Raw genomic sequence first — 55,164 nt, 5'->3', positions numbered from 1 at the left:
ACACCGACGGCCTTGACCGGCCGTTGCCCGGAAGCGGCCCGGGATTTTCCCCGCGGGCAAGGCCGCCGCTGAAGCCGTGCGGAGCGGTGGACGGGGAGAGGGAGGGGACGAGGGGCCCGGTCGTTCGTGTCCGGCGACCGGGGGTCCCTCGTGGGACGGATCGGGCCACGGCAGCGACACTCCCCCGAGCTGCGCGTTCTACGCGCGCACCCCCGGGCCGGATCCGTTGTAGTGATCACATCAGATCTTGCCAACGGGTCGCTAACATGTGGCCAATGGTTCTCCGTTCGGGCACCCGGAAGGCAGTGGTGCGACGTGACACGGCGCGGGCTGCGGTTCGGACTGCTCGGGGTGCCGGTCCTCTTTGACGGCGACCCCGGGGACGATCGACCCGGCGAGGACGGGTGCGCGGGGGCCGTCCGGAGCATCGGCAGTCCCAAGATGCGTACGCTCCTCGCCGCCCTGCTGCTCGACGCCGGGCGCGTCGTCTCCGTCGAGGCGCTGAAGGACGCGATGTGGGGCGGGGCGCCGCCCGCCTCCGCGCAGCCCTCGCTGCACAACCACGTGGCCCGGTTGCGACGACTGCTCGACGATCCGGAACGGCTCGTCACCGTGCCCACCGGGTATGTGCTGCGGGTCGGCGAGGGCGAGCTGGACGTCCAGGTCTTCGACGCCCGCACCGCCGCCGCGCGCGCCGCGCACGCCCGACGGGACTGGGCGCGGGTGGTGCGCGAGTGCACGGCCGCGCTCGCGCTGTGGCGGGGGACGCCGCTGGCCGGACTGCCGGCGGAGGTCGGCGGATACGCCCTGGTGCGGCGGTTGCGGGAGGCCCGGCTGCTGCTCCTGGAATGGCGGTACGACGCCGAACTCGCCCTCGACGGCGGGCGACTGGCCGGACTCGTGCCCGAACTGGCCGCGCTGGCCGCCGAGTATCCGCTCAGGGAGGGATACCACCGGCAGTTGATGCTCGCCCTGCACCGCACCGGCCGCCAGGCGGAGGCGCTGGTGGTCCACCGTGATCTGCGGGCCCGCCTCGTGGAGGAACTCGGCGTCGAGCCGGGTCGGGCCGTACGCGAGGCCCATGTGGAGGTGCTGCGGGGGAGCGGCGAGGGGGCGTGCGACGAACGTCCTGGAGGCTCGGAAGGGTCGGGAGGGAGTGCGTGCCCTGAGGGGCTTGCAGGCGTCGGAGGCCACAGCGGTGGCCCCGGAGTTTCCGTCAGCAGCTCCGGAGTTGCCGGGCTTTCCGAAGCTGCCGGAGTTCCTGGGGTACCCGGGGTTCCCGGAGACGGGGTTTCCGGAGGCCCGGGAGGTCCGGGAGATCGAGGAGGTGCCGGAGGTGCGGGTGAGGGTGGCGTTGCGGGGGACGGAGGTGGTGGGTCCGGGCCGGCCGCGGGTGTGTCCGCCGTGCCGCGGCCCGCGCAACTGCCGCCGCCACCGGCCCATTTCACCGGCCGTACCGACGTACGGGACGAACTGCTGCGGGTGCTCACCCGGCGGCCGCGGCCGGCGGTGCCCGCCGTCGCCGTCATCAGCGGTACGGCCGGAGTCGGCAAGAGCGCACTGGCGCTGCATGTCGCGCATATGCTGACGGAACGTTTCAGCGATGGGCAGCTCCACATCGGCCTGCACGGCGCGACCCCCGGCACGGCGCCCCTCACCCCGGCCCAGGCGCTCACCGCACTCCTCCGCGACCTCGGAACCGCGCCCCGCGACATTCCCGAACACCCGGCGTCGGCGGCGGCGTTGCTGCGCTCCCTGCTCGCGCCGACCCGCACGCTGCTGGTGCTGGACGACGCCGTGAACGCCGCCCAGGTACGTCCGCTGCTGCCGGCCGGCACCGGCTGCGCGGTGATCGTCACCAGCCGCTCACCGCTCGCCGCCCTCGACGGTGCCGCCCGCTTCCCGCTCGGCCCGCTGTCCGGCGAGGAGAGCGCCGCCCTGCTGCGCGCGGCTTCCGGACGGGACGGGCTGGACGCCGGGCACCCCTTGGTCGCGCTCACCGGCCGTCTGCCGCTGGCCCTGCGGATCGTCGCGGCCCGGCTGGCCGCGCGCCGGGCCCTCACCCCGGACGTGCTGGCCGGCCAACTGTCCGCCGCCGACAGCCGGTTGTCGCACCTGGAGTACGACGACCTCAGTGTCCGGCGTTCGCTGGCCGTCGCGCTCGACGCGCTCGCCGCCTCCGACCGCGAGGCCGACCGCGACGCGGCCCTCGCCCTGTGCCGCATCGGCGCCCTGGACCTGCCCGGCTACGGTGTGCCGCTGCTGGCCCGGCTCATCGGCACCGACGAGCCCCGGGCCGAGGCCGCGCTGGACCGGCTGGTCGACGTCGCCCTCATGGAGGAGACCGCGTACGGCCGTTACGTCCCGCACGACCTGGTCCGCGACTTCGCCCGGGAGCGTGCCGCCGACGCCGACGCCGACGCCGACGCCGACGCCGACGCCGACGCCGACGCCGACGCCGACGCCGACGCCGACGGCACCGGCGGCGACCCGTCGTGATCGCCCTGCGCTGGTACGCCGCCGTCGCCGCACGCATGCTCACCGCGATCGGCGGACCCGGCCACGACCAGGACGACCGCCGCCGCCCGACACCGTTGCAGCCGCCCGAGCACACGGCTCACGTCGGCACCGTCGCCCCGTTCGCCGACGCCGCGGCGGCCCTCGCCTGGGGCGACCGGGAACTGGAGAACATCGTCACCCTGGTGGAGCGCCACACAGAACCGTCCGGCCCGCCGGACCAGTTCGGCCCGCCCCGCCTGCCGGACCAGTCCGGCCCTTCCCGTACTTCCGACCACCGAGCCGTTCACGTCTCCGTGCTGTTCTGTCGCCTTCACCCCTATCTGCTGCGCCGGGGCCGTGTCGCCGAGACGGAGGTGCTGGGGCGGGCCGCGTTGCGTGTGGCGCGGCGGCTCGGGGACGAGGTGGCGGAGGCGTACGCGCTCGGCGACCTCGCGGGACGGCACTTCCTCACCGGCCGACGGGGCGACGCCCTCGACCTGACCGACCGAGACCGCCCGGCCGGATGATCACTTGGCGTCGGCGTAGCACTCCACCACCGCCGTCGTGAACGGGAACCGCACCGGCGTCTCGCCGAACGTCAGCCGGCCGGCGAGGTCGGCGGCCTCCCGGATCGCCGTCACCACTGCCTCCGCCTCCTCCTCGGGACAGTGCACGATCACCTCGTCGTGCTGGAAGAAGACCAGTTCGGCGGCCATGCCGTTCAGGGTCTGCCGCAGCGCGGCGAGCAGCAGCAGCGCCCAGTCGGCCGCGCTGCCCTGGACCACGAAGTTGCGGGCGAAGCGGCCGCGGGCGCGGGCGTCGGTCGAGGCGTAGCCGGGTGTCCAGGGGCGGGAGTCCTCGTCGGACGCCGCCGGAATGCCCGCCTCCTCGACCGCGTCGTCCGTCGCACGCGCGGCCGGCGGGCAGGTGCGGCCCAGCCAGGTCCGTACGAGCCGGCCCTCCTCGCCCGCCCGGGCGGCCTCGTCGACGAACGCCACGGCCTTCGGGAAGCGGCGTCTGAGAGCGGCGAGGTTCTTCAGGCCGTCGCCGGAGGTCTGGCCGTAGACCGCGCCGAGGACGGCGAGTTTGGCCTGCGCGCGGTCTCCGGAGAAGGCGCGGTCGGACACCGACTGGTACAGGTCGGTCTCCCGGCCGGCCACCTCCATCAGCCCGGGGTCGCGGGAGATCGCCGCCAGGACCCGCGGCTCCATCTGGTCGGCGTCGGCGACGACGAGCCGCCAGCCCGGGTCGGCGACGGCCGCGCGGCGGATCACCTTGGGGATCTGCAGGGCGCCACCGCCGTTGGTCACCCAGCGGCCGGTCACGGTGCCGCCCGCGAGGAACTCGGGCCGGAAGCGGCCCTCGCGCACCCAGTCCTGGAGCCAGGACCAGCCGTGGGCGACCCAGATGCGGTACAGCTTCTTGTACTCCAGCAGCGGTTTCACGGCCGGGTGGTCGACGGACTCGATCTCCCAGCGGCGGGTGGAGGTGACCTTGATCCCGGCCTGCGCGAAGGCCTTGACGACGTCGGCCGGCAGGTCGGGCCGCACCCGTCGGCCGAAGGCGGCGGACCCCTCCTCGGCGAGCTCGGCCAGCCGGCGCGGCTCGCCGCCGCCCGCGTACCGCTCGCCGAGCAGGTCGTGCAGGACCGCGCGGTGCACGTCCGCCCGCCAGGGCAGTCCCGCGCGGTTCATCTCGGTGGCCACCAGCATCCCCGCCGACTCGGCGGCCGTCAGCAGCCGCATCCGGTCGGGGCGCGCGGTCGCGTCCGTCCGCCGCAGCTGCTCGGCGTAGACCGCGAGGAGGTCCGTCAGCGGCAGCGGGATGCCCTGGGGCTCGAACAGCGGCGACTGGGCGCCCGGTTCGGCCGCCCGCTGCGGCGGATCGGGCGGTACGGGGCCGCCGCGCAGCCGGGCCAGCGCGGCCGCGGCCGAACGGGGTTCCCCGTACCGCCCCTCGTGGCCGAGCAGGAGCGTCTCGGCGGCCTCGATGTCGTACGCCCGCTCCACTCGCACCCCCGTGGCGAGCAGGCGCGGGTAGACCTCGGCGGTGGACCGCCACACCCACCGCGTGACGCCGGGACGGCTCCGCACGGCCTCGGCGGGATCCGCCTCCCGCCGTACCGGGCCGGCGGGCAGCCCGTCCGGACCGAGGGGGGCGACGTCCACGCCACCGTCCTCGGCCGGAGCGAGCGCCCACCGGTCGGTCATGCGGCGAGTGTGGCAGGAGGGTCTGACAATCCGTCCCGACCTGCGCTTCCTTTCGGCCGCAGGCGCCTTCGGCAGTCAGTCCTCCGATGCCGTGCCGGGCCCGGCCGCCTCCTCCGTGGGCGCGGCGGTGAACCGGGCGAGCGCCTCGGCGACGTACCGCTCGATGGCGGCCTTGTCGATGCCCAGGCCGCTCAGGAGGCCCTCGCCGTTCTCGTGTTCGAGCAGGGCGAGCAGGAGGTGCTCGGTGCCGATGTAGTTGTGGCCGAGGCGGAGGGCCTCGCGGAAGGTGAGTTCCAGGACCTTCTTGGCCGCCGGGCCGTACGGCACGAGGTCGGGGGCGTCCTCGACGGCCGGCGGGAGCGCGGCGCGCGCGGCCTCGCGGACCGCCTCCACGCTGACGCCCTGTTCGGTGAGGGCCAGCACCGCGAGGCCCTGCGGCTCGGCCAGCAGGCCGAGGACCAGGTGCTCGGGGAGGCCCTCGGCGTTGCGCGCCTTGCGGGCCTCGTTGTGCGCGGCCATGACGGTGTTGCGGGCGCGGGGAGTGTAGCGGCTGAAGCCCTGGCCCGGGTCGAGGTCGGTGCCCTCCTTCGGTACGAAACGCTTCTGGGCGGCCTGCCGGGTGACGCCCATGCTCCGGCCGATGTCCGTCCAGGAGGCGCCCGAACGCCGGGCCTGGTCCACGAAGTGGCCGATCAGGTGGTCGGCCACGTCGCCGAGGTGCTCGCCGGCGAGCACCGCGTCCTGGAGCTGTTCGAGGGGTTCCTCGTGGACCTTCTTGATGGCCGCGATGAGGTCGTCGAGACGTACGGATGACGTGATGGCTGGGTTCGTCGACATGTGTCAACCGTAAGTTGACAGTAGGGGGGTGTCAACCCTTGGTTGACACTTTCGGGTGGTGGGCCGCGGCATGGCACGATCGGGCCGTGAGCACGTCCAGCACCGTCGACCGCGCCCTCGAAGCCGCCCTCTACGACGCCACCGACGCCGCCCTCGACACCGGCGCCTCCCTGCTCGCCGCCGACCCGGCGGCCGACGCCGAACTCGCCCGGCGCGGCGAGGAGTTCGTGGCATCCGCCTGGCGGCGCGGCTGGCAGCCCGCCGACGTCGTACGGATCGTCCGGCGCGAACTGGACGAGGTGCACGTCCGGATCGTCTCGGCGCTGATCCGCGCGCAGGCGCCGCGCGACGACCGGCCCCGCGGCCCCCGCTGGCAGGCCCAGCTCGACGCGCTGGACCCGGAACCCGCCCCGCGCGGTGACCGTTTCTCGTACGCCACGGCCGTGCTGGAGCTGTACCGCCTGCTGCTGCGCCTGCCCGCCCTCGAACCCCTGGACGAGGCGGTGGACCCGGGCCCGCGCGAGCGGCGGCCGGAGCCGCGGATGCTCGGCCGCATCCGCGCGCTGCTCGCCAAGGCGGAGGCGACCGGTTTCCCCGAGGAGGCGGAGGCGCTCAGCGCCAAGGCGCAGGAGCTGATGGCGCGGCACAGCGTGGACGAGGCGCTGCTCGCCGCGCGGACGCCGGCCGCCGAGACGCCGGACGCGTGCCGGATCGGCGTGGAGCCGCCGTACGAGCAGGCCAAGGCGGTGCTGCTGGACGCGGTGGCCGGGGCCAACCACTGCCGGGCCGTGTGGAACGAGGCGCTCGGCTTCTCCACCGTGGTCGGCTTCGCCGGTGACCTGGAGGCGGTCGAACTCCTCTACACCTCGCTGCTGGTGCAGGCCACCACGGCGATGACCAGGGCGGAAGCCGCGCAGCGGGCCGGCGGAAGGAAGCGGACGAAGACCTTCCGGCAGTCCTTCCTCGCCTCCTACGCGCACCGCGTGGGCACGCGCCTCGCCGCCGTCGCCGAAGCGCAGGTGAGCGGCGATCTGCTCCCGGTGCTCGCCTCCCGTGCGGTCGCGGTCACCGACCGCACGGACCGGCTGTTCCCGGAGACGACGACCACGCGGCTGCGCGGGGTGAGCGACGCGGCGGGCTGGGAGGAAGGCGCACGGGCGGCCGACGACGCGCAGGTCAGGGCCCGGCCCCACCTGCCGGGCAAGGGCTCCTAGGGTCGGCCGGGGACCGTGCTAGTCGCCCGCCTGCTGGTACGCGCTCACGGAGACCTTGTGGCCGCCGCTCACCTCGGCCGCGACCGGGCCGTACGACCAGCGGAAGGTGCGGATGCCGGGGTCACCGGTGTCGCCGGGGAGGCCGACGCGCAGGTGCTCGGCGTCGAAGGAGCCGTCGCCGGGCGTGCCGCGTTCGTAGGTGAGGGTGAAGGACGCGGAGCCGCCCTTCGCCAGCGTCAGTTTCTGGGCCCTGGCACCCTCGGTGGGCCGCACCTCGACGGCGGAGGTGTCGGCGGGGCCGGCCAGCCGCACCTCGGGGAAGCCGTCCAGGGTGCAGGGCGCGCCCCGGTTGGTGACGCTCACGGGAACCTCGCCGGTGTCCCCGGCGGCCGGGGCGACGCTCGCGGGCCCGACCTCCATGTCCACTGCGCCGGGCGAACAGGCGGTGCTCCGCGGCTTCGCGTCGGCGTCCGCCCGGCCGCCGTCGTCGGTGTCGCAGGCGGTCAGCAGGAGGAGTGCGGCGAGGGCGGGTACGGCGATCGGCGTGGCGCGCATGAGTGGTCCTCCGGGGTCGTGGACGTGCCCGTGGATCATCATCACGCACCCGCCGCCGCTCCGTCGCCGAACCGGCCGCCGGGGCCCGTCGTGGGCATCGGCCCGCCCTACGACCCCAGCCCGGCCGTCGGCAGCCCCGTCGGCAGCTCGGCGCCGTCGGCCTTGGTGTAGGTCTCGGTGCCGAGGGGGCCGTCCCAGGTGACCTTCAGGGAGCTGCCGCCGACGGAGTCGACGGTGCCGTTGGTCCGGTCCTCGTTGCCGTCGGAGCACTTCAGGCGGATCGAGTGGGTCCCGGCGCTCTGCCGTGCGGTGCCGCTGCACACGGTGCCGCCCGTGGCGAACAGGGCCGCCTTCTCTCCGTTGAACATCAGGGCCACGGCCCTGCCGCCGGCGGTGGTGAGCCAGCTGCCCTCCAGCTCGCCGGCCGGGGCGCCGCTCGGCCCGGAACCGCCGTCGGTGCCACCGGAGTCCGTGGCCGACGGGGCGGGGGCGGCCGTGGACTCGTCCGAGTCGCCGGAACCGTCCCCGCCGCACGCCGTCAGCGCGAGCGCTCCGGCCACGCCCAGGGCCGCCGCCGCGGCCCGGACGCGCCGGGAGCGCACCCCGCGTGGTGCCGGCGATGCGGACGCGTTCGTCACCGAAGCCGAAGTCACTGCAAGCCCCCTAGCTGTTGCCGGCCCCGTCGGCCGGACGACCGCAGTCAGCTAACAGGAACCACCGGGCGGCCCACCAGCCCTCCGTGACGCACTTCGCACCCGCACGGGCACCGGCCGGGAAGCGCTGCGCGGGCGGCTACCAGGACGACTTGCGCACGCCCGGCAGGTATCCCGCGTGGGCCTGTTCCCGCAGGCTCACGCGGGAGAGTCCGAACGCGCGGAAGTACCCGCGCGGGCGGCCGTCCACCTGGTCGCGGTTGCGCACGCGCGTGGCGCTCGCGTCGCGCGGCTGACGGCGCAGTTCGCGCTGCGCCTCCGCCCGTTCCTCGGCCGTGCTGGACGGCCGCCGGATGATCTCCTTCAGCTCCGCCCGTCGCGCGGCGTACCGCGCGACGACCTCCTGGCGCCGGTCGTTCTTCGCGATCTTGCTCTTCTTCGCCATGCCTGTTCTCCGTCGGTTCCTCGGTCGCCGTCCTCGTCCCGGTGTCGTGCGTCAGACCTTCACGCCGCGTGCGCGGATGCGGGCCACCGCCGCCTCGACGCCGATGGTGTCGACGGTCTTGACGGCCCGCGCGCTCAGCCGCAGCCGTACGTGACGGTTCTCGCTGGGCAGCCAGTAGCGCTTGGTCTGGATGTTCGGGTCGAAGCGGCGGGACGTGCGCCGGTGCGAGTGGGAGATCCGGTTGCCGAAGCCCGGCTGGGCGCCGGTGAGCATGCAGTGCGCGGACACGGGTGATGCACCTCTCTCGAACGTCGTTCCCACTCCATTATGTAAATGGGAATCATTTTCAGTAAGGTACCAGCATGGCACGCAACGAACTCCGTCCGGTCATCAAGCTCCGGTCCACCGCCGGCACCGGCTTCACCTACGTGACCCGCAAGAACCGCCGCAACAACCCCGATCGCCTGACGCTGCGCAAGTACGACCCGATCGCCGGACGGCACGTCGACTTCCGAGAGGAGCGCTGAACACCGCCATGCGCAAGGGAATCCACCCCGCCTACGGCCCCGTCGTCTTCCGCGACCGCGCCGCCGGGCACGCCTTCCTCACCCGCTCCACCATGACGAGCGAGAAGACCATCGAGTGGGAGGACGGCCACACCTACCCGGTCGTCGACGTCGAGATCTCGAACGTCAGCCACCCCTTCTACACCGGCACCGCGCGCGTCATGGACACCGCGGGCCGCGTCGAGCGCTTCGAGCGCCGGTACGGCAAGCGAGGTGCGGCGTGACAATGTCCGTGGCCGTCGTCGGCGGCCTGCACGCCGACGCCCGCAGGGCCGCCGTGGCGCGTCTGCTCGCCGACGTGCCCGGCAGCGTCGTGCTCCACCACGACCTGGAGACGGCCACCGCGGGCACGGTCGTACGGACCGTGCGCGACGCCACCGGTGTGCTGTCCGCGGGCGAGGCGCCTCTCGTCAACGACTGCGCCTGCTGCGCCCTGCGCGAGGACCTCGTGCCCGAGCTGGAACGGCTCGCGGACGCCGGGGACACTCCGCTCGCCGTCGTCGAACTGTGGGACTCCGTCGAGCCGAAGGCCATGGCGGAGGTCGTCGCCGCCGGCGGCTTCACCGTCACCGCGGTGATCACCGCCGTCGACCCGGCCCTGCTGCTGCCGTACCTGGCCAACGGCGACGACCTCGCCGACGGCGGCCTCGCCGCCGCGCCGTCCGACCAGCGCACGGTCGCCGACACCTTCGCCCGCCAGCTGGAGTACGCCCCCGTCCTGGCCGTCGCCGACTCACCGGAGGCCGACGAGGAGGACCACGAGCTGCTCACCCAGCTGCACCCGACGGCCCGCCGGGTCCCGATCGACCGGCCGGCGGACGGCTCCGCTCCGCTCGCCGCGGCCGCGCTCGCCGGCTTCGACGTGGAGGCGGCCGCCGCCGCCCAGCACCCGGCCTGCGCGCTGCTGCCCGCCGAGGCCGACGCGCACGGTGTCGCCACCCTCGTCTGGCACCGGCGCCGCCCCTTCCACCCCGAGCGCCTGTATGCCGCGCTGGAGGACCTGACCTGCGCCGCGGCGCGCAGCCGCGGCCGGTTCTGGCTCGCCGACAAGCCGGACACGCTGTACCACTGGGACGCGGCCGGCGGCGCCCTGTGCGTGGAGAGCGCCGGGCCCTGGCTGGGCGCGCTGCCGGACGCCGCCTGGGAGATGGTCCCGCCGGTGCGCCGCGCCGCGGCCGCCCTGGACTGGCACCCCGAGCACGGCGACCGCTGCCAGCACCTCGTCTTCACCTCACCCGGCCTCGACCGCGACGGGCTCGAACAGCTCCTGGAGTCCTGCCTGCTGACCGACGCCGAGTACGCCGCCGGGCCCGACGCCTGGCAGCGGCTGCCCCACTCCTTCGACACCCTCCTGGAGGTCTGACCGTCATGCCCCGCAAGTCCGAGCGCCGTCCCGCCAAGACCCGCCCCAACCCCCTCGACCAGGCCGGGATCACGTACATCGACTACAAGGACACCGATCTGCTGCGGAAGTTCATCTCCGACCGGGGCAAGATCCGCAGCCGCCGCGTCACCCGGGTGACGTCCCAGCAGCAGCGGCAGCTGGCGAGGGCGATCAAGAACGCCCGGGAGATGGCGCTGCTGCCGTACTCGACCCGCTGACGGAGAACACGCCGTACTCGACCCCCTGACGGAGAAAAACCCCCGCCGCCCGGCATGAGGAGGCGACAAAGGGAAACACGATGGAACACGGGGGGCTTTCCGCGCGTCTCCATGGAGAGCGGGGTTCGTCAAAGGTCCGTCAAAGCGGGTGCGGCAGCACCGTCCACGCTGTAACCGCGACAACACCCCGCGTGCACGTGCATCTGCCCATGCATCAGCACATGAACAAAGCTATGATCCGGGTCAGTTGACCACTGCATCAATGGCCACACCAGCCAGTGCACCAGCGGGGAGCGACCTGTGGACCACGACGTGTACGACGGTGACGGGTACGAGGGTGCCGACGCGTCCGGCGTGTACAACGGCATGGCGGCCACCAGGCTCGACGGCGTGGCCTGGCAGAAGAGCCGGCACAGCAATTCGCAGGGGTCGTGCGTGGAGTTCGCCCGGCTGCCCGGCGGAGAGGTGGCCGTGCGCAACTCCCGCTTCCCCGACGGTCCCGCGCTGGTCTACACCCGCGCGGAGATCGAGGCGATGCTGCTGGGCGTGAAGGACGGCGAGTTCGACCACCTCGTCGCCGGCTGACCCGTCCGCGGCACTCGGCGCGGGACCACCCGTGCTCCGGGCGTGCCGCGTTGCGCCCCCTCGTGCGGTACGGGAGTGACCGGACGGCACGGAGTGGCCGGAGGTGCCCGGCAGGTGGAGGTGCCCGGCAGGCGGAGACGCGCGGCAGGCGGAGTCGCGCGGAAAGCCGCGCCGTCCGGGAAGCCGCGCTCCGTCCGACGCCGGGAATGCCGCGTTCCGTCAGGCGCCAGGAGCCCCGCGTTCCGTCAGGCGCCGGGAACGGTCCGGCCGGCGGGGCCCTGGAGCCGGAACAGGGCCCAGACCACCTTGCCGCTGAGCGCGCCCGCCATCGGGTGCCAGCCCCAGCTGTCGCTGAAGGAGTCGACCAGGAACAGGCCGCGTCCCGACTCGGCGGAGAAGTCGTCCGAGTCGCGGGCCACGGGACTCTCGTCGCTGGGGTCGCGCACCGCGCACACCAGGCGCTCGGTCCAGCGCAGCAGGTGCAGCCGTACCGGCGGGTCCTGGGCCGTCAGGCGGGAGGTGTTGGCGGGCAGGGCGTGCCGCAGGGCGTTGGTGACCAGTTCGGAGACCACCAGGCACACGTCGTCGAAGCGGTCGCCCAGGTCCCACTGGTCGAGGGTCTTGCGGGTGAACTGCCGGGCTTCGCGCACCGCTTCGTAGCGGGCGGGGAGGGCGCAGGAGGCGGCGTCGGAGGCGGCCGCGAGGTTCAGCGGCGGAAGGCCCTGCCGTAACGGCTCGAGCATGGTCGATCCATTCGTCCCCATGCGAGGCACTCCCGGGATTCGCGGTCGTAGCGATGCGGCGGTGGTGCGGAGACCATGGTTTCGGATGCTTACAGCAGATGCAAGGGCAGATGCACGTGCAGCTGTCCGAATTCGACCTGCCCGTACGATTTTGTTGGCCAATTTTTCCGTCATCTTCTCCTCTCCGCCGGGCTGTCCCCTGCCTCCGCCTTGCTGCCCCTTGCTCCCTGCCGGCCACTCCCGGGCTCCCCGCCGTGCTTCACCCACGCCCCTTCCGTGCTCCTTCCTGCTCGTTGTCCCCCGGCTCGATCCCGTTTGCGTAATCGCACGAGTACTGCTCGAAGTGTTTTAGTGGCAGACTTCGGGCCCTGAAGACGTTGGGGAGGCTGGCGAACGTGAGCGCGGGAGAGCCGGGATCGGTGGTGCGGCGCATGCTGCTCGGATCACAACTCAGGCGACTGCGTGAGGCGCGGGGGATCACGCGTGAGGCGGCGGGTTACTCGATCCGCGCCTCCGAGTCGAAGATCAGCCGGATGGAGTTGGGCCGGGTGAGCTTCAAGACCAGGGACGTCGAGGACCTGCTGACGCTGTACGGCATCACGGACGAGCAGGAGCGCACCTCGCTGCTCTCCCTCGCCCGCGAGGCCAACGTCGCGGGCTGGTGGCACAGTTACTCGGACGTGCTGCCCAGCTGGTTCCCCACCTATGTGGGACTGGAGGGCGCGGCCTCGCTGCTGCGCGCCTACGAGGTGCAGTTCGTGCACGGCCTGCTGCAGACCGAGGACTACGCCCGCGCGGTGGTGCGGCGCGGCATGAAGGGCGCGAGCGAGGAGGACGTCGAGCGCCGGGTGGCGCTGCGCCTGGAGCGGCAGAAGTACCTGGTCTCGGAGAACGCCCCCGAGTTCCACGTCGTCCTCGACGAGGCCGCCCTGCGCCGGCCGTACGGCGACCGCGCGGTGATGCGCGGCCAGCTCCAGCACCTGATCGACATCTCCGAGCGGCCCAACGTGCGGTTGCAGGTCATGCCGTTCAGCCTCGGCGGACACTCCGGCGAGTCCGGCGCGTTCACCATCCTCAGCTTCCCCGAGTCCGACCTGTCCGACGTCGTGTACATGGAGCAGCTCACCAGCGCGCTGTACCTCGACAAGGCCGAGGACGTGGCCCAGTACGAGAAGGCGCTCAAGGAGCTCCAGCACGACAGCCCGGGGCCGGCGGAGAGCCGCGACCTCCTCCGGGGCCTGCTGCAACTGTCCTAGAGCACTCCTTCAACTCGTAAGAAACGCAAGTACGATGACGTGCGATCAGACCATGCCACGGCTCAGTGTTCTGCTGGCGCAGCAAGGGATCGAGGGATCACATGTCGTCGTACTTCACCGACCTGGCTCAGCAGTACATCGACGGTGAGTGGCGCCCGGGCAGCGGCTCCTGGGACATCATCGATTTCAACCCGTACGACGACGAGAAGCTGGCGTCGATCACCATAGCCACCGTCGACGAGGTCGATCAGGCCTACCGGGCGGCCGCCCGCGTGCAGAAGGAGTGGGCGGCGACCAATCCGTACGCCCGCCGCGCGGTGCTGGAGAAGGCGCTGAGGCTGGTCGAGGAGCGCGAGGAGGAGATCTCCGAGGCGATCGTCGCCGAGCTGGGCGGCACGCGTCTCAAGGCGGCGTTCGAACTGCACCTCGCCAAGGAGTTCCTGCGCGAGGCGGCCCATCTGGCGCTGCGCGCCGAGGGCCGGATCATCGCCTCGCCGGTGGACGGCAAGGAGAACCGCGTCTACCGGGAGCCCGTCGGCGTCGTCGGCGTGATCAGCCCCTTCAACTTCCCGTTCCTGCTGTCGCTGAAGTCCGTCGCGCCCGCGCTCGCGCTCGGCAACGGCGTGGTGCTCAAGCCGCACCAGGACACGCCGGTCGTCGGCGGCACCCTGGTGGCGAAGATCTTCGAGGACGCGGGACTGCCCGGCGGGCTGCTGAACGTCGTCGTCACCGACCTCGCGGAGATCGGCGACTCCTTCCTGGAGCACCCCGTCCCCAAGGTCATCTCCTTCACCGGCTCGGACGCGGTCGGCCGCCATGTGGCGACGGTCTGCGCCGCCCACTTCAAGCGCACGGTCCTCGAACTCGGCGGCAACAGCGCCCTGGTGGTGCTCGACGACGCCGACCTGGACTACGCCGTGGACGCGGCCGTCTTCAGCCGGTACGTCCACCAGGGCCAGGTCTGCATGGCCGCCAACCGCGTGCTGGTCGACCGCTCGGTGGCCGAGGAGTTCACGAGCAGGTTCGTCGCCAAGGTCGCGTCCCTCAAGGCAGGCGACCCGCGCGACCCGGAGACGGTCGTCGGCCCGGTGATCAACTCCCGTCAGGCGGACGACCTGTGCGCCGTGGTGGATCAGGCGCTCGCCGAGGGCGCCACCGCCCTGGTGCACGGCCGGCGCACCGACAACCTGGTCGAGCCGTCGGTGCTCACCGGCCTGCCGGCCGACTCCGCGCTGCTGCGCCAGGAGGTCTTCGGGCCCGTGGCCTTCCTCGTCCCGTTCGACGGCGAGGAGGAGGCCGTACGCATCGTCAACGACACCCCGTACGGGCTGAGCGGTGCCGTGCACACCGGTGACATCGAGCGGGGCGTGAACTTCGCCCGGCGGATCGACACCGGCATGTTCCACGTGAACGACGGCACCGTGCACGACGAGCCGATCGTGCCCTTCGGCGGTGAGAAGCACTCCGGTATCGGCCGGCTCAACGGCGAGAGCATGCTGGACGCCTTCACCACGGTGAAGTGGATCTCGGTGCAGTACGGCCGCAGCCGCTTCCCGTTCTAGTGCGGCGACTGCGCGCGGGCGGTACGGGGCGGTGACGGGGCGGTGAAGGAGGGGCCGGTGGACCGACGGAGGCTGCTGGGCACGGCGGCGGCCGCGGCCGGTGCGGCGCTGGTACCGGGCAGGGCCGTGGCGGCCGGGGACGGTCTGGCCGCCCGGGTGCGTCCGTACCTCGACCGCGCGCTGGCCGCCGGCGCACCGAGCGCGGTGTTCGGCGTGATCCGCGGCGCCCGGCGGCATGTGGCCGGTGCCGGCCAGGACGGCCCCGCACCCGACGGCAGAACCGTGTTCCAGCTCGGCTCGATCGGCAAGACGCTCACCGCCACCGCGCTGGCGCGCGCGGTGGGCGCGGGCACGGTGCGCCTGGACACGCCGCTCCGCCTGCCGCCCGGGTTCACCGTCCCGCGCGGGACGACCCGGCGGATCACCCTGCGCGACCTGGCCACCCACTCCTCCGGCCTGCCCAGCCTCCCGGCCAACCTCCTGGACGGGGCGGACCCGTACAACCCGTACGCGCACTACACGCTGGAGGACCTGGCCGCCGGTCTGCCCCGGACCGCGCTGCACAACGAGCCGGGCAGCACGTACGCGTACTCCAACCTGGGCTTCGGGCTGCTCGGTCAGGCGCTGGCCTTCGACGGCGTGGACGCGATGCTGCGGCGCCGGGTGGCCGCACCGCTGGGCCTGCGGGACACGACCACGACCCTGCGACCGGACATGGCGTCCCGCAAGGCCGTCGGCCACATGGAGGGCGAGGCCGTGCCCGACTGGCGCGACCGCGTCCTCAGCGGCGCGGGCACCTCGATCTACAGCACCGCCGACGACATGCTCCGCTACCTCGACGCCCAACTGCGCCCGGAGCGCTCACCGCTGCGGGACGCGATCGAGCTGACGCAGCGCATCCACTTCACCGACCCCGCCACGGGCCTGCGGCTCGGGCTCGGCTGGCACTTCGGAACGCTGTCCGACGGCCGGACGGTGACGTGGCACAACGGCGGCACCTACGGGTTCAGCACCTGCGCGGCGTTCGACCGGGAGAACGGAACGGCGGTGATGATGATGGTGAACACCTACAGCGACACCACACGCCCGTTCGACGGCCTGGTCTTCGCCCTGCTCGACGAGCTGGGCTCCTGAACCCGGGCGCGACCGCGACGCCCGTGACCCCGGGGTTGCTCCGAACGGCAAAGCCCTAGGCTGGGCGCATGTCAGTGATCCGTCTCCTCGTGCTCGGCGCGGTGCGCCAGCACGGGCGGGCCCACGGGTACCAGGTGCGCAACGACCTGGAGTACTGGGGCGCGCACGAGTGGTCCAACGCCAAGCCCGGCTCGATCTACCACGCCCTGAAGCAGATGGCCAAGGAGGGCCTGCTGCACGCGCACGAGATCGCCCCGTCCACGGCCGGCGGCCCGCCGCGCACCGAGTACGAGGTCACCGAGCAGGGCACCGAGGCGTACTTCCGGCTGCTGCGGGAGTCCCTGACCTCCTACGACCAGAAGCCGGACGTGCTCTCGGCGGGGCTGGGCCTCATGGTCGACCTGAGCCGGGAGGAGGCCCTGGAGCTGCTGGAGCGGCGACTGCGGGCCATCGGGGAGTGGCGCAGCGCCGTGACCGAGTACTACACGCCCGCGGACGGCCCCGGTCAGCTGGGCCACATCGGGGAGATCATGGACTTCTGGGTCCACTCCGCCGACACGGGCGCCGAGTGGACGCGCGCGCTCATGGAGCGGATCAAGGGCGGCGCCTACACCTTCGCCGGTGAGGGCGAGCCGTTCGTCGGTGTCCTGGCCGACGGCGAGGAGAACCCGTACGCGACCGGGGAGCGGCATCCCGGGGACGCCCGGTAATCAAGTTTGACCAATGAGGTCGACGGGTATACGGTCGGCGCAGTAGTCAAGTTTGACTAGCAAGGGAGTCCCAGTGGCAGCGGACGCGGCGATCACCGTCGAGGAAGCGCGCAAGACGTACCGCGGCAGCGGAGCGAAGAACGGCGGACCCGCACTGGACGGGCTCGACCTCACGGTCGCGCGCGGCACGGTGCACGCGGTACTCGGACCGAACGGCGCGGGCAAGACCACCCTGGTGCGGATCCTGGCCACCCTGCTGCGGCCCGACGCGGGCCGGGTCGAGGTGGCGGGACACGACGTCGTGCGCGAGGCGTACGCCGTCCGGCTGCGCATCGGCCTGCTCGGCCAGCACGCGGCACTCGACGAGGAACTCGGCGGCCGGCAGAACCTGGAGCTGTTCGGCCGCCTGCACCACCTGGGCGCGCGAAGCGCCCGCGCACGGGCCGGCGAACTGCTGGAGCGCTTCGAGCTGTCCGGCACCGGACACAAGGCGGTGAAGCAGTACAGCGGCGGCATGCGCCGCCGCCTGGACCTCGCCGCCTCCCTGATCACCGAACCGGAGGTGCTCTTCCTCGACGAACCCACCACGGGTCTCGACCCACGCGGCCGCGCGGAGGTGTGGGACTCCGTCCGCTCCCTGGTCGGCGGCGGCACGACGGTGCTGCTCACCACGCAGTACCTGGAGGAGGCCGACCAACTCGCCGACCACGTCTCCGTGGTGGACGCCGGACGGGTCGTCGCCGACGGCACGCCGGACGAGCTGAAGGCGGCCGTCGGCGGCGACCGCATCGACGTCGTACTGCGCGACGCCGGACAACTGGCCGCCGCCGCGGCCCTCCTGCCCGTACCCGAGGACGCGGTCACCGTCGACACCGACCGGCGGCTGCTGAGCGCGCCGGTCACCGACCGCATGGCGGCCCTGGCCGGCGTCGTCCGCGCGCTGTCGGAGTCCGGCATCGAGGCCGAGGACATCGCCCTGCGGAGGCCCACCCTGGACGAGGTGTTCCTGCGGCTGACCGCATCCGGCGACCGAGTGAAGGAGGCCGCATGACCACCCCTGCGTACGCCCTGACCGACTCCTGGACCATGACCCGACGCGAACTCGCCCGCTGGCAGCGGCAGCCCGTCACCGTGGTGGTGAACCTCGTCTTCCCGGTGATGCTGCTGCTGATGTTCGGCTACCTGGTCGGCGGCGGCCGGGGCGTGAGCGGCGACTACCTCGACTTCCTGGTGCCCGGCATGCTCGCGCTCACCATGGCCTTCGGCCTGGAGGGCACCATGGTCGCCGTCACCCAGGACCTCGACAAGGGCGTCATCGACCGCTTCCGCTCCATGCCGATGGCCAACGGAGCGGTGCTGGTGGGACGTTCCGCCGCCGACATGCTCCAGTCGGCGCTCGGCCTCGCGGTGCTCCTCGCCGTCGCCGCCGCGCTGGGCTGGCGGCCGCAGGGCGGCGCGGCCGGCTTCCTCGGCGCCGTGGGGCTGCTCCTGCTGTTCCGGTTCGCCATGCTGTGGATCGGCATCCACCTGGCGCTGGTGGCCGGGAAACCGGAACTGGTGCAGGCCGTGCAGATCCTGGTCTGGCCGGTCGGCTTCCTGTCCAACGCCTTCGCGGCGCCCGAGTCCATGCCGGACTGGCTGGGCACGCTCGTCCAGTGGAACCCGATGTCCCAGACCGCCACGGCCGTCCGCGACCTGTTCGGCAGCCCCGGCGGCGAGCCGGGCCACGTGTGGGCCGCCGTCGCCTGGCCGCTGGCCCTGCTCGCGGTGTTCTTCCCGCTGGCGGTACGCCGGTTCGCGCGACTCAGCCGCTGAGCCGACCTCAACTGCCCGGATCCGATTCGGCGTCGAAGTCCGTGTACACGGCCAGGCGGGCGCCCCTGCTCTCCGCGATGCGGCACACGTCGGTCAAGGCCTCGCCCATGCGGGCCAAGAGGTAACGGAGCTGGACGGCGCTCACCTGCTCGTCGTCGCGGAGCATGTCGGCGAGGTGATCGAGCAGACCGGCCGCCATGTCGAGCTGGACGCCCTCGGCGATGTCGGCGGCCCGGGACAACCGCCCGCCGCCGTCGCTCAGGAGGTAGCAGGGCTTGCCTTCGGGGCCCGCCCAGGGCAGGAGGCGGGCGGGGGTGAGGGCGTGGTGGGTCATGCGGTCAGTCCCAGGCGGTGAGTCGGGTACGGGAGCAGGTGGATGCCCTTGGGGGCGATCAGCAGGGAGCGGCGCCGGGCCAGTCGGCGCCGCTCCCGTTCCCGGCGCTCGTGCGCGAGGACGTAGGGGCGTACGAGGCTGTGGTCCTCGCCGCGCAGCGGGCGTGCGCCGAACTGGCGTGGGGCCGGGCCCACGACGGGCGGAGGGTCGTATCCGCCCGCAGCGTCGAGCCGGCGTCGTCCGGTACCGGGGGCGACGCGGCCGAGCAGCGGTTCGAGGAGGCGGGCGATGAGGTCGAGCATGAGGTGACTCCGTGATCGATGTCGCGTTCCGTAGCGACCGACCTACAGAGTGAGACGGCCCGTACTAGGCTCACCAGGGGGTTCGAGGTGACAGAGCATTTGTCACAGAGGAGTTGATCGCGTGGGCACCAACTACGGCGACTGGCTCAGGGAGCGGCGCGAGACCGCAGGACTGACACAGCAACAGCTCGCCGAGGCGGCGGTCATGACGCGAACGCACATCGCGCACATCGAGGCGGGCCGCAGGGTGCCGTCCCGGGAGGACGCACGGCGGCTGGACAACGCGCTGGGCACGGGGAACGTGCTGAGCAGCTTTCTGCCGCGCAACGATCGCGCAGTCGCCGACCACTTCGAAGCGGCGCGAGCGTTCGAGCAACAAGCCACGATGATTCGCGAGTTCGCTCTGTCCTATGTGCCGGGCATCCTGCAAACGGAAAGGTACATGCGTGCGGTTCTGGGTGTTGCCTTCCCTCCTCTGAGGGAAGAGGAGTGTGACAGGGCCGTTGTCACACGGCTGGAGCGAGCGGAGATCCTGGCGGATCCGGTGACGCCCGTAGTGTGGGCCCTGCTGGATGAGGCCGTGCTGCGTCGGCCGGTCGGCGGGGCGGGTGTCATGGCGGAGCAGATCATGCACGTTGTTCGCTTGGCCGAGGCGAATCGCATTCGTGTGCACGTGTTGCCCTTCGGCCTGGGTGCCCACCCCCTGCTGCAGAACATGCTGACGCTCATGGCGTTCGACGACCAGCCCTCGGTGGCGTACGTCGAGGGTCTGCACACGGGCGTGGTGCATGACTCCCCAGCGATGGTCGAGCGGTTCCGCGACACCTACGATCTTGCGCTGGGGGACGCCCTGCCTCAGCGTGAGTCTTTGGCCCTCATGAGAGCGACAGCGAAGGACTACGGACACCATGACTGAGCACAGCATCCCGGATGCCTCCATAGCGACCGGTTGGCGCACATCGTCGTACAGCGGACCCGACCAGGGCAGCTGTCTCGAAGTGCTGGATGGTCACCCTGCGGGCGTCCCCGTCCGTGACTCCAAGAACCCCCACGGGCCCGCCGTGATCGTTCCGGCGTCCGCGTGGTTGGCGTTCGTCGCGGCGGTCAGGAGTGGCGGCTTCCCCTCCTGACCGCCTACCGGCTCACGTCCAGTCGTTCCCCTGGCCTCCGTCCGCTTCCGTACGCGGCTTGTCCTCAGGTCGTGTGAGGGCCCAGGGTGGAGTGCGTACCCCGACGGGAGCGGAAGCCTGGCACTGAGCGCCGCCCTGCCGCTCGCGGAGTCCCCCGACCGCCATGATGCAGGCGATCGCGAAGGAGTACGGACGTGGTGACTGAGTCCCTCATAGCGGATGGCGCCCTGCGCGACGGCTGGCGTAAGTCCTCCCACAGCAACGACCAGGGCGGCAGTTGCCTCGAAGTCCTCGACGGTCACCGCCGGGGCGTTCCCGTACGCGACTCGAAGAACCCCCACGGGCCCGCCGTGATCGTTCCGGCGTCCGCGTGGTCGGCGTTCGTCGCGGCGGTCAGGAGCGGCGGCTTCCCCTCCTGACCGCCTACCGGCTCACGTCCAGTCGTTCCCCTGGCCTCCGTCCGCTTCCGTACGCGGCTTGTCCTCAGGTCGTGTGAGGGCCCAGGGTGGAGTGCGTACCCCGACGGGAGCGGAAGCCTGGCACTGAGCGACGCGCTGCCGCTCGCGGAGTCCACCGCCATGATGCAGGCGATCGCGAAGGAGTACGGACGTGGTGACTGAGTCCCTCATAGCGGATGGCGCCCTGCTCGACGGCTGGCGGAAGTCGTCGTACAGCGGCCCCGAGGCAGGCAGCTGCCTCGAAGTGCTGGACCACTTCTCCTCCGGCGTCCCCGTACGTGACTCCAAGACTCCCCACGGGCCCGCCGTGATCGTTCCCGCGTCCGCGTGGTCGGCGTTCGTCGCGGCGGTCAGGAGCGGCGGCTTCCCCTCCTGACCGCCCGCCGGCTCACGTCCAGGCGTTCCCCTGGCCTCCGTCTGCTTCCGTACACGGCTTGTCCTCAGGTCGTGTGAGGGCCCAGGGTGGAGTGCGTACCCCGACGGGAGCGGAAGCCAGGCACTGAGCGACGCGCTGCCGCTCGCGGAGTCCACCGCCATGATGCAGGCGATCGCGAAGGAGTACGGACGTGGTGACTGAGTCCCTCATAGCGGATGGCGCCCTGCTCGACGGCTGGCGGAAGTCGTCGTACAGCGGCCCCGAGGCAGGCAGCTGCCTCGAAGTGCTGGACCACTTCTCCTCCGGCGTCCCCGTACGTGACTCCAAGACTCCCCACGGGCCCGCCGTGATCGTTCCCGCGTCCGCGTGGTCGGCGTTCGTCGCGGCGGTCAGGAGCGGCGGCTTCCCCTCCTGACCGCCCGCCGGCTCACGTCCCTCCGACTGCTTCCGTCACCGGCTTGCACCTCACGTCGCGTGAGGGCCCAGGGTGGAGTGCGTACCCAGAAGGGAGCGGAAGTGAGCTATTCGGTGGGACAGGTGGCCGGCTTCGCCGGCGTCACGGTGCGCACGCTGCACCACTACGACGACATCGGCCTGCTCGTACCCAGCGAGCGCAGCCGCGCGGGCCACCGGCGTTACAGCGACGCCGACCTCGACCGGCTGCAGCAGATCCTGTTCTACCGGGAGCTCGGCTTCCCGCTCGACGAGGTCGCCGTCCTGCTCGACGACCCGGCCGCGGACCCGCGCGCGCACCTGCGCCGGCAGCACGAACTGCTGACCGCCCGGATCGAGAGACTGCAGAAGATGGCGGCGGCCGTGGAGCACGCCATGGAGGCACGCAGCATGGGCATCAACCTCACGCCCGAGGAGAAGTTCGAGGTCTTCGGTGACTTCGACCCCGACCAGTACGAGGAGGAGGTGCAGGAACGCTGGGGCGACACCGACGCCTACCGCCAGTCCCGGGAGCGGACCGCCTCGTACACGAAGGAGGACTGGCAGCGCATCCAGGCCGAGACCGACGAGCTCACCCGGCGCTTCGTCGCCCTGATGGAGGCCGGTGAGCCCGCCGACTCCGAGGCGGCCATGGACGCCGCCGAGGCGCACCGGCAGGGCATCTCCCGCAACCACTACGACTGCGGGTACGAGATGCACACCTGCCTGGGCGAGATGTACGTCTCGGACGAGCGTTTCACGCGGAACCTCGACCAGGCCCGGCCGGGCTTCGCCGCCTACCTGCGCGACGCGATCCTCGCGAACGCCGCCCGGCACACCTCCTGAGCGGTGGTCGTGGCCCGGGTCCCGCTCCCGGGCCACGACCACCGCCACCCGCTGCGTGCACCCCGGAGGGCCGGTGGAACCTGGAACCCCACGGCTGCGTTGATACGTTTGGGCTGCCAGTCCCAGCCCGTCTCCCTCCAGCAGCAGGAGCCACAATCCCGTGACCACCCTTGCGCTCGGCCCCGAGTGGCTGAGCCCGGACTACCTGATCGAGACGTTCAGCCTGCCCGGCATCCTGCTGATCGTCTTCGCCGAATCCGGACTCTTCGCGTTCCTGCCCGGCGACTCCCTGCTGTTCACGGCGGGTCTGTTCGTGGCCGAGGGCAACTACATCAGTCAGCCGCTGTGGCTGGTGTGCACGCTGATCGTCCTGGCCGCCGTCATCGGCGACCAGGTCGGCTACATGATCGGCAAGTTCTTCGGCCCGAAGCTGTTCAACCGGCCCAACTCCAAACTCTTCAAGCAGGAGAACCTGGAGAAGGCCCACGAGTTCATGGAGAAGTACGGCCCCAAGGCGATCGTCCTGGCCCGCTTCGTCCCGATCGTGCGCACCTTCGCCCCCATCGTGGCCGGCGCCGGCCGTATGAAGTACCGCACGTTCCTCACGTACAACGTCATCGGCGGTGTCGCCTGGGGCTGTGGTGTCACCCTCGCCGGTTACTGGCTCGGCCAGATCGAGTTCATCAAGAAGAACGTCGAGCCGATCCTCGTCCTGATCGTCCTCATCTCCGTGGTGCCGATCATCGTCGAGTACCTGCGCGAGCGCGGCAAGAAGAAGCGCGCCGCCGACGAGGCCCCGGCCGCCGTGCCGCAGCACCCGCAGCCGCCCGTCATGGACGACGCCACCACCCAGCTGCGCCGCATCACCCCGGCCACCCCGCAGCCGCCCCAGCAGCAGCACTACGGCAACCAGGGCCGCCCCCAGCCGGGACCCCAGCAGCCGTACGGCCACCAGGGCTACCCGCAGCAGCCCTACGGCGACCAGGGCTACCCGCAGCAGCCCCAGCAGCCGCAGCCGCAGCAGCCGTACGGAAACGACCCGTACTACGACCAGAGCCGGCAGCAGCCGTACAACGGCGGCTACTGACCGCGCGCGAAGGGCCGCGGGGCGGACGCGGGGCGGCTAGAAGCCCCGCGTCCGCTTCGCCGCCCGGCGCTTCTCCGCGGAGCCGATCCGCAGGAACATCCGCGAGATCTCCGACCCGAGGTTCACGCCGATCGCGATGGCCATGGCCAGCGCCACCGCCTGCGTGAGGTACACCAGCCCCGAGTCGACCTCGTTCTGGGCGATGCCCAGCAGACCGAAGTACGTGGCGGAACCGGGCAGCAGCGGGCCGATCGCCGCCGTGGTGTACGGCAGCGCGGACGCGAACCGGTACCGGGACAGCAACTGTCCGAACAGACCCACCACACCGGCCGCCACGGCCGTCGACGCCACCGGTGAGATGTCGCCCGCGTAGTGCATCGCGCCGTACACCACCCAGGCGACGCCGCCGTTGAGGGTCACCATCGCCACGGTGGACCGCTCCTGCTGGAGCAGCACCGCGAACGTCAGCGACAGCAGCATCGACGCGCCGATCTGCCACAGCGGGCGCTCGGAGACGCCGAGCGCCGCGTCCGGGTTCAGCTTGGCGCCCAGCTGCACGCCGAAGTACAGCACCGTCAGCACCCCGGCCACGATGCCGACGAAGAAGTACAGCACCTCCAGCAGACGCGCCGACGCCGTGATGTAGAAGCCCGTCAGCCCGTCCTGCACGCCCGCCACCAGCGCCCGCCCGGGCAGCAGCGCGAACAGCCCACCGGTGATCACCGCGGACGCCTTCACGTCCGCGTGCGCCAGCGTCAGCGTCACCCCGATCGCGGCCGGCGGCATCGCGGCCACCGTGAACTGGTAGAACTCCGGCAGCCCGCGCCCCGCGCACAGCCAGGCCAGCCGGTCGCCGAGCATCGCGCCGATCGCGGCGGCGACGAACACCAGGTAGTTACCGCCGACCAGCACCGAGGCCGCGCCCGCGAGCAGCCCGCTCGCGCCGGTCAGCACCCAGCCGGGATACGGATGCCGGTTGCGGCGGATCTCCGCCAGCCGCCCGTACGCCTCCTCCAGGGAGACGTGGGTCTCGTCGTCGCTGAGGTCGTCCACCAGCCGGTACACGGCCGCCAGCCGCGTGTAGTCGGGGCTGCGGCGGCGCACCGTGCGGGAGGCGGAGACCGGGTCGTCGACCAGGGACGGCTGGTAGGAGATCGACAGCAGGGTGAAGGTGACGTTGGGCTCGCAGCGGTCCAGGCCGTAGGAGCGGCACACGGCGAACATCGCCGCCTCCACGTCCTCGGCGCCCTCGCCGCCCGCCAGCAGCAGCTCGCCGATACGCAGGGTCAGGTCGAGGACGCGCGGCACGGCCGGCCCCGCCTCCTCGTCGTGCCGCTGCACCGGCTCCGGCGCCGGCCGCTCGGTCACCGGCATCCGCAGCATCGTGCGCATCCGGTCCTGCCACGGCACGTCCCTGGCCAGGCTGACCAGCGGAATCCCGCTCGGCGGGGTGAACGCCGTCGGCGCCTGCTTCGCGCTGTAGGTGCTGGGCGGGCTGAACGCCGACCCCTCCGGCTCGGCCTGCGGCGGCGCCACCACGCCCAAACCGTCCGGAACGGCGAACTCCGAGGTGGTCTCGGACTCCGTACCGGTGGTCTTCGGGACGGCCAGCCCCTCGGGCACGGCGAACTCGGACGTCGTCGACGACTCACTGTCGGCCGGTGCCGCCACACCGGCGGGAGGCATGAACGTGCTCCGCGCCTCGTCCGACTGCGGCTTGCGGTCCTCCGCGTCCGTCACCTGCTCAGCTCTCCCTGTACGACACCGTCCCTACACCTGCCCCGTACAGGCTCAGTATGCGCAGGCACAGCAGAACGGGCCGCACGCGTGCGCGTACGGCCCGTCCCGGTGTGCTCGCGGCGGGGGCTCAGTGGCCGCCCTGCTCCTTGAAGCGCTTGTAGGACCGCTCGATCTCGGCCTCGGCGTCCACCCGGCCGACCCAGTTGGCGCCCTCGACCGACTTGCCCGGCTCCAGGTCCTTGTAGACCTCGAAGAAGTGCTGGATCTCCAGGCGGTCGAACTCGGACACGTGGTGGATGTCGCGCAGGTGCTCCACGCGCGGGTCCGTCGACGGGACGCAGAGCAGCTTGTCGTCGCCGCCCGCCTCGTCCGTCATGCGGAACATGCCGATCGCGCGGCAGCGGATCAGGCAGCCCGGGAACGTCGGCTCGTCGAGGATGACCAGCGCGTCCAGCGGGTCGCCGTCCTCGCCGAGGGTGTTCTCCACGAAGCCGTAGTCGGTCGGGTAGGCGGTCGAGGTGAAGAGCCGACGGTCCAGGCGGATCCGACCCGTCTCGTGGTCCACCTCGTACTTGTTCCGCGAACCCTTCGGGATCTCGATCGTGACGTCGAACTCCACCGGACGCTCCTCCATGATCAGCACATAGTTCTGGTGGTTAAGTGTCCCTCACGCAGGTGTGTGATCGCGAAAGGGGCTGGTGGTCGTGCCAGAGCTGAGGCCTTGGCGGGCCGCGAGACCGCACGTGGTGCGGATCGCGGGCACCGTACGGCCACGTCTCGCCCGGGCCGCGGAGACCGTACGACCACGTCTGGCGCGCCTCGCCGCGGCCGCCGGGCCACGGTTCGCGCGGCCGGACCGGCCGGGATCACCGCGGGTCCCGCGGGGCACGCGGCCGAAGACCTGGCGGTTCGCCGCCACCGCCGCCACCGCCGGTCTGGCGCTGGCCGCGGGAGTGGTGACCGCCGCCGGTCCCTGGGACTCCTCGGGTCAGCGTACGGCCGAGCGGCACCGGGCCGCCGCCCTGGAGGCCGCGCGTGGCACAGATCACGGCGGCGCCCCCGCCCACGCCGGTACGCCGCCCCGCGGACCGCAGGCCGCACCGCCCGCCGCCTCCGTGCTGACCGGCCTCGGCGGCACCGCCACCACCACCCGGTCGGCGCCCGGCGGCAAGGCCCTCGCCGGCGTCCTCGACCCGCTGCTGAGGTCCCCGGCGCTCGGCCGCCGCTCCGCCGCCGTGGTCGACGTGGCCACCGGCGACCGGCTGTACGGCACCGGCTCAGCGAACGCCCTCACGCCCGCCTCCACCATCAAGATCGCCACCGCCGTCGCCGCGCTCTCCGCGATGGGCCCCGACCACCGCCTCACCACCCGCGCGGTGTACGAACCCGACACCAAGGAAGTCGTCCTGGTCGGCGGCGGCGACCCCACGCTCACCGCCCGCGCGGACGCCAAGGGGCTCGCCGGCCTGCGCGACCTCGCCGAGCGGACCGCCGCCGCCCTCGCCCGCCGCGGCGTGCGCGAGGTGACGCTCTCCTACGACACGACCCTGTACAAGGGCGGCACAATGCACCCGATCGGGGTCAACCCGAACCTCGCCGCCGTCACCCCGCTGATGGCCGACGAGGGCCGCACCGACGACTCCACCAGCGGCCCGGTGGCGCGCGTCCCGGACCCGGCCGCCGACGCCGCGCGGAAATTCGGCGACCTCCTGCGGGAGCACGGCGTCAAGGCCACGCCTCCCGGCCCGTCGAAGTCCACCACCCGCGCCACCACCCTCGCCACGGTCTCCTCGCCGCCGCTCGCCGCGCTCGTCGAACGGATGCTGACCCACAGCGACAACGACCTCGCCGAGGCCCTCGCCCGGCACACCGCCCTCGCCACCGGCGAGCGCGCCGACTTCGCCGGCGCCGGAGCCGCGGTCACCGCCCGGCTGAAGCGGCTCGGCCTGCCCGTGCAGGGCACGGTCGTCAAGGACGGCAGCGGCCTCGACCGGAACGACAGGCTCACCGCCGACCTCCTCACCGCGCTCCTCGTCAAGGCCGGCGACCCCGCCCACCCCGAACTGCGCCCCGCCCTCACCGGTCTGCCCGTGGCCGGCTTCACCGGCACCCTGGCCGGCCGCTACGCCGACGGCGCGGCCGGCGTCGTACGCGCCAAGACCGGGACGCTCACCGGTGTGAACACCCTGGCGGGCACCGTCGTCGACCGGGACGGCCGGCTGCTGGCCTTCGCGTTCCTCGCCAACGGCACCGGCAACCCGGTGGCGGCCCAGTCCGCCCTGGACGCGGCGGCCACGGCACTGGCGGCCTGCGGCTGCCGGTGAACACGCCCGTGGCGGCTCCCGCTCGCCGCTGCGGGCCCCTGCAGCCGTCGACGCGGCGTCCTCGGCGCGGGGCGCGCAGGCCCGTCCCGGCTGCCTCTTCGCCCTGCCCGGAGCCGGTGGCCTCACGTACCGTTGACGCATGACGAGCATCGGTGGTGCTGCTTCTTCCGGGATGGTCGACTGGAACCTCGCGGTGGCGACCGCGACCAGGCTCATGCGGCCCGGCCCCGACGTGAGCCGCGACGAGGCCAGGGCGGTCGTCGCGGAACTGCGCCGGCACGCCGAGGCCTCGGAGGAGCACGTCCGGGGCTTCACCCGGATGGGCACTGCGGAGACCCACGACACCCCGCTCCTCGTCGTCGACCGGCCCGGCTGGGTCCGGGCCAATGTCGCCGGGTTCCGCGAACTGCTCAAGCCGCTGCTCGACAAGATGCAGGAGCGGCGCGGCAGCAGCCCCGGCAACGCGGTCCTCGGCGCCGTCGGCGGCAAGGTCACCGGCGTGGAACTGGGCATGCTGCTGTCCTTCCTCGCCTCCCGCGTCCTCGGCCAGTACGAGACCTTCGCCCCCGCCACCCGCGACCTGCCGGCCGGTGCGAACGGCGGCGGCCGACTGCTGCTCGTCGCCCCCAACATCGTCCACGTGGAACGCGAACTCGACGTCGAACCGCACGACTTCCGCCTGTGGGTGACCCTCCACGAGGAGACCCACCGCACCCAGTTCACCGCCGTGCCCTGGCTCCGGGACCACCTGGAGGGCGAGATCCAGTCGTTCCTCGGGGAGACCGACGTCGACCCCATGACCGTCCTGGAACGCGTCCGCGAGGCCGCCCAGTCCCTCGCCGGCGGCCGGCCCGAGGGCGAGGAGGGCGAGGAGGGACGCTCGTTCGTCGAGATCGTGCAGACCCCGGCGCAGCGCGAGATCCTCGGCCGCCTCACCGCCGTGATGTCCCTGCTCGAAGGGCACGCCGACTTCGTGATGGACGGCGTCGGGCCCGCGGTCGTGCCGAGCGTCGCCGAGATCCGCGAGAAGTTCCAGCAGCGCCGCGCCAAGGGCGCCTCCCGCCTGGACCTCGCCCTGCGCAAGCTGCTCGGCCTGGACGCGAAACTCCGTCAGTACCGCGACGGGGAACGCTTCGTGCGCGCCGTCGTCGAGGAGGTGGGCATGGACGGCTTCAACCGCGTGTGGACCTCGCCCAACACGCTCCCCACCAAGGCGGAGATCGCCAAACCGGCGGAATGGATCACACGGGTGCACCGCAAAACGGAATCGTGACCACCGCGCATCGTCACGCCACAGTCCGGCCGACGGCAGACAGACGCCCCCGCAATCACCCGTCCGAGGGACCGTCGGGGCCGGGTAGGCGTGCGATGCTCGGGGAACGGCCCGTTTCTGTCACCATCTACACACTCTGAGTGACCGATCCTCGGGCTCACCCCCCGAAAACTTCATGAAGGGAACCGGACATGGGTCCCCATCCTGCGGTCGCGGCGATACGCCTGGCGGTCCGCCGCGTCCTGAACGACATCCTCGACGACCACGGCCGAACCCCCGGCCACCCCCCGCACGAGCAGCCCCCCTCACCGCTCGTGCTCGTGGCCTGCTCCGGCGGCGCCGACTCCATGGCCCTCGCCTCGGCCCTCGCCTTCGAAGCCCCCCGGCTCGGCATCCGCGCCGGCGGCATCACCGTCGACCACGGCCTCCAGACCGGCTCCGACCTGCGCGCCGCAGAAGTCGTGCTGCGCCTGCGCGAACTCGGCTTCGACCCCGCCGAGTCCGTCGCCGTCACCGTCGGCCGCGGAGGCGGACCCGAGGCCGCCGCCCGGGACGCCCGCTACGCCGCCCTGGACGCCGCCGCCGAACGCCACGGCGCCGCCGCCGTCCTCCTCGGCCACACCCGCGACGACCAGGCGGAGACGGTCCTGCTCGGCCTCGCCCGCGGCTCCGGCATCCGCTCCCTGTCCGGAATGGCCGCGGTCTCGGGGGCCGGCGGCCGTTACCGCCGCCCCTTCCTCCAGCTCGACCGGCAGACCGCCCGCAAGGCCTGCATGGTCCAGTCCCTGCCCGTGTGGGACGACCCGCACAACGCCGACCCCGCCTACACCCGCTCCCGGCTCCGCCAAGAAGGCCTGCCCGCCCTGGAGAAGGCCCTCGGCAAGGGCGTCGTCGAGGCCCTCGCCCGTACGGCCCAGCTCTCCCGCGACGACGCCGACGCCCTCGACGCCTGGGCCGGCCGCGCCGCGGCCGGCGTGCGCGACGCCGACGGCCGCCTGGAGTGCGCCGGGCTGCACGCCCTGCCGCCCGCCGTGCGCCGCCGTGTGCTGCGCCGCGCCGCCATCGAGGCCGGTGCGCCGGCCGGTTCGCTGTTCGCCCGCCACATCGAGGAAGTCGACCGGTTGATCACCGGCTGGCGCGGCCAGGGGGCCATCAATCTCCCCGGCCGAGTCGTGGCTCGTCGGCAGGGTGGCAGACTGGTGATTCGGCAGGGCTGAATCCGGACCCCACCGACCCGTTCGAGTCGCGGGGCGGACCGGACCGGCCGGTGGGACGACCGAAAGTGATGCGGGTGGACGCGAAAGACATGGGTGCCGACCTCGAGAAGGTGCTCATCACCAAGGAAGAGATCGACGCCAAGCTGGTGGAGCTGGCCGCGAAGATCGACGCGGAGTACGCGGGCAAGGACCTGCTGATCGTCGGCGTCCTCAAGGGCGCGGTGATGGTGATGGCCGACCTCGCCCGGGCGCTGTCCACCCCCGTCACGATGGACTGGATGGCCGTGTCCTCGTACGGCGCGGGCACCCAGTCCTCCGGTGTGGTGCGGATCCTCAAGGACCTCGACACCGACATCAAGGGCCGGCACGTCCTGATCGTCGAGGACATCATCGACTCCGGCCTGACCCTGTCCTGGCTGATCTCCAACCTCGGCTCGCGCGAGCCCGCCTCGCTCAAGGTGTGCACGCTGCTGCGCAAGCCCGAGGCCGCCAAGGTCGCCATCGACGTGGAGTGGGTCGGTTTCGACATCCCCAATGAGTTCGTCGTCGGCTACGGCCTCGACTACGCCGAGAAGTACCGCAACCTCCCGTTCGTCGGTACGCTCGCGCCCCACGTCTACGGCGGCTGAGCCTTCGCACGGAGCCGCCGTGCGGTGATCGGGAACCCCGGCGGGCTCCGCGGCGTTGGAGCATGCGTGGACGCGATTGCCGGCCGTCCCTCGCAGCTTCGGGGGACAATGCTGGGGTACCGTCCGAAGAACAGCCTTTATCAAACTCACTATGGCAGGAGGGACGGGGCGGCACCGCTCCGTATGGATGGACGTGAAGCGATACTTCCGTGGGCCGGTCATGTGGATCGTGCTGGCCGTCCTTGCCGTGGTCGTGTTGATGCAGGTCGTCGGCTCGTCCGGCGGCTACAAGACGGTGGACACGGGCCAGGTCGTCCAGGCGATCAATGAGAACAAGGTCGAGTCGGCCAAGCTGACCACCGGCGACGAGCAGACCATCAAGGTCTCGCTCAAGGACGGCGAAAAGGTCGAGGGCAGCTCGAAGATCCAGGCGAGTTACATCGGTGACCAGGGCGTCACCATCGCCAGCACGCTGCAGGACAAGTTCCAGAACGAGCAGATCCCGGACGGCTACACGGTCTCGCCGTCCAAGCAGAACCCGTTCGTGAGCATCCTGCTGTCGCTGCTGCCGTTCGTCCTGATCGTCGTCGTCTTCCTGTTCCTGATGAACCAGATGCAGGGCGGCGGCTCCCGCGTCATGAACTTCGGCAAGTCCAAGGCGAAGCTCATCACCAAGGACACGCCGAAGACGACGTTCGCCGACGTCGCCGGCTCGGACGAGGCCGTCGAGGAACTCCACGAGATCAAGGAGTTCCTGCAGGAGCCGGCCAAGTTCCAGGCCGTCGGCGCCAAGATCCCCAAGGGCGTGCTGCTCTACGGCCCGCCCGGCACCGGCAAGACCCTGCTCGCGCGTGCCGTCGCGGGCGAGGCGGGCGTGCCGTTCTACTCGATCTCCGGTTCCGACTTCGTCGAGATGTTCGTCGGTGTCGGTGCCTCCCGGGTCCGTGACCTGTTCGAGCAGGCCAAGGCCAACGCCCCCGCGATCGTGTTCGTCGACGAGATCGACGCGGTCGGCCGCCACCGCGGCGCCGGCCTCGGCGGCGGTCACGACGAGCGCGAGCAGACCCTGAACCAGCTTCTCGTCGAGATGGACGGCTTCGACGTCAAGGGCGGCGTGATCCTCATCGCCGCGACGAACCGGCCCGACATCCTCGACCCGGCCCTTCTGCGGCCCGGCCGCTTCGACCGCCAGATCGCGGTCGACCGCCCGGACATGCAGGGCCGGCTGGAGATCCTCAAGGTGCACCAGAAGGGCAAGCCGGTCGCCCCGGACGTCGACCTGTCGGCCGTCGCCCGCCGCACCCCCGGCATGACCGGTGCCGACCTGGCCAACGTGCTCAACGAGGCCGCGCTGCTGACCGCGCGCAGCGATCAGAAGCTGATCGACAACAAGATGCTGGACGAGGCGATCGACCGTGTGGTCGCGGGCCCGCAGAAGCGGACCCGGATCATGTCGGACAAGGAGAAGAAGATCACCGCGTACCACGAGGGCGGACACGCCCTGGTCGCGGCGGCCTCACCGAACTCCGACCCCGTCCACAAGATCACCATCCTGTCCCGCGGGCGCGCCCTGGGCTACACGATGGTGCTGCCGGACGAGGACAAGTACTCGACCACGCGCAACGAGATGCTGGACCAGCTGGCCTACATGCTGGGCGGCCGCGCGGCCGAGGAGCTCGTCTTCCACGACCCGACCACCGGTGCCGCCAACGACATCGAGAAGGCCACCGGCCTGGCCCGCGCGATGGTCACGCAGTACGGCATGACTGAGCGGCTCGGCGCCATCAAGTTCGGCGGCGACAACACCGAGCCGTTCCTCGGCCGTGAGATGGCCCACCAGCGCGACTACTCGGAAGAGGTCGCCGCGCTGGTCGACGAAGAGGTCAAGAAGCTCATCGAGACCGCGCACAACGAGGCGTGGGAGATCCTGGTCGAGAACCGCGACGTCCTCGACAACCTCGTCCTGGCCCTCCTGGAGCGGGAGACGCTGGGCAAGGAGGAGATCGCCGAGATCTTCGCGCCGATCGTCAAGCGCCCGCCCCGGCCCGCCTGGACCGGTTCCTCGCGCCGTACGCCGTCGACCCGCCCGCCGGTCCTCTCCCCCAAGGAGCTGGCCCTGACGAACGGGGCGAACGGCGCGACGCCGGCCATCACCACCGCCAAGAGCACCGCGGCGGAGCCCGCCCCGGCGCCCGAGCGGACCCCGGAGGACCGCACCGAGAGCTGACCTGGGCTCCCGGCGCCCCATCCGGCCCGGAATGGAATGCCGCGCCCCCCTGGTTCTAGCCTGGGGGGCGCGGCATTTTGTGTACCCGCACTCGGAACGCGTGCCCCTCACGCGCGAAGTACAGGAACGAGGCACCCCATGACCGATCCCGTGACGCTGGACGGCATAGCCACCGTCGGCGAGTTCGACGAGAAGCGGGCCGAGAACGCGGTTCGTGAACTGCTGATCGCGGTCGGCGAGGACCCGGACCGGGAGGGTCTGCAGGAGACCCCGGCGCGGGTGGCGCGGGCGTACCGGGAGATCTTCGCGGGGCTGTGGCAGAAGCCCGAGGACGTGCTGACGACGACGTTCGACATCGGTCATGACGAGATGGTGCTGGTCAAGGACATCGAGGTGTACTCGACCTGCGAGCACCACCTGGTGCCGTTCCGCGGTGTGGCGCACGTCGGGTACATCCCGGCCACCAGCGGCAAGATCACCGGCCTGTCGAAGCTGGCCCGGCTGGTGGACGTCTACGCCCGCCGCCCGCAGGTGCAGGAACGACTCACCACGCAGATCGCGGACTCCCTGATGGAGATCCTGGAGCCGCGCGGAGTGATCGTGGTCGTGGAGTGCGAGCACATGTGCATGTCGATCCGCGGCATCCGCAAGCCCGGCGCGAAGACCCTCACGTCGGCCGTGCGGGGTCAGCTGCGGGACGCGGCGACCCGCAACGAGGCGATGAGCCTGATCATGGCCCGCTGACGCCCGGACTCACGCGGCCGGGGCCGTCCCCGGGCCGTTGTCGTCGTCCTCCGGGAGCTTGCAGACGCGCTCCAGGAAGATCGCGGCCGCTATGACGGCGATGCCCGCCAGTACCGAGAAGCCGGCGTAGACGGCCTGGTCGCGGCGGGCGGGCACGTCGAGGGACTCCAGCAGGAACACGCCCACGCCGCCGTACATCCCGGCGACGAGGGCGGCGACCAGGGCGCTCGCCTGGCCGAAGACGACCGCGCGGGCCGCCATCAGCGGGTCGACGCCCTTGGCGTCGTGCTGCCGTTCGCGCTGGGCCTTGAGACGGGCGCGCAGGGAGAGCGCGGTGGCCGCGAGGACCACCGCGATCAGGGCGAGGACGACGGGCGCGGCCACGGGCACGCTCGGGAGGCTCCCCAAGGAGTTCCACAGGCGCGCGCCGGCCCAGGACAGGATCCCGGCGACGACGAAGACGCCGGCCAGCACCCTGATGCGCAGCTCTTTCACGGTGTCCCTTCGCGTTCCCCCGGACCGGTGCCCCGGCAAGTGGTCGTGTCGACCTTAACGGCTACTCGGGCAGCCGGAGTTCCAGGTCGGCGCGGGGAGTCACGCCCTCGCGGGTGACCGCGGCGAGCAGGTCGGCGACGGGGCCGCGGCCCGGCAGCTCCGCCTCGGGGTCGACGTCGTGCCACGGGGCGAGCACGAAGGCCCGCTCGTGGGCGCGCGGGTGCGGCAGCGTGAGCTGCGGGTCGTCGGAGCGCAGGTCCGCGTAGGCGACGATGTCGACGTCCAGCGTGCGCGGTCCCCAGCGCTCGTCGCGGACCCGGTGGAAGGCCTCCTCGACCGCGTGCGCCCGCTCCAGCAGGGAGGACGGCGGCAGGGTCGTCTTCAGGACAGCGACGGCGTTGAAGTACGAGGGCTGGCTGCCGGGCTCGACGCCCCACGGCTCCGTCTCGTACACCGGGGAGACCGCCTTGACGCGGATGCCCGGCGTGTCCTCCAGGGCGTCCACGGCGCCCTGGAGGGTCTCCAGGCGGTTGCCGAGGTTGGCGCCGAGCGAGACCACGGCGCGCTTGGGGTTGTGCAGGGTGGTGTCGGCGGCGTCGACCTGCTCGACCACGGAGGCGGGCACGGGCTGGACGGTCGGGTCGGTGGGGCCCTGGGCGAACGGCCTGGTCATACGCGGCTCCGGAGGATGGTCACGGTCACGTCGTCGAAGGGCACGGTGATCGGCGCGTCCGGTTTGTGGACGCACACCTCGACCTCCTGCACCACGTCGTGTTTCAGACAGACCTGGGCGATGTGCTCGGCGAGCGTCTCGATGAGGTCGACGGGCTCGCCCTCGACGACCGCCACGACCTCCTCCGCCACGATGCCGTAGTGCACGGTCTTCGTCAGGTCGTCGTCGGCCGCGGCCGGCCGGGTGTCCAGGCCGAGCACGAGGTCCACGATGAAGGTCTGGCCCTCCTCGCGTTCCTTGGGGAACACACCGTGGTGCCCTCGGGCCTTCAGGCCGCGCAGCGCGACACGATCCACGCGAATCACTCCTGCAGTCGTCGGTCCGGCCGGTGGGCGCCGTGTGCGGGCGGCGCTCCGGCCTGATGTCGAATCTACCCGCGGGCACCGACAGGGCCGGGACTGCGGGGGTGGGGGCGCGGGCCGGTACCCGGAGGGTTCACTGTGAGTTTTCCCCGCGGAGACCAGGGGCTCACCGGTTGGTGGCGACTCCTGCCCGCGCCGCCGTGATTCCCGCCACGCCCCGGGGACGGCGGCAGCGGTGGCGGTGGCCGCGGCGGTCAGGCCGGGCTGTCGTCCTCCTCCTCGTCCTCGGACTCGGCGAGGACCGGAGAGGCGTGGTGGGACCAGAGCTTCCAGCCGGCCGGGGTGCGGCGGAACACGTTGGTGGCGACCACGAGCTGGCCGACCAGCGGGCCCAGCTCCTCGCCGGCCTCCGGGGCGGGTCCGCCGCTGAGGATGTTCTCCGTGCAGGTCACCAGGGCGGTGTCACCGGTGACGGAGACGTGCACGTCGGTGAGGAAGAACTGGATGTAGTCGGTGTTCGCCATGATCAGCGCGTACGACCGCAGGACCTCGCCGCGTCCGGTGAGCGCGGGCCAGCCGGGATGCACGCAGGAGATCACACCGGTGTCCGCCGGGTCGTGGTACGTCTCGTCGACGCCGAGGTCGGCCGGGGTGAGCCAGATCGAGGCGACCTCCTCGAAGTCACCGCGTTCGACCGCCTCGTAGAAGGCGGTGTTGGCGGCCTCGACCTGCTCGACGTCGGTGTGCGGCGCGCTCACCGGGCTCCCTCTGCGTCGTGCGTGCCGGGCGCGGGCGTCGTGCTGTCCGCCGTGCCCGTCCGTGCGTGCGCTTCCTCCACGGCGCGCGCGACGCGCACGGCGTCGGCGGTGGCGCGTACCTCGTGCACCCGGACCGCCCAGGCGCCGGCCCGGGCGGCGAGCGCGGAGACGGCCGCGGTGGCCGCGTCGCGCTCCCGCGCCGGCGGCGGCGCGCCGTCCGGGCCGGCCAGGACGCGGCCGAGGAACCGCTTGCGGGAGGCGGCGACGAGCAGCGGGTGGCCCAGGGACCGGAGGCGGTCGAGCCGGGCGAGGAGGTCCAGGTCGTGGTCGGCGCCCTTGGAGAAGCCCAGGCCCGGGTCCACGATCACGCGGTCGGCGGCGACTCCGCCCTCCAGGACGGCCTGCACGCGCGCGTGCAGCTCGTCGACGACCTCCGTGACCACGTCGGTGTACACGCCGTTGACGTTGGCGCCCTCCAGGAGGCCGCGCCAGTGCATGACGACGAAGGGGGCGCCGGCGTCGGCGACCACGGGGATCATGGCGGGGTCGGCGAGGCCGCCGCTGACGTCGTTGACGAGGGCGGCGCCGGCCGCGAGGGACTGTTCGGCGACCTTGGCGCGCATGGTGTCGACGGAGACGGTGACGCCCTCGGCGGCCAGGCCGCGCACCACGGGGATGACGCGCTTGAGTTCCTCGGCCTCGTCGACGCGCGTGGCGCCGGGCCGGGTGGACTCGCCGCCGACGTCGACCAGGTCGGCGCCCTGGGCGACGAGGTCGAGGCCGTGCTTGACGGCGTTGGTCGTGTCGAACCAGCGGCCGCCGTCGGAGAAGGAGTCGGGGGTGACGTTCACGACTCCCATGACCGCGCAGCGGTCCCAGTGAGGAAGGCCCGCGACGTGCCGGCGTCCGCTGTGGTTGCTCATATGTTCAGCGTATGCCCAGGAAGTGACTGGAGTGTGCTGCGGCCCGGGCCGGGCGGGGTGGTCTCGCGCGGTGGCCGCCGTGGCCGGTGGCCGGGTGTCCGGCGGCGGGCCCGCGCGGGGTGCAGGGTGCCGGGCGCGGCGGCGGAAGCGGAATGCGGTGGCGGCGACGACTTCGCGGACTTCACGGCCTTCGCGGGAAATGATCTTGATGAAATTGCACAATGCGTCTATTCACGCCGGGCGTCAGTTCCCTGATGCCCTGTGAATCCCTCGACGTGGCTTTGTTTTTACGGGGCGGGGCACCATCATTCGCGTACGCGCGGTAAGTTTCTGGCCATGCCACGTGGACGTCACCGTCATTCCCCGCCCCTGCACAGGATGCTGCCCCCGTCGGCGATCGCAGGCGTCTCCCTCGTCTGTGCCCTGGGGCCCTGGGTGTTCACGCAGCCGATGGTGCTTCGCGTCCTGGCCGCGGCCGCCGCGGTCACGGCGATTGTCGGCGCCGTCGTCATGCGGCACTGGGACACCCAGGCCGGCAAACGCGTCGCCGATCTCACGCGCGCGCGTGCGAGCGACGAGTGGCGTTTCGAGGAACGCGTCGCCGAACTGGAGTCGGACCTCGAGGAGTCCCGCGAACTCCGGATGAAACTGGAGCAGCGACTGCGTGCCAAGCGCGCGGAACTCACCGGACTGCGCAACGAACACGCCGCGCTGCTGCGGCGGTACGCGGCGGCGGAGGCCGACCGCGCGAGCGTTCTCGAAGAGCGCCGCATGCTGGAGATCGAGGCCGCCGTGCCGGCCCGCGCCCTGCCGGCCGGGCCGTCGTCGCCGGCCGGATCCGCAACGTCCGCGGAGGCGGCGCCCGCGACGCCGGCACCGGCGGTGCGGGGGACCGGAACGGCGGGGGCGGCCGGGAGCGAGCGCACCGCGGAGGCGGAGCGGACGGCTCCGGCGGTGTTCTCGCCGCAGGGCCGCGACCTGTTCCGGCACGCCGACGCGGCCCTGGCACGGCTCGCCGGAGTCACCGGGCGCGCCGCGAGCGCACGCACCGAGGACACCGCCGCAGGCGGCGTCGGGACGGCCGCCGGGACCCCGCAGGCCACCGCCGACGCCGAGGCGAAGCCCGCGGACGCCGACAGCGGCACCGTCCCCGCCGACCAGGACGCCGCGGCGCCGGCCGGCCGGACCGACGCCGACGAGGCGCCGCACACCGACGAGACCGCCCGGACGGACTCCGCCGACGAGACCGCACCCGCTGACGCCGCCGCCACCGTCCCCGCACCGGCGCCCGCCCCCGAGGCCGACGCCGCCCCGCGGACCAACGCCGCCCCCGCGAGCGGCCGTTCGCCCGAGGACGACGGCCCCGAGCCCACCAGGAAGGCCGTACCGGCCCAGGAGGACGGCTCCGAGGGGCGGTCGGCGGCCGGCGACCACGAGGGCACGGCCGCTGCCGCGCCGGCCGCCCCCGCCGAGCCCGTGCACCGGACCACCGGGCACTTCACGGTGCCGACCGCGGTGGCCGTCGTACCGCCGACGGCGCCCGCGCGGCGGCCGGTGTCCGGCGGCGACGGGTTCGACTTCTTCGGCACGAAGAAGGACACGGGCCGCTCCGGCGCGGACACCGTGCAGAACGAGGATCTCGCCGACGTCGTCGGCCAGGAGGCGCTCGCGCTGCACAAGGCCGAGGCCGAGGCGGGGTTCAAGCCCGCCGACGAGGACGCGCGCGGCATCGGTCAGGTCATCGACCTGACGGCCCACGACGAGACGGAGCACATCGACGTCCAGGGCCTGCGCAGCGCGGTGTCCTGAACGTCCACCGGTCGCACCGACGGGGGTCCGCACGAACACGGCGGGCCCCCGTCGGCGTTCCTCACGCCATCCAGCGGTCCGGGCGGGCGTCCCGGCGGCCCGTGCGGGAGCGTTCCGCCTGGGCGTGCAGCAGGTCCGCCGCCTCGGCGGCGTCCCTCAGCCGCGCGGTGACCGACTTGTTCGCGCCGGTGTCCACATGGACGTCGGCGACGCCCCGGGCCCGCTGCCAGGGCCCCTGGACCAGCCGTACGCTCTGCACCTTGGCGTGCGGCACCAGGGAGAGGCTGCGGCGCAGCAGTCCGCGGCGGGTGGCGAACACCGTGTCGGTGACGGCGAGTCCGTAGCCGCGCCACCACACCGGTACGCACCAGCGGGCGCGGCGCGGCGGCCGGCCGAGCGCCTCGCGCGGCGGCACGCTCACCCCGGGCAGCACCCGCGCGACGACCGACTCGGCGATCTCGCGCGGAGCGACCGGCAGCAGCAGGGAGTTGGACGAGCCCGCCACGTCGAGTTCCACGCGCACCCATCCGCGCCGCCGCCACAGCAGTGGCTCCACGAGCCGCACGGTCTGCACGCGTCCCGGCGGCACCGTCTCGTGCGTCCGGTCCAGCAGCCCGTGGTCGATGCGCAGCCCGTCCGGCGACTCGCCGAGGGTCCAGTCGTACTCGGCGACGAACCGGCCGACGCTGCTCGCGCCCGCCGCGCCGAGCAGCGGCACGGCCACCGCGAGCACTGTCCACAGGCTGTGGGTGGCCGTCCACAGCAGCGGCACGACCACGGCGGCGACGACCAGCCACCCCCAGGTCGCGCCGGTCAGCAGCAGGGACACGGCGAGGACGCGCGGCGGCACCCGCAGCATCTCCCGGGACGGCGCCTCGCCCACCTCGTGCGCGGTCTCCGGCGCGAAACCCGCGGCCCGCGCGAGGAGTTCGGCGCGCAGCGACCGCGCCTCGTCGGCGCCCAGGAAGGCGAGTTCGTCCTTCTTGTCGGTGCCTATGACGTCGAGTCTGAGTTTCGCCACGCCGGCGACCCGCGCGAGCAGCGGCTGGGTGACGTCGATGGCCTGGATCCGCTCCAGCCGGATGTGCGCGGTGCGCCGGAACAGCAGTCCGGTGCGGATGCGCAGTTCGCTGTCGGTCACCGCGAAATGGGTGAACCACCAGGTGAGGAAGCCGTACAGGGCGGCGGCCGGGACGAGCACGGCCAGGCCGAGCAGCAGGGTGGTCGTGGTGAGCCGGGCCAGCTGGCGCTGCGCCTGGTCGGGGTCGTGCAGGGCCCAGCCGATCAGCACCGCCACGGGCGCCCACGCCCGTCTGAGCGGTGTGACGGGGTGCAGTCGCCGTTCACGCACGGGCGGCCGCTCGCGTACGCCGTCGTGGACGTCGCCGGCCGTCACAGCCCCGCCGATCGGGCCTCGCCGAGCTGCGTGAGCCGGTCGCGCAGTCGTTCCGCCTCGGCCGGGTCGAGGCCGGGGATGGTGGCGTCGGTCGCGGCGGCGGCCGTGTGCAACTGCACGCTGGCCAGGCCGAAGTACCGTTCGACGGGTCCCGAGGTGACCTCCACCAGCTGCATCCGCCCGTAGGGCACGACCGTCTCCTGGCGCCACAGCACGCCCCGGCTGATCAGCAGGTCGTCGGCGCGCTCCGCGTACCGCCAGGACCGCCAGTTGCGCTCCAGCAGCACCCAGCCCCAGGCCAGCAGGGCCAGCGGCAGCGCCGCGAAGGCGGACCACACCGGTCCGGCCAGCAGCCCCGGCACCAGTCCCGCGGCCAGGGCCGACAGCCCCAGCCACACCACCAGCATCAGCCGCCGCACCTTCAGCAGTCCCGGCGGCAGCGCGATCCACACCGGCCCGTCGCCCGCGGCCGCCGGCCCGTGCTCCTGCGCCGGCCCGGCCGCTGCCGCGGGCCCGTCCGTTCCCGCTGTCCCCGTGTCGTGCGGGCTCCCCGTCTCCATGGGGCCAGCGTACGTAGGAGAGACTGTGTGCATGACTCCTACGACGGAGACCATGGTCGGTATCGGCGGCGCGGCGGAGAGCACCGACATGGTGCTCAACATCGGACCCCAGCACCCGTCGACGCACGGCGTGCTGCGGCTGAAGCTCGTCCTGGACGGCGAGCGCATCACCCGCGCGGAGCCCGTCATCGGCTACATGCACCGGGGCGCGGAGAAGCTGTTCGAGGCCCGCGACTACCGCCAGATCATCATGCTGGCCAACCGCCACGACTGGCTGTCGGCCTTCTCCAACGAGCTGGGCGTGGTCCTCGCCGTGGAGCGGATGCTCGGCATGGAGGTCCCCGAGCGCGCGGTGTGGCTGCGCACCCTGCTCGCCGAGCTGAACCGGGTGCTCAACCACCTGATGTTCCTCGGCTCCTATCCGCTGGAACTCGGCGGCATCACCCCGATCTTCTACGCCTTCCGGGAGCGCGAGGAGCTCCAGCACGTCATGGAGGAGGTCTCCGGCGGGCGCATGCACTACATGTTCAACCGCGTGGGCGGCCTCAAGGAGGACCTCCCGGCGGGCTGGACCACGCGGGCGCGGGCCGCCGTCGCCGACGTGCGCTCCCGCATGGACCGCTTCGACGACCTGGTGCTCGGCAACGAGATCTTCCGCGGCCGCACGCGCGGCGTCGGCGTGCTGTCGGCCGAGGCCGTGCACGCGTACGGGGTGAGCGGGCCGATCGGGCGGGCCTCGGGTGTCGACTTCGACCTGCGGCGCGACGAGCCGTACCTGGCCTACGGCGAGCTCGGCGACGTGCTGAAGGTGGTGACGCGCGAGGAGGGCGACTGCCTCGCCCGCTTCGAGTGCCTCCTCGAGCAGACCCACAACGCCCTCGACCTCGCCGACGCCTGCCTCGACCGGCTCGCCGAGCTGCCCCCTGGGCCGGTCAACCAGCGGCTCCCGAAGGTCCTCAAGGCGCCCGAGGGCCACACCTACGCGTGGACCGAGAACCCGCTCGGCATCAACGGCTACTACCTGGTCAGCAAGGGCGAGAAGACCCCGTACCGGCTGAAGCTGCGCTCGGCGTCGTACAACAACATCCAGGCGCTGACCGAGCTGCTGCCGGGGACGCTGGTCGCGGACATGGTGGCGATCCTGGGGTCGATGTTCTTCGTGGTGGGGGACATCGACAAGTGACCGCGGCCGGGGTCAGCCGGCGGGCGCGTCCGCGAGGACGTCCGGGATGCCGACCGGTTGCAGCAGCCAGCCGAAGTCGCCGAGGCCGCCCGGAGCGGTGAGTTCCGCGGCAGCTCCGGCGTCCGCGAGGGCGCGTACGTACCCGGCGGGATCGGTGGAGGCCAGCGCGAGCGGGGGGCGTGCGCCGCTGAGACCCAGGGCGTGCAGGGCCTCGCGCTGCGACAGCAGGCGTGCGCCGGGGAGCGCGGCGGCGCACGCGTCCAGGGCGACGTGCGCGGTGATGTCGCACGACCCGTCCGGCACGGGCCGCGTCTCCCGCCCCTCCCGGAAGGCCGTGAGCGTCCCGAACGGCGGACGTGCGGCCGCCGTGTGCGCGTAGTCCACGGCGACGGCGAGCCCCCGCGCGAGCGTCCCGGCCGCCGCCGCCCAGGCGCGGTCGCGCGGCAGCCCGATCTCCATGCGGAGCCCTTGCCCGGTGGCCGGCCACCACCGCGCCAGCCATGCGGCCTCCGCTGCCGGGACCGGCTCCCCGAGCCGTTCCGTGCCGTCCTCGCGCACCAGCACCAGCCGGGGCACGCCCGCGGAGTCCACCTCGGCGACGTCGACGGGCACGTTGTCCAGCCACTCGTTGGCGAAGAGCAGCCCCGTGATCCGCTCCGGCGGCTCCCCGCGCCACTCGATCCGCCGGTCAAGCCCGTCGGGACGGCCCGCGATCTCGACCGCGTACGCCCGCGTGCGGGCCGCCACGCCGGCGGGCAGCGCGGCGAGCACACCGGTGACCAGTTCGCCGCGTCCGGCCGCCATGTCCACGAAAGCCAGCTCCGCGGGCCGTCCCAGCGCCTCGTCGACCCGGCACAGCAGCCGCGCCACGGCGGCGGCGAACAGCGGGGAGGCGTGCACCGACGTACGGAAGTGGCCGGCCGGGCCCTCGGGCCGGCGGTAGAAGCCGCCCGGCCCGTACAGCGCGGCCTCGGCCGCCGCGCGCCAGCCGCGCCATCCGCCGTCCGCCGCTCCCGCGGTCACCGGCTGCGCGCGCCGGCCGTTCTCCCTTGCCACGGGCCCAGGTTAAGCGGGCCGGCAGGCCGGGCCTCCACCTTGCGGAGTACGCGCGCCGACCGGGGATCGGCCCTCCGGTTGACCCCTGCACTCATTTCGCTTCCCTACGCTGGGTTACGTGCAGCGCCTCTATGACTTCCTCCGCAGGCACCCGGCATGGGTCGACGGCTTCTGGGCCGCGGTCCTGTTCGGGATTTCGGTGATCGGCGGAGCGAGTCTGGAGGCGTCGCGCGGCACGGATCTGCCGGCCCTCGTCGTGCCGGTCATGCTGCTGCTGTCGCTGGTCGTCGCGCTGCGCCGGCGGATGCCGGAGCGGATGCTGGTCCTGGCCGTCGCGGTGGGCGCGGCCCAGCTGGTCCTGGACGTGGCGACGCTGCCCGCCGACTTCGCGCTGCTGGTGATCGTCTACACGGTCGCGGCGGTCGGTGCCCGCTGGGCCTCCCGGTTCGCGCTGACGGCCGGTCTGTGCGCGGCGCCGCTCGCGCAGCTGCGCTGGCCCAACGAGGAAACGAGCGCGGCGGGCAACATCGCCGTCATGATCTTCCAGACCGTGCCCTTCGCGCTCGCCTGGGTGCTCGGCGACTCCATCCGCACCCGCCGCGCGTACTTCGCGCAGCTGGAGGAGCGCGCCGCCCGGCTGGAGAAGGAGCGCGAGGCGCAGGCCAAGGTCGCGGTCGCCGCCGAGCGCGCCCGGATAGCCCGCGAACTGCACGACGTCGTCGCGCACAACGTGTCGGTGATGGTGGTGCAGGCCGACGGTGCCGCCTACGTCCTCGACGCCGCCCCCGACCAGGCGAAGAAGGCCCTGGAGACCATCTCCTCCACCGGCCGCCAGGCCCTCGCCGAGATGCGCCGCCTGCTCGGCGTGCTGCGCACCGGCGAGCACCAGGAGGCCGGCGAGTACGTGCCCCAGCCGGACGTGCAGCAGATCGAGGACCTCGTGGAGCAGTGCCGGGGGTCCGGGCTGCCGGTGGACTTCCGGATCGAGGGCACCCCGCGCCCGCTGCCCAGCGGCGTCGAGCTCACCGCGTACCGCATCGTGCAGGAGGCGCTCACCAACACCCGCAAGCACGGGGGGCCCAACGCGGGTGCCAGCGTGCGGCTGGTGTACTTCGACGACGGGCTGGGCCTGCTCGTGGAGGACGACGGCAAGGGCGCCCCGCACGAGCTGTACGAGGAGGGCGGTTTCGACGGCCAGGGCCACGGCCTGATCGGCATGCGGGAGCGGGTCGGCATGGTGGGCGGCACCCTGGACGCCGGTCCGCGGCCCGGCGGGGGATTCCGCATCAGTGTGCTGCTGCCGCTCAAACCCGCGCATTAGACGTCGACGCACGTCCTGTACTGACACCTGTAACGACATTTGAGACATCTGCTGAACGGAAGAGGCCCCGATGACGATCCGCGTGATGCTCGTCGACGACCAGGTGCTGCTGCGCACCGGATTCCGGATGGTGCTCGCCGCCCAGCCGGACATGGAGGTCGTGGCGGAGGCGGGCAACGGCGTCGAGGCCCTTGAGGTGCTGCGGTCCACCGCCGTCGACGTGGTGCTGATGGACGTCCGCATGCCCAAGCTCGACGGCGTGGAGACGACCCGCAGGATCTGCGCGGCCGACGATCCGCCGAAGGTGCTGATCCTGACCACCTTCGACCTCGACGAGTACGCCTTCTCCGGGCTGAAGGCGGGCGCGTCCGGCTTCATGCTCAAGGACGTCCCGCCGGGCGAACTGCTCGCCGCGATCCGCGCGGTGCACAGCGGTGACGCCGTGGTCGCCCCGTCCACCACCCGCCGGCTCCTGGACCGCTTCGCGCCGATGCTGCCCAGCGCGGGCAAGCAGCCCCAGCACAAGGAGCTGGAACGGCTCACCGAGCGCGAGCGGGAGGTCATGGTGCTGGTCGCGCAGGGACTGTCCAACGGCGAGATCGCGGCCCGGCTGGTGCTCTCCGAGGCGACCGTGAAGACGCACGTGGGCCGCATCCTGACCAAGCTGGGCCTGCGCGACCGGGTGCAGGTCGTCGTCCTCGCCTACGAGACGGGTCTGGTGCGGGCCGGCGGCCACGGCTGAGGGGACGCCGCGGCACCGGTAGGGTCTGCGCATGCTCCTGTGGATCAACGGCCCCTTCGGGGGCGGCAAGACACAGACCGCACACGAGATACGGCGCCGCCTGCCGGGCAGCGTCGTCTGCGACCCGGAGCACGCCGGGTTCGGCCTGCACCGCATGATGCCGCCCCAACTCCGCGGGGACTTCCAGGACCTGGCGTCCTGGCGGCAGGGCGTCGTCGAGGTCCTCGACCTCGCCCTCACCCGGCACGACGGCGCGGTGATCGCCCCCATGACCGTCACCGACCCCGGCCACTTCGCCGAGACCGTCGGCCGGCTGCGTGAACTGGGCCACGACGTGCGGCACTTCACCCTCCTCGCCGAGCGCGAGACGGTGCTGCGGCGGCTGCGGGAACGCGGCCCCGGCCACCTCCTCGGCACCGTCGCGGGCCGCCGCGCCGGGACGCGCCGGGAGAGCTGGGCGGTCGAGAAGCTCGACCACTGCCTGGAGCGGCTGGCCGAACCGGAGTTCGCCGAGCACCTGTGGACCGACCACACGACGGTGCCGAAGACGGCCGACCGCATCGCCGTGCTGGCCGGGCTGACCCTGCGGCCCAACAACGAGGGCCGGCTGCGGACCCGGCTGCGGCAGGCGGGCGTGGGCCTGCGGCACGTGCGCTTCGACTGACGGCCGGGCCGCACGCGCCCTCAGCGCAGGATCCCCTCCAGGAAGTCGCTGCCGAGCCGGGCCACGACCGTCACGTCCAGCTGGTGCAGCACGTACCGCCCGCGGCGGCGCGTGCTGATCAGGCCGGCCTTCTTCAGCACGCCCAGGTGCCGGGATATCTCCGGTGCCGTCATGCCGTGCACCTGGGCCAGTTCGCTGGTGGTGTACGCGCTGCGGGCGAGATGGCGGCACATGCGCATACGGACCGGGTGGGACAGCGCCGTCATCCGCAGGGCCAGCTGCTCCACGCTCGGCGGGGCGGCCGGTTCGGGGGAGCCGACCGGGTAGTGCAGCACCGGCTGCCAGCCGTACCGGTGCAGCACCATCAGGTGCGGCCAGCCGAGGCTGGTCGGGATCAGCAGCAGTCCGCCGTCCCCGGTGGCGGTCCGGCCGTCGCCCAGCTTGTCGACGGTGATCAGGCCGGTGGCCTCGTCGAGCGTCACCGCGGGGGACACCGCGGCGAGCGCGCCGGCCAGGCCCTTGCGGCGGAGCAGGTCGGTCTTCAGGCGGGTGTCGGCGGCGAGCTGGTGCCGCAGCCGGGACCAGGCGTCGGCGAAGAACGCCTCCTCGCAGTCCTGGAGGAACTGCCGCAGCCAGGCCCGGATGCGCGGCGGGTCGGCCAGCAGCCGCTCGGTGAACCGCACCTGCTGCGGCCCCCGCGCGGCGGCCAGTTCCAGCGAGCGGCGGCGCAGCCCCTCGTCCGCGAGCGGCCCGGGGCCCGGCAGGCCGTAGGGGAGGGCGCAGGTGAACTCCAGGGCGGCGTCCACGAACTGTTCGTCCGACAGCTTGTCCAGCAGGTCCAGCTCCTCGGCGAGCGTGGCGCCCGGGAGCGTGGTGCGGCCCGGGACGCCGGCGCTCGGCAGGAACAGGTCCGAGAACGTCGTCCGCCACAGGAAGTCGGCCTCGCACATCCGGTCCGCCAGATGCGGGTCCAGCCGCGCGGTCACGCCCGTCACCCACGCCTGGAGGCCCGGGTGGTGGCCCGGCTCGGCCAGCGCGTGCAGCGCCATGCCGAGCTCGGCCAGGGGCGAGGGCACGACGGCGACCCTCTCCGGCCGCAGCCCCGCGATGTCGATGCTCACGCTCATGCCCACATGGTGCACCCGGCCACTGACACCGCGGCCCTCGTCCGACACCGCGGCCCTCGTCCGACGGCCGTGGTCGAGCGGCGGGAGGCGTCGGGTGTGGTCGGGCCTCGGCCGGCCGGCTGTGGCCGAGCGGCGGGACCGGCTACCGCGCCGCCCGCTCCCGTCCCAGGCGCCGTGCGAACTCCGTCGCCGCCCTCCGTACGTCCTCGGCCGTCCAGGCGAGGGCCTCGGACCGTACGTAGACCTCCGTGGCGGCCAGGCCGGGGCCCTTGGCGTCCCAGTGGTTGGCGAACAGCATCGCGCCCGTCTCCTCGCCCGCGGCGATCGCCGCCTCCGCGACGACCTCGGCGTCGTACGGCAGCCACACCTGGAAGTCGTAGGTGTGCGGCACCTCCGGGTGGACGCGGGACCACGGCAGCCCGCCGGCCGTCAGGCCCTCGCGCAGGGCGGCCGCCACCACGCGCGCGTGCCCGACGTACTCCGGCAGCCGGGGCAGTTCCCGGTCCAGGCCGATGAGGGCCGACAGGGCGGTGGGGAACTGCTGGAAGACGTTGCCGCCGTACCGGTGCCGCCAGGCCTTCGCCTCCTCCACCAGCGTGCCGGGACCGGCGAGCGCCGCGCCGCCGTAGGCGTTGAGGGACTTGTAGAACGACACGTACACGCTGTCCGCGAGGCCCGCGATCTCCTCCAGCGGCCGGCCGAAGTGCTCCGTGGACTCCCACAGCCGGGCCCCGTCGAGGTGCACCACCGCGTCGCGTTCCCGCGCGGCGTCCACCACCTCGGTCAGCTCCTCCCACGTGGGCAGCAGGAAACCGGCGTCGCGGAGCGGCAGTTCCAGCATCAGCGTCCCGAACGGCTCCTCGAAGTCGCGTACCTCGGCGGCCGTGGGCTGCCGCGGCTCGCTGCTGATCCGCACCGGACGCAAACCGCTGACCTGGCTGAACGCGTTCCTCTCGTGCACCTCCGGGTGGCTCAGCGCGTGCAGGGCGACCGTCGGGCTGCCGGTGCGGCCGGCCCAGCAGCGCAGCGCCACCTGCTGGGCCATGGTGCCGGTCGGGAAGAACGCGGCGGCCTCGGTGCCGAGCAGTTCGGCGACCCGCCGCTCCAGGGCCTCGACGACGCCGTTGCCGTAGATGTCGGACGTCTCGTCCAGGTCGTACACGCTGCCCGCCGCCTCCAGCAGCGCCAGCCGCTCGCGCAGCGGTGCCAGGAAACCGAGACGGGCCAGCACGCGCGGTGCGCCGCGCCAGGCGGCGATGCGCCGTTCGCGCAGCGACGGCCGCGCCGCCGCGTCGTCCCCCGGGGCCCTTCCCTCGTCGTCCGGCCGCTCGTCGCGTGCCGTCGTGTCCTTCGTGCCGTCCGCCGTCTCACTCATGCCCGGGATCATCCCGCGCCCGCGTCCGCGCGGGCACCCCCATTTCCGCACGCGCGTGTGCCCCGCGGACGCACGGAAACCCACAGCCTGTGGACAACCGACCGCCCCCGGAACCGATCGCGTTAACATGACGAGAAATCGTCCGGTACCCCGAGCGGACTGGAACGGGAAGGCCGCCGTCGCGTGAACACAACCCCACAGCCAGATCCCAGGGACCGCCCCGCGCGGCTCACCGTCGGCGTCGTCGGCGCCGGACGCGTGGGTCCCGCACTGGCCGCGTCCCTCCAGCTCGCCGGGCACCGCCCGGTGGCCGTCTCCGCCGTCTCCGACGCCTCCCGCAGGCGCGCCGAGCAGATGCTCCCGGACGTGCCGGTGGTGCCGCCCGCCGACGTCCTGCGGCGCTCCGAGCTGGTCCTGCTGACCGTCCCGGACGACGCGCTGCCCGAGCTGGTCTCCGGGCTCGCCGACACCGGCGCGGTGCGGCCGGGCCAGCTGCTCGTGCACACCTCCGGGCGGTACGGCGCGAAGGTGCTCGACCCCGCCCTGCGGGCCGGTGCGCTGCCGCTGGCCCTGCACCCCGCGATGACGTTCACCGGCACGCCCGTCGACGTGCAGCGCCTCGCCGGGTGTTCGTTCGGCGTCACCGCACCCGAGGAGCTGCGGCTGGCCGCCGAGGCCCTGGTGATCGAGATGGGCGGCGAGCCGGAGTGGATCGCCGAGGAGAACCGCCCGCTGTACCACGCGGCCCTCGCCCTCGGCGCCAACCACCTGGTCACCCTGGTCGCCCAGTCCCTGGAACTGCTGCGCACGGCCGGCGTCGGCGCCCCGGACCGGATGCTCGGCCCGCTGCTCGGCGCCGCCCTGGACAACGCCCTGCGCTCCGGTGACGCCGCCCTCACCGGCCCGGTCGCGCGCGGCGACGCGGGCACCGTCGCCGCACACGTGACCGAGCTGCGCCGGCACGCCCCGGCGACCGTCGCCGGTTACCTCGCGATGGCCCGCGCGACCGCCGACCGGGCCCTGGCGCACGGCCTGCTGAAGCCGGAACTCGCCGAGGACCTCCTCGGCGTACTCGCCGACGGAGCCGCCGGTGCCGGTGGAGCCGGTGGAGCCGGTGGAGCCGGTGGGACTGGTGGCCCCGGTGGCCCCGGTGGGACTGGTGGCGCCGACGGCTCCGGAAGCACCCCGGGAGACGACCGATGAGCCGCACCGGAAGCACCGAAAGCACCGCTAGCACTGCTAGCACCGGAAGCACCGAAAGCACCCGCAGCGGCCGAGGCACCGGAAGCACCCGCAGCGGCCGAGGCACCAGAAGCACCTACGGCACCCCCAGCCCCATCGGCCCCCACAGCCCCCACCGCCACCCCGCACCCCACCGTCACCCCGCACCCCGCCGACACCCCGCGCCCCACCGCCGTACGACGACGCGCGCGTCCCGGAACGGAGCCGCCCGATGACCGCCACCCTGCTGCGCACCGCCGCCGAACTGCACGCCCGCGCGCGTGCGGGCCGCCGCGCCGTCGTGATGACCATGGGCGCCCTGCACGAGGGCCACGCCACGCTGATCCGCACCGCGCGCAAGATCGCCGGCCCGGACGGCGAGGTCGTCGTAACCGTCTTCGTCAACCCGCTGCAGTTCGGCGCGGGCGAGGACCTGGACCGCTACCCGCGCACCCTGGACGCCGACGTCGAACTCGCCGCCCGGTCCGGAGCCGACGTCGTCTTCGCCCCTGCCGTCGAGGAGGTCTACCCCGGCGGCGAACCGCAGGTCCGCATCAGCGCCGGCCCGATGGGCGAACGCCTGGAGGGCGCCGCGCGGCCCGGCCACTTCGACGGCATGCTCACCGTCGTCGCCAAACTGCTGCACCTCACCCGCCCGGACATCGCCCTGTACGGCCAGAAGGACGCCCAGCAGCTCGCCCTGATCCGCCGCATGGTGCGCGACCTGAACTTCGGCGTCGAGATCGTCGGCGTTCCCACCGTGCGCGAGGAGGACGGGCTCGCCCTGTCCAGCCGCAACCGCTACCTCTCATCCGCCGAGCGGCGCACCGCCCTCGCCCTGTCCCAGGCCCTGTTCGCGGGCCGCGACCGGCACGCCGCCCAGCAGGCGCTGCGCGCGCGGGCCAGTGAGGTGCCCGCCACGCGCGCGCGTGCCGAGGCGCTCAGCGCCATAGGCGAGTCCCGCGCGGCGGCCGACGCGCACGCCGTCGCCACCACCACCGGCGGCCCGGCGGCCGTCCGCGCCGCGGCCCGCCTCGTCCTCGACGAGGCCGTCCGCCTCGACCCGCCGCTCGCCCTGGACTACCTGGCCCTGGTCGACCCCTCCGACTTCACCGAGATCGGCGACGACTTCACCGGTGAGGCCGTCCTCGCCGTGGCCGCCCGGGTGGGCACCACCCGCCTGATCGACAACGTCCCCCTCACCTTCGGAACCTTCGGAGCCGCCTCGTGACCAGCACCGGCATACGACTGCACGCGCCCGCGCCGGGATGGTCCATCGACGCGGACGTCGTGGTCGTCGGCTCCGGCGTCGCCGGCCTCACCGCGGCCCTGCGCTGCGAGGCGGCCGGGCTGACGACGGTCGTCGTCACCAAGGCCCGCCTGGACGACGGCTCCACCCGCTGGGCGCAGGGCGGCATCGCGGCGGCCCTCGGCGAGGGCGACACCCCCGAACAGCACCTCGACGACACCCTGGTGGCCGGCGCGGGCCTGTGCGACGAGGAGGCGGTCCGCATCCTCGTCACGGAGGGCCCCGACGCCGTACGCCGCCTCATCGCGACCGGCGCGCACTTCGACGAGTCGGGCGACGGCGGCCTGGAACTCACCCGGGAGGGCGGCCACCACCGGCGCCGCATCGCGCACGCGGGCGGCGACGCCACCGGCGCGGAGATCTCCCGCGCCCTGGTCGAGGCGGTCCGCGCGCGCGGCCTGCGCACCATCGAGAACGCCCTGGTCCTGGACCTCCTCACGGACGCCGAAGGACGCACGGCCGGCGTCACCCTGCACGTCATGGGGGAGGGCCAGCACGACGGCGTGGGCGCGGTCCACGCGCCCGCCGTGGTGCTGGCGACCGGAGGCATGGGCCAGGTGTACTCCGCCACCACCAACCCCGCCGTCTCCACGGGCGACGGCGTGGCCCTGGCCCTGCGCGCCGGCGCGGAGGTGAGCGACCTCGAATTCGTGCAGTTCCATCCCACGGTGCTCTTCCTCGGCCCGGGCGCGGAGGGCCAGCAGCCCCTGGTCTCCGAGGCGGTCCGCGGCGAGGGCGCCCACCTGGTCGACGCCGACGGCGTGCGCTTCATGCAGGGACAGCACGAACTCGCCGAACTGGCGCCGCGCGACATCGTCGCCAAGGGCATCCTGCGCCGCATGCGCGAGCAGGACGCCGAGCACATGTACCTCGACGCCCGCCACTTCGGCGCCGAGATGTGGGAGCACCGCTTCCCGACCATCCTCGCCGCCTGCCGCGCCCACGGCATCGACCCGGTCACCGAGCCCGTCCCGGTCGCCCCGGCCGCCCACTACGCCTCCGGCGGCGTCCGCACCGACTCCCAGGGCCGCACCACCGTGCCCGGTCTGTACGCCTGCGGCGAGGTCGCCTGCACCGGCGTGCACGGCGCCAACCGCCTGGCCTCCAACTCCCTCCTGGAGGGCCTGGTGTACGCCGAGCGCATCGCCGCCGACATCGCGCGCAGCGCACACACCCGCCCCGCGCGCGTGCCGCAACCGCTCCCCACCACCGAGCGCCCCGCGCACCCCCTCCTCCCGCCGGAGGCCCGCTTCACCATCCAGCGGATCATGACCCGGGGAGCAGGAGTCCTGCGCTCCGAGGCCTCCCTCTCCGAGGCCGCGCAGCGCCTCCACCACCTGCACGCCGAGGCGCGCGACGCCCTCGACGAGAACGGCAAGACCGCCGAGCCGGGCGTCGACACCTGGGAGGCCACCAACCTCCTGTGCGTGGCCCGCGTCCTGGTCGCCGCCGCGCGGCGGCGCGAGGAGACCCGCGGCTGCCACTGGCGCGAGGACCGTCCCGAGCCCGACGACACCGTCTGGCGCCGCCACATCGTCGTACGGCTGAATCCGGACCGAACCCTGGCGGTGCACACCACCGACGCCACAGACTTCCCCCCTACCCTCACCCAGGCCCAGGAGCAGTGACAGCAGTGACCACCCCCGACCTTCCTCTCGTCCCCTCCGGTGGCTGCGGCGACGGCTGCGGCTGCGGCGCGGACGCCGACGAGGCGTACCTGGAGTGCGGCCTCGACCCCGCGCTCGCGCAGCTCCTGACCGAAGCGGGCCTCGACCCCGTGGAGGTCGAGGACATCGCCAACGTCGCCCTCCAGGAGGACCTGGCCCACGGCGTGGACGTGACGACGGTCGCGACCATCCCGGAGGACGCCGTCGCCACCGCCGACTTCACCGCGCGGGAGGCGGGCACCGTGGCCGGCCTCCGGATCGCCGAGGCGGTCCTGTCCGTGGTCTGCGCGGAGGAACTGGAGGTCGAGCGGCACGCGGAGGACGGCGACCGCGTGGAAGCGGGCCAGAAGCTCCTCTCCGTCACCACCCGCACCCGCGACATCCTCACCGCGGAGCGCAGCGCCCTGAACCTGCTGTGCCGCCTGTCGGGCATCGCGACCGCCACCCGCGCGTGGGCGGACGTCCTCGAAGGCACCGGGGCCAGGGTCCGCGACACCCGCAAGACCACGCCCGGCCTGCGCAGCCTGGAGAAGTTCGCGGTGCGCTGCGGTGGCGGCGTCAACCACCGCATGTCCCTGTCGGACGCGGCCCTGGTGAAGGACAACCACGTGGTGGCCGCGGGCGGCGTCGCCGAGGCCTTCAACGCGGTCCGCGAACGCTTCCCCGACGTGCCCATCGAGGTCGAGGTCGACACCCTGCACCAGCTCCGCGAGGTCCTGGAAGCCGGCGCGGACCTGATCCTGCTGGACAACTTCACGCCCGGCGAGTGCGCGGAGGCGGTGGCCCTGGTGAACGGCCGCGCCGCCCTGGAGGCGTCCGGCCGCCTGACCCTCGCCAACGCCAAGGCGTACGCCGACACGGGCGTCGACTACCTGGCCGTCGGCGCCCTCACCCACTCCTCGCCGATCCTGGACATCGGCCTGGACCTGCGAGCGGCGGAGTAGGGAACGGCCATGCTGCTGACCATCGACGTGGGAAACACGCACACCGTCCTCGGCCTCTTCGACGGCGACGACATCGTCGAGCACTGGCGCATCTCCACCGACGCGCGCCGCACGGCCGACGAGCTCGCGGTCCTCCTCCAGGGACTGATGGGCATGCACCCGCTGCTCGGCGACGAGCTGGGCGACGGCATCGACGGCATCGCCATCTGCGCGACCGTCCCCTCGGTCCTGCACGAACTGCGCGAGGTGACCCGCCGCTACTACGGCGACGTCCCCGCCGTACTCGTCGAACCGGGCGTCAAGACGGGCGTCCCGATCCTGACCGACCACCCCAAGGAGGTCGGCGCGGACCGCATCATCAACGCGGTCGCCGCCGTCGACCTCTACGGCGGCCCGGCCATCGTCGTCGACTTCGGCACGGCGACGACGTTCGACGCGGTCAGCGCGCGCGGCGAGTACGTCGGCGGCGTCATCGCGCCCGGCATCGAGATCTCCGTCGAGGCACTCGGCGTGCGCGGCGCGCAGCTGCGCAAGATCGAGGTGGCGCGCCCGCGCAGCGTGATCGGCAAGAACACGGTGGAGGCGATGCAGTCCGGCATCGTCTACGGCTTCGCCGGCCAGGTCGACGGGGTGGTCAACCGCATGGCCCGCGAGCTGGCGGACGACCCGGACGACGTGACGGTCATCGCCACGGGCGGGCTGGCGCCGATGGTGCTCGGCGAGAGCTCCGTCATCGACGAGCACGAGCCGTGGCTGACCCTGATCGGCCTGCGCCTGGTGTACGAACGCAACGCGTCACGGATGTAGGCGGCGCCCGGCACCGCACCACCACCCGTGGGGCATCTCCCGCCATTCCACCGGAGGGCCGCGTACGGCGCGGAGGGGACGGGGCGGGGGTGTTCGCCCGCAGCGACTGGCGCGTCCACGCCGGACCGCTTCTCGACCGACCGATTCCGCGCCGGTCCGAGGACGGACACCCCCCCCCCCCCCCCCCCCCGGCCCCGCCCCCAGGCGCCATCGCAACCACCACCCGAGTGGCACCCCACGCCACCCCCGTCCCACCACCCCACGCCACCACCGACTGCGCACCCCCTCCCACCACCCGAGTGGCACCTGACGCCACCCGTCCCACCACGAGCGGCACCCTTCCCACCACCCGAGTGGCACCTGATGCCACACCGCCCCCCGACTCCACACCCGTCCCACCACCCGAGTGGCACCCCACGCCACACCCGCCCCATACGCGCTGTTTGTCTGATTAGCGCGTATCGTCGCAGCATGCCCACGCCCTACGGATCCCGCGGCGGCATGGCGTTCGGCGCTGAGGAGCTGCGCGTGCTCCGCCGTGCTCTCGCCCTCGCCCTGCACCCCACCTCCGCCTCGGCCGACGACCTCCAGGACTGCCTCCGCCTCGCCGGTGACCTCGACGAGGCCGCGCGGGAGAGTGCCCGGCTGCGCGCCTTCCTCGTGGCCGACCTCGGCCGCTACCGCGCCGCCCTCCCCGGCACCGCCGCCGGCTACCTCACGCTCCTGGAGGAGGCGCTGGGCGCCGGATACCGTCCCCGCCCCGACGACCTGGCCGCCCTGCGCGCCCTGCGCGGCAACCCCACCGCCGCCGCCCTCCTGCACCAGTGCCGGCGCGCCCACCTCCTCGCCCTTCCCGGCGGACGTGGCGCCTCCGCCGAGGAGCAGGAGGAGAAGCCGGCCCAGAAGCCCGCGCGCAAGCCCCCGGCCACCCCTCCGGCCCGCCCGGCTCCGCACCCCCCCCCGGCGCCCGCCCCGTCCCCCGGCACCCCGAAGCCCACCCGCCCCATCCCCACGCCCGGCGAGGTCTTCCCGCGCCGCAAACCCGCCACGCCCCCGCCGAACGAGCACCTGGCCGCGGGCTGACGCCTTTGCCTGGCTACCCTGGGTCCATGGACTACGTCTCCGCGCTCCTCCCCCCGGCCGTCATGGCCGTCCTCTTCATCAGCGTGATCCGAGTGATCGTGAAGACCCAGGGCGGCGCCAACAAGACCAAGGAGGACGCCGCCGTCGACGCGGCCCTCGCCCGGGCGGAGAGGGCCCGGCCCTC

59 protein-coding genes are annotated in these 55,164 nt (G+C 73.0%); 38 read left to right on the top strand and 21 right to left on the bottom strand.

Features of this window, described 5'->3' with window-relative positions:
• The first annotated feature begins 441 nt into the window (after positions 1–441).
• Together FGW31_RS15500 and FGW31_RS35955 are read left to right on the top strand one after the other, a co-directional pair.
• Complete coding sequence (locus tag FGW31_RS15500) at positions 442–2,499, top strand: AfsR/SARP family transcriptional regulator (protein ID WP_221891771.1); 2,058 nt, start codon at positions 442–444, stop codon at positions 2,497–2,499.
• On the top strand, positions 2,496–3,026 hold the full coding sequence (locus FGW31_RS35955; RefSeq protein ID WP_182675258.1) for a hypothetical protein: 531 nt from the start codon (positions 2,496–2,498) through the stop codon (positions 3,024–3,026). The genes FGW31_RS15500 and FGW31_RS35955 overlap by 4 nt, the downstream gene beginning before the upstream one ends.
• On the opposite strand, the gene FGW31_RS15495 is transcribed toward FGW31_RS35955, so the two are convergent.
• Positions 3,027–4,709, bottom strand: a complete 1,683-nt coding sequence (locus tag FGW31_RS15495) for a bifunctional 3'-5' exonuclease/DNA polymerase (RefSeq protein WP_142194007.1) — start codon at positions 4,707–4,709, stop codon at positions 3,027–3,029. It lies immediately after the preceding gene.
• A 75-nt stretch (positions 4,710–4,784) separates the two neighbouring features.
• Positions 4,785–5,546, bottom strand: a complete 762-nt coding sequence (locus FGW31_RS15490; RefSeq protein WP_142194006.1) for a Clp protease N-terminal domain-containing protein — start codon at positions 5,544–5,546, stop codon at positions 4,785–4,787.
• A gap of 86 nt (positions 5,547–5,632) precedes the next feature.
• On the opposite strand from FGW31_RS15490, the gene FGW31_RS15485 reads away from it, so the two are divergent.
• Positions 5,633–6,760 (top strand): DUF2786 domain-containing protein, encoded by a 1,128-nt coding sequence (locus FGW31_RS15485; RefSeq protein ID WP_142194005.1) that lies wholly within the window; start codon positions 5,633–5,635, stop codon positions 6,758–6,760.
• Positions 6,761–6,778: 18 nt separating this feature from the next.
• On the opposite strand, the gene FGW31_RS15480 is transcribed toward FGW31_RS15485, so the two are convergent.
• The 4 genes from FGW31_RS15480 to rpmB all read right to left on the bottom strand — a co-directional run bounded on the left by FGW31_RS15480 (position 6,779) and on the right by rpmB (position 8,701).
• Entirely contained in the window at positions 6,779–7,315 is a 537-nt protein-coding gene (locus FGW31_RS15480; protein WP_142194004.1) for a DUF4232 domain-containing protein, read from the bottom strand.
• A gap of 107 nt (positions 7,316–7,422) precedes the next feature.
• Positions 7,423–7,953 carry a hypothetical protein gene (locus FGW31_RS15475; RefSeq protein ID WP_142194003.1) on the bottom strand — a complete coding sequence of 177 codons (531 nt, stop codon included), beginning with the start codon at positions 7,951–7,953 and terminating at the stop codon, positions 7,423–7,425.
• 154 nt (positions 7,954–8,107) lie between these two features.
• The gene (rpsN, locus tag FGW31_RS15470; RefSeq protein ID WP_142194002.1) at positions 8,108–8,413 is read right to left on the bottom strand and encodes a 30S ribosomal protein S14; all 306 of its coding nucleotides are present in this window, start codon (positions 8,411–8,413) and stop codon (positions 8,108–8,110) included.
• Between the two features lie 51 nt (positions 8,414–8,464).
• On the bottom strand, positions 8,465–8,701 hold the full coding sequence (gene rpmB, locus FGW31_RS15465) for a 50S ribosomal protein L28 (RefSeq protein WP_142194001.1): 237 nt from the start codon (positions 8,699–8,701) through the stop codon (positions 8,465–8,467).
• A 74-nt stretch (positions 8,702–8,775) separates the two neighbouring features.
• Here rpmB and rpmG point away from each other — a divergent pair, with 74 nt between their 5' ends.
• The 5 genes from rpmG (at position 8,776) to FGW31_RS15440 (ending at position 11,166) form a co-directional block, all read left to right on the top strand.
• Positions 8,776–8,940: a 50S ribosomal protein L33 gene (gene rpmG / locus FGW31_RS15460; protein ID WP_142194000.1), complete on the top strand. Its 165-nt coding sequence runs from the start codon at positions 8,776–8,778 to the stop codon at positions 8,938–8,940.
• Positions 8,941–8,948: 8 nt separating this feature from the next.
• Entirely contained in the window at positions 8,949–9,203 is a 255-nt protein-coding gene (locus FGW31_RS15455; RefSeq protein WP_142193999.1) for a type B 50S ribosomal protein L31, read from the top strand.
• Between the two features lie 2 nt (positions 9,204–9,205).
• Complete coding sequence (locus FGW31_RS15450) at positions 9,206–10,342, top strand: CobW family GTP-binding protein (protein ID WP_142194022.1); 1,137 nt, start codon at positions 9,206–9,208, stop codon at positions 10,340–10,342.
• Between the two features lie 5 nt (positions 10,343–10,347).
• The gene (gene rpsR, locus FGW31_RS15445) at positions 10,348–10,581 is read left to right on the top strand and encodes a 30S ribosomal protein S18 (protein WP_142193998.1); all 234 of its coding nucleotides are present in this window, start codon (positions 10,348–10,350) and stop codon (positions 10,579–10,581) included.
• 300 nt (positions 10,582–10,881) lie between these two features.
• Positions 10,882–11,166 carry a DUF397 domain-containing protein gene (locus FGW31_RS15440; protein WP_142193997.1) on the top strand — a complete coding sequence of 95 codons (285 nt, stop codon included), beginning with the start codon at positions 10,882–10,884 and terminating at the stop codon, positions 11,164–11,166.
• Between the two features lie 245 nt (positions 11,167–11,411).
• On the opposite strand, the gene FGW31_RS15435 is transcribed toward FGW31_RS15440, so the two are convergent.
• A complete protein-coding gene (locus FGW31_RS15435) occupies positions 11,412–11,909 on the bottom strand; it encodes an ATP-binding protein (protein ID WP_142193996.1) in 498 nt (165 codons plus the stop codon).
• A gap of 431 nt (positions 11,910–12,340) precedes the next feature.
• Here FGW31_RS15435 and FGW31_RS15430 point away from each other — a divergent pair, with 431 nt between their 5' ends.
• The 6 genes from FGW31_RS15430 to FGW31_RS15405 all read left to right on the top strand — a co-directional run bounded on the left by FGW31_RS15430 (position 12,341) and on the right by FGW31_RS15405 (position 18,386).
• Positions 12,341–13,165 (top strand): helix-turn-helix domain-containing protein, encoded by an 825-nt coding sequence (locus FGW31_RS15430; protein ID WP_142194021.1) that lies wholly within the window; start codon positions 12,341–12,343, stop codon positions 13,163–13,165.
• Positions 13,166–13,266: 101 nt separating this feature from the next.
• A complete protein-coding gene (locus FGW31_RS15425; protein WP_142193995.1) occupies positions 13,267–14,727 on the top strand; it encodes an aldehyde dehydrogenase family protein in 1,461 nt (486 codons plus the stop codon).
• A gap of 57 nt (positions 14,728–14,784) precedes the next feature.
• Positions 14,785–15,861, top strand: coding sequence for a serine hydrolase domain-containing protein (locus tag FGW31_RS15420; RefSeq protein WP_142193994.1), 1,077 nt, complete (start codon positions 14,785–14,787; stop codon positions 15,859–15,861).
• A gap of 68 nt (positions 15,862–15,929) precedes the next feature.
• A complete protein-coding gene (locus tag FGW31_RS15415; protein WP_142193993.1) occupies positions 15,930–16,571 on the top strand; it encodes a PadR family transcriptional regulator in 642 nt (213 codons plus the stop codon).
• 73 nt (positions 16,572–16,644) lie between these two features.
• The gene (locus FGW31_RS15410; RefSeq protein ID WP_142193992.1) at positions 16,645–17,622 is read left to right on the top strand and encodes an ATP-binding cassette domain-containing protein; all 978 of its coding nucleotides are present in this window, start codon (positions 16,645–16,647) and stop codon (positions 17,620–17,622) included.
• Complete coding sequence (locus tag FGW31_RS15405; RefSeq protein ID WP_142193991.1) at positions 17,619–18,386, top strand: ABC transporter permease; 768 nt, start codon at positions 17,619–17,621, stop codon at positions 18,384–18,386. The genes FGW31_RS15410 and FGW31_RS15405 overlap by 4 nt, the downstream gene beginning before the upstream one ends.
• Before the next feature lie 7 nt (positions 18,387–18,393).
• Here the strand turns inward: FGW31_RS15405 and FGW31_RS15400 are convergent, their stop codons facing one another.
• Both FGW31_RS15400 and FGW31_RS15395 read right to left on the bottom strand, forming a co-directional pair.
• Positions 18,394–18,720, bottom strand: a complete 327-nt coding sequence (locus FGW31_RS15400; RefSeq protein WP_142193990.1) for a hypothetical protein — start codon at positions 18,718–18,720, stop codon at positions 18,394–18,396.
• Positions 18,717–19,022 carry a hypothetical protein gene (locus tag FGW31_RS15395; RefSeq protein WP_142193989.1) on the bottom strand — a complete coding sequence of 102 codons (306 nt, stop codon included), beginning with the start codon at positions 19,020–19,022 and terminating at the stop codon, positions 18,717–18,719. The genes FGW31_RS15400 and FGW31_RS15395 overlap by 4 nt, the downstream gene beginning before the upstream one ends.
• 121 nt (positions 19,023–19,143) lie before the next feature.
• On the opposite strand from FGW31_RS15395, the gene FGW31_RS15390 reads away from it, so the two are divergent.
• The 7 genes from FGW31_RS15390 to FGW31_RS15360 all read left to right on the top strand — a co-directional run bounded on the left by FGW31_RS15390 (position 19,144) and on the right by FGW31_RS15360 (position 23,351).
• Positions 19,144–19,938, top strand: coding sequence for a helix-turn-helix domain-containing protein (locus FGW31_RS15390; protein WP_142193988.1), 795 nt, complete (start codon positions 19,144–19,146; stop codon positions 19,936–19,938).
• A complete protein-coding gene (locus FGW31_RS15385; RefSeq protein WP_142193987.1) occupies positions 19,931–20,152 on the top strand; it encodes a DUF397 domain-containing protein in 222 nt (73 codons plus the stop codon). The genes FGW31_RS15390 and FGW31_RS15385 overlap by 8 nt, the downstream gene beginning before the upstream one ends.
• Positions 20,153–20,349: 197 nt before the next feature.
• Positions 20,350–20,571: a DUF397 domain-containing protein gene (locus FGW31_RS15380; RefSeq protein ID WP_142194020.1), complete on the top strand. Its 222-nt coding sequence runs from the start codon at positions 20,350–20,352 to the stop codon at positions 20,569–20,571.
• A 193-nt stretch (positions 20,572–20,764) separates the two neighbouring features.
• Positions 20,765–20,986, top strand: a complete 222-nt coding sequence (locus FGW31_RS15375) for a DUF397 domain-containing protein (RefSeq protein WP_142194019.1) — start codon at positions 20,765–20,767, stop codon at positions 20,984–20,986.
• A 193-nt stretch (positions 20,987–21,179) separates the two neighbouring features.
• A complete protein-coding gene (locus FGW31_RS15370) occupies positions 21,180–21,401 on the top strand; it encodes a DUF397 domain-containing protein (RefSeq protein ID WP_142194019.1) in 222 nt (73 codons plus the stop codon).
• A gap of 101 nt (positions 21,402–21,502) precedes the next feature.
• On the top strand, positions 21,503–22,264 hold the full coding sequence (locus FGW31_RS15365) for a MerR family transcriptional regulator (RefSeq protein WP_142193986.1): 762 nt from the start codon (positions 21,503–21,505) through the stop codon (positions 22,262–22,264).
• Positions 22,265–22,424: 160 nt separating this feature from the next.
• Positions 22,425–23,351: a DedA family protein gene (locus FGW31_RS15360; protein ID WP_142193985.1), complete on the top strand. Its 927-nt coding sequence runs from the start codon at positions 22,425–22,427 to the stop codon at positions 23,349–23,351.
• A gap of 36 nt (positions 23,352–23,387) precedes the next feature.
• On the opposite strand, the gene FGW31_RS15355 is transcribed toward FGW31_RS15360, so the two are convergent.
• Both FGW31_RS15355 and FGW31_RS15350 read right to left on the bottom strand, forming a co-directional pair.
• A complete protein-coding gene (locus FGW31_RS15355; RefSeq protein ID WP_142193984.1) occupies positions 23,388–25,091 on the bottom strand; it encodes a threonine/serine exporter family protein in 1,704 nt (567 codons plus the stop codon).
• Positions 25,092–25,218: 127 nt separating this feature from the next.
• On the bottom strand, positions 25,219–25,710 hold the full coding sequence (locus tag FGW31_RS15350; RefSeq protein ID WP_006132604.1) for an inorganic diphosphatase: 492 nt from the start codon (positions 25,708–25,710) through the stop codon (positions 25,219–25,221).
• A gap of 79 nt (positions 25,711–25,789) precedes the next feature.
• Here FGW31_RS15350 and dacB point away from each other — a divergent pair, with 79 nt between their 5' ends.
• The 6 genes from dacB to folE all read left to right on the top strand — a co-directional run bounded on the left by dacB (position 25,790) and on the right by folE (position 33,505).
• A complete protein-coding gene (dacB, locus tag FGW31_RS15345) occupies positions 25,790–27,415 on the top strand; it encodes a D-alanyl-D-alanine carboxypeptidase/D-alanyl-D-alanine endopeptidase (RefSeq protein WP_142193983.1) in 1,626 nt (541 codons plus the stop codon).
• A 139-nt stretch (positions 27,416–27,554) separates the two neighbouring features.
• A complete protein-coding gene (locus tag FGW31_RS15340) occupies positions 27,555–28,688 on the top strand; it encodes a zinc-dependent metalloprotease (RefSeq protein WP_142193982.1) in 1,134 nt (377 codons plus the stop codon).
• 191 nt (positions 28,689–28,879) lie between these two features.
• Positions 28,880–29,905, top strand: a complete 1,026-nt coding sequence (tilS, locus tag FGW31_RS15335) for a tRNA lysidine(34) synthetase TilS (RefSeq protein WP_142193981.1) — start codon at positions 28,880–28,882, stop codon at positions 29,903–29,905.
• 68 nt (positions 29,906–29,973) lie between these two features.
• The gene (hpt, locus tag FGW31_RS15330; protein ID WP_037933814.1) at positions 29,974–30,534 is read left to right on the top strand and encodes a hypoxanthine phosphoribosyltransferase; all 561 of its coding nucleotides are present in this window, start codon (positions 29,974–29,976) and stop codon (positions 30,532–30,534) included.
• 187 nt (positions 30,535–30,721) lie between these two features.
• On the top strand, positions 30,722–32,761 hold the full coding sequence (gene ftsH / locus FGW31_RS15325; protein WP_142193980.1) for an ATP-dependent zinc metalloprotease FtsH: 2,040 nt from the start codon (positions 30,722–30,724) through the stop codon (positions 32,759–32,761).
• A gap of 138 nt (positions 32,762–32,899) precedes the next feature.
• The gene (folE, locus tag FGW31_RS15320; protein ID WP_142193979.1) at positions 32,900–33,505 is read left to right on the top strand and encodes a GTP cyclohydrolase I FolE; all 606 of its coding nucleotides are present in this window, start codon (positions 32,900–32,902) and stop codon (positions 33,503–33,505) included.
• A 9-nt stretch (positions 33,506–33,514) separates the two neighbouring features.
• Here folE and FGW31_RS15315 read toward each other — a convergent pair whose 3' ends face one another.
• From FGW31_RS15315 to folP, 5 genes are all read right to left on the bottom strand, one after another.
• Entirely contained in the window at positions 33,515–34,000 is a 486-nt protein-coding gene (locus tag FGW31_RS15315) for a DUF3180 domain-containing protein (RefSeq protein ID WP_142193978.1), read from the bottom strand.
• A 61-nt stretch (positions 34,001–34,061) separates the two neighbouring features.
• On the bottom strand, positions 34,062–34,673 hold the full coding sequence (gene folK, locus FGW31_RS15310; protein WP_142193977.1) for a 2-amino-4-hydroxy-6-hydroxymethyldihydropteridine diphosphokinase: 612 nt from the start codon (positions 34,671–34,673) through the stop codon (positions 34,062–34,064).
• Positions 34,670–35,029 (bottom strand): dihydroneopterin aldolase, encoded by a 360-nt coding sequence (gene folB / locus FGW31_RS15305; protein WP_142193976.1) that lies wholly within the window; start codon positions 35,027–35,029, stop codon positions 34,670–34,672. Before folB ends, folK begins: the two co-directional genes overlap by 4 nt.
• A gap of 260 nt (positions 35,030–35,289) precedes the next feature.
• Positions 35,290–35,793: a nuclear transport factor 2 family protein gene (locus FGW31_RS15300; RefSeq protein ID WP_142193975.1), complete on the bottom strand. Its 504-nt coding sequence runs from the start codon at positions 35,791–35,793 to the stop codon at positions 35,290–35,292.
• Positions 35,790–36,716: a dihydropteroate synthase gene (folP, locus tag FGW31_RS15295; protein WP_142193974.1), complete on the bottom strand. Its 927-nt coding sequence runs from the start codon at positions 36,714–36,716 to the stop codon at positions 35,790–35,792. Before folP ends, FGW31_RS15300 begins: the two co-directional genes overlap by 4 nt.
• 336 nt (positions 36,717–37,052) lie before the next feature.
• Here folP and FGW31_RS15290 point away from each other — a divergent pair, with 336 nt between their 5' ends.
• On the top strand, positions 37,053–38,525 hold the full coding sequence (locus tag FGW31_RS15290) for a hypothetical protein (protein ID WP_233452490.1): 1,473 nt from the start codon (positions 37,053–37,055) through the stop codon (positions 38,523–38,525).
• 61 nt (positions 38,526–38,586) lie between these two features.
• Here FGW31_RS15290 and FGW31_RS15285 read toward each other — a convergent pair whose 3' ends face one another.
• A complete protein-coding gene (locus FGW31_RS15285) occupies positions 38,587–39,921 on the bottom strand; it encodes a PH domain-containing protein (RefSeq protein ID WP_142193973.1) in 1,335 nt (444 codons plus the stop codon).
• A complete protein-coding gene (locus tag FGW31_RS15280) occupies positions 39,918–40,481 on the bottom strand; it encodes a PH domain-containing protein (protein ID WP_142193972.1) in 564 nt (187 codons plus the stop codon). The genes FGW31_RS15285 and FGW31_RS15280 overlap by 4 nt, the downstream gene beginning before the upstream one ends.
• A 31-nt stretch (positions 40,482–40,512) precedes the next feature.
• Here FGW31_RS15280 and FGW31_RS15275 point away from each other — a divergent pair, with 31 nt between their 5' ends.
• Complete coding sequence (locus FGW31_RS15275; RefSeq protein ID WP_142193971.1) at positions 40,513–41,664, top strand: NADH-quinone oxidoreductase subunit D; 1,152 nt, start codon at positions 40,513–40,515, stop codon at positions 41,662–41,664.
• A gap of 12 nt (positions 41,665–41,676) precedes the next feature.
• Here the strand turns inward: FGW31_RS15275 and FGW31_RS15270 are convergent, their stop codons facing one another.
• Positions 41,677–42,720 carry an SAM-dependent methyltransferase gene (locus FGW31_RS15270; RefSeq protein ID WP_142193970.1) on the bottom strand — a complete coding sequence of 348 codons (1,044 nt, stop codon included), beginning with the start codon at positions 42,718–42,720 and terminating at the stop codon, positions 41,677–41,679.
• A gap of 118 nt (positions 42,721–42,838) precedes the next feature.
• On the opposite strand from FGW31_RS15270, the gene FGW31_RS15265 reads away from it, so the two are divergent.
• From FGW31_RS15265 to FGW31_RS15255, 3 genes are all read left to right on the top strand, one after another.
• Complete coding sequence (locus FGW31_RS15265; RefSeq protein ID WP_142193969.1) at positions 42,839–44,041, top strand: sensor histidine kinase; 1,203 nt, start codon at positions 42,839–42,841, stop codon at positions 44,039–44,041.
• Between the two features lie 70 nt (positions 44,042–44,111).
• Entirely contained in the window at positions 44,112–44,783 is a 672-nt protein-coding gene (locus tag FGW31_RS15260; RefSeq protein ID WP_142193968.1) for a response regulator, read from the top strand.
• Positions 44,784–44,814: 31 nt separating this feature from the next.
• Positions 44,815–45,447, top strand: coding sequence for an AAA family ATPase (locus FGW31_RS15255; RefSeq protein ID WP_142193967.1), 633 nt, complete (start codon positions 44,815–44,817; stop codon positions 45,445–45,447).
• A 20-nt stretch (positions 45,448–45,467) separates the two neighbouring features.
• On the opposite strand, the gene FGW31_RS15250 is transcribed toward FGW31_RS15255, so the two are convergent.
• Positions 45,468–46,574, bottom strand: a complete 1,107-nt coding sequence (locus FGW31_RS15250) for a DUF5937 family protein (RefSeq protein WP_142193966.1) — start codon at positions 46,572–46,574, stop codon at positions 45,468–45,470.
• A gap of 142 nt (positions 46,575–46,716) precedes the next feature.
• Complete coding sequence (locus tag FGW31_RS15245) at positions 46,717–47,961, bottom strand: threonine aldolase family protein (protein WP_142193965.1); 1,245 nt, start codon at positions 47,959–47,961, stop codon at positions 46,717–46,719.
• A 171-nt stretch (positions 47,962–48,132) separates the two neighbouring features.
• On the opposite strand from FGW31_RS15245, the gene FGW31_RS15240 reads away from it, so the two are divergent.
• From FGW31_RS15240 to FGW31_RS15215, 6 genes are all read left to right on the top strand, one after another.
• Positions 48,133–49,152 carry a Rossmann-like and DUF2520 domain-containing protein gene (locus tag FGW31_RS15240; protein WP_142193964.1) on the top strand — a complete coding sequence of 340 codons (1,020 nt, stop codon included), beginning with the start codon at positions 48,133–48,135 and terminating at the stop codon, positions 49,150–49,152.
• 250 nt (positions 49,153–49,402) lie between these two features.
• Positions 49,403–50,401, top strand: coding sequence for a pantoate--beta-alanine ligase (gene panC, locus FGW31_RS15235; protein ID WP_142193963.1), 999 nt, complete (start codon positions 49,403–49,405; stop codon positions 50,399–50,401).
• Positions 50,398–52,107 (top strand): L-aspartate oxidase, encoded by a 1,710-nt coding sequence (locus FGW31_RS15230; protein WP_142193962.1) that lies wholly within the window; start codon positions 50,398–50,400, stop codon positions 52,105–52,107. Before panC ends, FGW31_RS15230 begins: the two co-directional genes overlap by 4 nt.
• A 5-nt stretch (positions 52,108–52,112) precedes the next feature.
• On the top strand, positions 52,113–53,090 hold the full coding sequence (nadC, locus tag FGW31_RS15225; RefSeq protein WP_142193961.1) for a carboxylating nicotinate-nucleotide diphosphorylase: 978 nt from the start codon (positions 52,113–52,115) through the stop codon (positions 53,088–53,090).
• Between the two features lie 9 nt (positions 53,091–53,099).
• Positions 53,100–53,897: a type III pantothenate kinase gene (locus tag FGW31_RS15220; RefSeq protein WP_142193960.1), complete on the top strand. Its 798-nt coding sequence runs from the start codon at positions 53,100–53,102 to the stop codon at positions 53,895–53,897.
• Between the two features lie 471 nt (positions 53,898–54,368).
• Positions 54,369–54,980, top strand: a complete 612-nt coding sequence (locus FGW31_RS15215; protein WP_411757115.1) for a hypothetical protein — start codon at positions 54,369–54,371, stop codon at positions 54,978–54,980.
• Positions 54,981–55,164: the final 184 nt, after the last annotated feature.

Source organism: Streptomyces calvus (genome assembly GCF_006782915.1).
GTDB classification, from domain to species: domain Bacteria; phylum Actinomycetota; class Actinomycetes; order Streptomycetales; family Streptomycetaceae; genus Streptomyces; species Streptomyces calvus.
Note: the sequence above shows the minus strand (reverse complement) of the source record. Positions and strands in the feature narration are given on the sequence as shown.

Excerpts from the sequence above, each read along its gene's own strand:
- FGW31_RS15500 (WP_221891771.1), top strand. The coding sequence starts at position 442 with ATGCGTACGCTCCTCGCCGCCCTGCTGCTCGACGCCGGGCGCGTCGTC.
- FGW31_RS15495 (WP_142194007.1), bottom strand. The coding sequence starts at position 4,709 with ATGACCGACCGGTGGGCGCTCGCTCCGGCCGAGGACGGTGGCGTGGAC.
- FGW31_RS15490 (WP_142194006.1), bottom strand. The coding sequence starts at position 5,546 with ATGTCGACGAACCCAGCCATCACGTCATCCGTACGTCTCGACGACCTC.
- FGW31_RS15480 (WP_142194004.1), bottom strand. The coding sequence starts at position 7,315 with ATGCGCGCCACGCCGATCGCCGTACCCGCCCTCGCCGCACTCCTCCTG.
- rpsN (WP_142194002.1), bottom strand. The coding sequence starts at position 8,413 with ATGGCGAAGAAGAGCAAGATCGCGAAGAACGACCGGCGCCAGGAGGTC.
- rpmG (WP_142194000.1), top strand. The coding sequence starts at position 8,776 with ATGGCACGCAACGAACTCCGTCCGGTCATCAAGCTCCGGTCCACCGCC.
- FGW31_RS15455 (WP_142193999.1), top strand. The coding sequence starts at position 8,949 with ATGCGCAAGGGAATCCACCCCGCCTACGGCCCCGTCGTCTTCCGCGAC.
- FGW31_RS15450 (WP_142194022.1), top strand. The coding sequence starts at position 9,206 with ATGTCCGTGGCCGTCGTCGGCGGCCTGCACGCCGACGCCCGCAGGGCC.
- rpsR (WP_142193998.1), top strand. The coding sequence starts at position 10,348 with ATGCCCCGCAAGTCCGAGCGCCGTCCCGCCAAGACCCGCCCCAACCCC.
- FGW31_RS15435 (WP_142193996.1), bottom strand. The coding sequence starts at position 11,909 with ATGCTCGAGCCGTTACGGCAGGGCCTTCCGCCGCTGAACCTCGCGGCC.
- FGW31_RS15430 (WP_142194021.1), top strand. The coding sequence starts at position 12,341 with ATGCTGCTCGGATCACAACTCAGGCGACTGCGTGAGGCGCGGGGGATC.
- FGW31_RS15425 (WP_142193995.1), top strand. The coding sequence starts at position 13,267 with ATGTCGTCGTACTTCACCGACCTGGCTCAGCAGTACATCGACGGTGAG.
- FGW31_RS15415 (WP_142193993.1), top strand. The coding sequence starts at position 15,930 with ATGTCAGTGATCCGTCTCCTCGTGCTCGGCGCGGTGCGCCAGCACGGG.
- FGW31_RS15405 (WP_142193991.1), top strand. The coding sequence starts at position 17,619 with ATGACCACCCCTGCGTACGCCCTGACCGACTCCTGGACCATGACCCGA.
- FGW31_RS15400 (WP_142193990.1), bottom strand. The coding sequence starts at position 18,720 with ATGACCCACCACGCCCTCACCCCCGCCCGCCTCCTGCCCTGGGCGGGC.
- FGW31_RS15395 (WP_142193989.1), bottom strand. The coding sequence starts at position 19,022 with ATGCTCGACCTCATCGCCCGCCTCCTCGAACCGCTGCTCGGCCGCGTC.
- FGW31_RS15385 (WP_142193987.1), top strand. The coding sequence starts at position 19,931 with ATGACTGAGCACAGCATCCCGGATGCCTCCATAGCGACCGGTTGGCGC.
- FGW31_RS15340 (WP_142193982.1), top strand. The coding sequence starts at position 27,555 with ATGACGAGCATCGGTGGTGCTGCTTCTTCCGGGATGGTCGACTGGAAC.
- tilS (WP_142193981.1), top strand. The coding sequence starts at position 28,880 with ATGGGTCCCCATCCTGCGGTCGCGGCGATACGCCTGGCGGTCCGCCGC.
- hpt (WP_037933814.1), top strand. The coding sequence starts at position 29,974 with ATGCGGGTGGACGCGAAAGACATGGGTGCCGACCTCGAGAAGGTGCTC.
- ftsH (WP_142193980.1), top strand. The coding sequence starts at position 30,722 with ATGGACGTGAAGCGATACTTCCGTGGGCCGGTCATGTGGATCGTGCTG.
- folE (WP_142193979.1), top strand. The coding sequence starts at position 32,900 with ATGACCGATCCCGTGACGCTGGACGGCATAGCCACCGTCGGCGAGTTC.
- folK (WP_142193977.1), bottom strand. The coding sequence starts at position 34,673 with ATGACCAGGCCGTTCGCCCAGGGCCCCACCGACCCGACCGTCCAGCCC.
- folP (WP_142193974.1), bottom strand. The coding sequence starts at position 36,716 with ATGAGCAACCACAGCGGACGCCGGCACGTCGCGGGCCTTCCTCACTGG.
- FGW31_RS15290 (WP_233452490.1), top strand. The coding sequence starts at position 37,053 with ATGCCACGTGGACGTCACCGTCATTCCCCGCCCCTGCACAGGATGCTG.
- FGW31_RS15280 (WP_142193972.1), bottom strand. The coding sequence starts at position 40,481 with ATGGAGACGGGGAGCCCGCACGACACGGGGACAGCGGGAACGGACGGG.
- FGW31_RS15275 (WP_142193971.1), top strand. The coding sequence starts at position 40,513 with ATGACTCCTACGACGGAGACCATGGTCGGTATCGGCGGCGCGGCGGAG.
- FGW31_RS15260 (WP_142193968.1), top strand. The coding sequence starts at position 44,112 with ATGACGATCCGCGTGATGCTCGTCGACGACCAGGTGCTGCTGCGCACC.
- FGW31_RS15255 (WP_142193967.1), top strand. The coding sequence starts at position 44,815 with ATGCTCCTGTGGATCAACGGCCCCTTCGGGGGCGGCAAGACACAGACC.
- FGW31_RS15250 (WP_142193966.1), bottom strand. The coding sequence starts at position 46,574 with ATGAGCGTGAGCATCGACATCGCGGGGCTGCGGCCGGAGAGGGTCGCC.
- FGW31_RS15245 (WP_142193965.1), bottom strand. The coding sequence starts at position 47,961 with ATGATCCCGGGCATGAGTGAGACGGCGGACGGCACGAAGGACACGACG.
- panC (WP_142193963.1), top strand. The coding sequence starts at position 49,403 with ATGACCGCCACCCTGCTGCGCACCGCCGCCGAACTGCACGCCCGCGCG.
- FGW31_RS15220 (WP_142193960.1), top strand. The coding sequence starts at position 53,100 with ATGCTGCTGACCATCGACGTGGGAAACACGCACACCGTCCTCGGCCTC.
- FGW31_RS15215 (WP_411757115.1), top strand. The coding sequence starts at position 54,369 with ATGCCCACGCCCTACGGATCCCGCGGCGGCATGGCGTTCGGCGCTGAG.